This window comes from Streptomyces amritsarensis, assembly GCF_001953875.1.
GTDB classification, from domain to species: Bacteria; Actinomycetota; Actinomycetes; order Streptomycetales; family Streptomycetaceae; genus Streptomyces; species Streptomyces amritsarensis.
Window position 1 is genome coordinate 1 of the sequence record NZ_MQUR01000020.1, and the last position, 56,421, is coordinate 56,421.

Annotated in this window: 50 protein-coding genes (1 of these 50 only partly in view); 24 read left to right on the forward strand and 26 right to left on the reverse strand. The window is 72.7% G+C overall.

Features of this window, described 5'->3' with window-relative positions:
• Positions 1 to 138 precede the first annotated feature (138 nt).
• Positions 139 to 762 carry a GntR family transcriptional regulator gene (locus AVW11_RS11630; protein WP_030654838.1) on the forward strand — a complete coding sequence of 208 codons (624 nt, stop codon included), beginning with the start codon at positions 139 to 141 and terminating at the stop codon, positions 760 to 762.
• Positions 763 to 984: 222 nt separating this feature from the next.
• Positions 985 to 3,666 carry a pyruvate dehydrogenase (acetyl-transferring), homodimeric type gene (gene aceE / locus AVW11_RS11635; protein WP_060178206.1) on the forward strand — a complete coding sequence of 894 codons (2,682 nt, stop codon included), beginning with the start codon at positions 985 to 987 and terminating at the stop codon, positions 3,664 to 3,666.
• A 36-nt stretch (positions 3,667 to 3,702) separates the two neighbouring features.
• Here aceE and AVW11_RS11640 read toward each other — a convergent pair whose 3' ends face one another.
• Complete coding sequence (locus tag AVW11_RS11640; RefSeq protein WP_076043945.1) at positions 3,703 to 5,298, reverse strand: protein kinase domain-containing protein; 1,596 nt, start codon at positions 5,296 to 5,298, stop codon at positions 3,703 to 3,705.
• A gap of 142 nt (positions 5,299 to 5,440) precedes the next feature.
• Here AVW11_RS11640 and AVW11_RS11645 point away from each other — a divergent pair, with 142 nt between their 5' ends.
• Complete coding sequence (locus tag AVW11_RS11645; RefSeq protein ID WP_060178208.1) at positions 5,441 to 5,959, forward strand: DUF4240 domain-containing protein; 519 nt, start codon at positions 5,441 to 5,443, stop codon at positions 5,957 to 5,959.
• Between the two features lie 9 nt (positions 5,960 to 5,968).
• Here AVW11_RS11645 and AVW11_RS11650 read toward each other — a convergent pair whose 3' ends face one another.
• Entirely contained in the window at positions 5,969 to 6,739 is a 771-nt protein-coding gene (locus tag AVW11_RS11650; RefSeq protein ID WP_076043946.1) for an SDR family NAD(P)-dependent oxidoreductase, read from the reverse strand.
• An 87-nt stretch (positions 6,740 to 6,826) separates the two neighbouring features.
• Between AVW11_RS11650 and AVW11_RS11655 the strand changes: the two genes are divergently transcribed.
• The gene (locus AVW11_RS11655; RefSeq protein ID WP_030849260.1) at positions 6,827 to 7,480 is read left to right on the forward strand and encodes a TetR family transcriptional regulator; all 654 of its coding nucleotides are present in this window, start codon (positions 6,827 to 6,829) and stop codon (positions 7,478 to 7,480) included.
• Between the two features lie 56 nt (positions 7,481 to 7,536).
• On the opposite strand, the gene AVW11_RS37685 is transcribed toward AVW11_RS11655, so the two are convergent.
• Positions 7,537 to 8,127: a hypothetical protein gene (locus AVW11_RS37685; RefSeq protein ID WP_206281898.1), complete on the reverse strand. Its 591-nt coding sequence runs from the start codon at positions 8,125 to 8,127 to the stop codon at positions 7,537 to 7,539.
• 167 nt (positions 8,128 to 8,294) lie between these two features.
• Positions 8,295 to 9,704 (reverse strand): type I glutamate--ammonia ligase, encoded by a 1,410-nt coding sequence (gene glnA / locus AVW11_RS11665; RefSeq protein WP_030030925.1) that lies wholly within the window; start codon positions 9,702 to 9,704, stop codon positions 8,295 to 8,297.
• Between the two features lie 185 nt (positions 9,705 to 9,889).
• Here glnA and AVW11_RS11670 point away from each other — a divergent pair, with 185 nt between their 5' ends.
• On the forward strand, positions 9,890 to 10,357 hold the full coding sequence (locus AVW11_RS11670) for an RDD family protein (protein WP_060178211.1): 468 nt from the start codon (positions 9,890 to 9,892) through the stop codon (positions 10,355 to 10,357).
• An 87-nt stretch (positions 10,358 to 10,444) separates the two neighbouring features.
• Here AVW11_RS11670 and AVW11_RS11675 read toward each other — a convergent pair whose 3' ends face one another.
• From AVW11_RS11675 to AVW11_RS11695, 5 genes are all read right to left on the reverse strand, one after another.
• Positions 10,445 to 11,143: a DUF4191 domain-containing protein gene (locus tag AVW11_RS11675; protein WP_030849255.1), complete on the reverse strand. Its 699-nt coding sequence runs from the start codon at positions 11,141 to 11,143 to the stop codon at positions 10,445 to 10,447.
• Positions 11,144 to 11,153: 10 nt separating this feature from the next.
• Positions 11,154 to 11,351: an SCO2195 family GlnR-regulated protein gene (locus AVW11_RS11680; protein WP_030849252.1), complete on the reverse strand. Its 198-nt coding sequence runs from the start codon at positions 11,349 to 11,351 to the stop codon at positions 11,154 to 11,156.
• 247 nt (positions 11,352 to 11,598) lie between these two features.
• Complete coding sequence (lipA, locus tag AVW11_RS11685; RefSeq protein WP_030849250.1) at positions 11,599 to 12,564, reverse strand: lipoyl synthase; 966 nt, start codon at positions 12,562 to 12,564, stop codon at positions 11,599 to 11,601.
• Positions 12,565 to 12,683: 119 nt separating this feature from the next.
• On the reverse strand, positions 12,684 to 13,475 hold the full coding sequence (lipB, locus tag AVW11_RS11690) for a lipoyl(octanoyl) transferase LipB (protein ID WP_030849248.1): 792 nt from the start codon (positions 13,473 to 13,475) through the stop codon (positions 12,684 to 12,686).
• A gap of 76 nt (positions 13,476 to 13,551) precedes the next feature.
• Complete coding sequence (locus AVW11_RS11695; RefSeq protein ID WP_060178212.1) at positions 13,552 to 13,872, reverse strand: hypothetical protein; 321 nt, start codon at positions 13,870 to 13,872, stop codon at positions 13,552 to 13,554.
• Between the two features lie 172 nt (positions 13,873 to 14,044).
• On the opposite strand from AVW11_RS11695, the gene AVW11_RS11700 reads away from it, so the two are divergent.
• Complete coding sequence (locus AVW11_RS11700; RefSeq protein WP_030849245.1) at positions 14,045 to 15,484, forward strand: NsdA family TPR-like regulatory protein; 1,440 nt, start codon at positions 14,045 to 14,047, stop codon at positions 15,482 to 15,484.
• Between the two features lie 108 nt (positions 15,485 to 15,592).
• Here the strand turns inward: AVW11_RS11700 and AVW11_RS11705 are convergent, their stop codons facing one another.
• From AVW11_RS11705 to AVW11_RS11715, 3 genes are all read right to left on the reverse strand, one after another.
• Positions 15,593 to 16,864 (reverse strand): NAD(P)/FAD-dependent oxidoreductase, encoded by a 1,272-nt coding sequence (locus AVW11_RS11705; RefSeq protein WP_076043947.1) that lies wholly within the window; start codon positions 16,862 to 16,864, stop codon positions 15,593 to 15,595.
• Between the two features lie 153 nt (positions 16,865 to 17,017).
• Complete coding sequence (locus AVW11_RS11710) at positions 17,018 to 17,908, reverse strand: TIGR01777 family oxidoreductase (protein WP_060178214.1); 891 nt, start codon at positions 17,906 to 17,908, stop codon at positions 17,018 to 17,020.
• A 249-nt stretch (positions 17,909 to 18,157) separates the two neighbouring features.
• Positions 18,158 to 18,829, reverse strand: coding sequence for a VIT1/CCC1 transporter family protein (locus AVW11_RS11715; RefSeq protein WP_060178307.1), 672 nt, complete (start codon positions 18,827 to 18,829; stop codon positions 18,158 to 18,160).
• 207 nt (positions 18,830 to 19,036) lie between these two features.
• On the opposite strand from AVW11_RS11715, the gene AVW11_RS11720 reads away from it, so the two are divergent.
• Entirely contained in the window at positions 19,037 to 20,119 is a 1,083-nt protein-coding gene (locus AVW11_RS11720) for a PP2C family protein-serine/threonine phosphatase (RefSeq protein ID WP_076043948.1), read from the forward strand.
• A 30-nt stretch (positions 20,120 to 20,149) separates the two neighbouring features.
• Here the strand turns inward: AVW11_RS11720 and AVW11_RS11725 are convergent, their stop codons facing one another.
• On the reverse strand, positions 20,150 to 20,401 hold the full coding sequence (locus tag AVW11_RS11725) for a hypothetical protein (protein ID WP_030032818.1): 252 nt from the start codon (positions 20,399 to 20,401) through the stop codon (positions 20,150 to 20,152).
• A gap of 107 nt (positions 20,402 to 20,508) precedes the next feature.
• On the opposite strand from AVW11_RS11725, the gene AVW11_RS11730 reads away from it, so the two are divergent.
• The gene (locus AVW11_RS11730) at positions 20,509 to 20,880 is read left to right on the forward strand and encodes an ArsC/Spx/MgsR family protein (protein WP_060178215.1); all 372 of its coding nucleotides are present in this window, start codon (positions 20,509 to 20,511) and stop codon (positions 20,878 to 20,880) included.
• Positions 20,881 to 20,955: 75 nt separating this feature from the next.
• Here AVW11_RS11730 and AVW11_RS11735 read toward each other — a convergent pair whose 3' ends face one another.
• On the reverse strand, positions 20,956 to 21,774 hold the full coding sequence (locus tag AVW11_RS11735; RefSeq protein WP_060178216.1) for an alpha/beta fold hydrolase: 819 nt from the start codon (positions 21,772 to 21,774) through the stop codon (positions 20,956 to 20,958).
• A 168-nt stretch (positions 21,775 to 21,942) separates the two neighbouring features.
• Between AVW11_RS11735 and AVW11_RS11740 the strand changes: the two genes are divergently transcribed.
• Together AVW11_RS11740 and AVW11_RS11745 are read left to right on the forward strand one after the other, a co-directional pair.
• Positions 21,943 to 22,416, forward strand: a complete 474-nt coding sequence (locus AVW11_RS11740; protein ID WP_060178217.1) for a MarR family winged helix-turn-helix transcriptional regulator — start codon at positions 21,943 to 21,945, stop codon at positions 22,414 to 22,416.
• 164 nt (positions 22,417 to 22,580) lie between these two features.
• On the forward strand, positions 22,581 to 23,123 hold the full coding sequence (locus AVW11_RS11745; RefSeq protein WP_225884709.1) for a hypothetical protein: 543 nt from the start codon (positions 22,581 to 22,583) through the stop codon (positions 23,121 to 23,123).
• Between the two features lie 9 nt (positions 23,124 to 23,132).
• On the opposite strand, the gene AVW11_RS11750 is transcribed toward AVW11_RS11745, so the two are convergent.
• Positions 23,133 to 24,002 carry a Gfo/Idh/MocA family protein gene (locus AVW11_RS11750; protein ID WP_037833632.1) on the reverse strand — a complete coding sequence of 290 codons (870 nt, stop codon included), beginning with the start codon at positions 24,000 to 24,002 and terminating at the stop codon, positions 23,133 to 23,135.
• Between the two features lie 320 nt (positions 24,003 to 24,322).
• Here AVW11_RS11750 and glnII point away from each other — a divergent pair, with 320 nt between their 5' ends.
• Positions 24,323 to 25,342, forward strand: a complete 1,020-nt coding sequence (gene glnII / locus AVW11_RS11755) for a glutamine synthetase (RefSeq protein WP_030849218.1) — start codon at positions 24,323 to 24,325, stop codon at positions 25,340 to 25,342.
• A 453-nt stretch (positions 25,343 to 25,795) separates the two neighbouring features.
• Entirely contained in the window at positions 25,796 to 26,425 is a 630-nt protein-coding gene (locus tag AVW11_RS11760; protein WP_076043949.1) for a winged helix-turn-helix domain-containing protein, read from the forward strand.
• A 74-nt stretch (positions 26,426 to 26,499) separates the two neighbouring features.
• Here the strand turns inward: AVW11_RS11760 and AVW11_RS11765 are convergent, their stop codons facing one another.
• Both AVW11_RS11765 and AVW11_RS11770 read right to left on the reverse strand, forming a co-directional pair.
• Entirely contained in the window at positions 26,500 to 27,954 is a 1,455-nt protein-coding gene (locus AVW11_RS11765; RefSeq protein ID WP_060178219.1) for a PepSY-associated TM helix domain-containing protein, read from the reverse strand.
• Between the two features lie 86 nt (positions 27,955 to 28,040).
• On the reverse strand, positions 28,041 to 28,739 hold the full coding sequence (locus AVW11_RS11770; protein WP_060178220.1) for a hypothetical protein: 699 nt from the start codon (positions 28,737 to 28,739) through the stop codon (positions 28,041 to 28,043).
• Positions 28,740 to 28,802: 63 nt separating this feature from the next.
• Here AVW11_RS11770 and AVW11_RS11775 point away from each other — a divergent pair, with 63 nt between their 5' ends.
• From AVW11_RS11775 to AVW11_RS11810, 8 genes are all read left to right on the forward strand, one after another.
• Positions 28,803 to 29,390: a rhomboid-like protein gene (locus AVW11_RS11775; protein WP_240528161.1), complete on the forward strand. Its 588-nt coding sequence runs from the start codon at positions 28,803 to 28,805 to the stop codon at positions 29,388 to 29,390.
• A 131-nt stretch (positions 29,391 to 29,521) separates the two neighbouring features.
• Positions 29,522 to 30,319, forward strand: a complete 798-nt coding sequence (locus tag AVW11_RS11780) for a tyrosine-protein phosphatase (RefSeq protein WP_076043950.1) — start codon at positions 29,522 to 29,524, stop codon at positions 30,317 to 30,319.
• A gap of 80 nt (positions 30,320 to 30,399) precedes the next feature.
• Positions 30,400 to 32,340, forward strand: coding sequence for a hypothetical protein (locus tag AVW11_RS11785; RefSeq protein ID WP_060178222.1), 1,941 nt, complete (start codon positions 30,400 to 30,402; stop codon positions 32,338 to 32,340).
• Positions 32,341 to 32,551: 211 nt separating this feature from the next.
• Positions 32,552 to 33,955 (forward strand): hypothetical protein, encoded by a 1,404-nt coding sequence (locus tag AVW11_RS11790; protein WP_079250596.1) that lies wholly within the window; start codon positions 32,552 to 32,554, stop codon positions 33,953 to 33,955.
• 89 nt (positions 33,956 to 34,044) lie between these two features.
• Positions 34,045 to 34,941 carry a metal-dependent hydrolase gene (locus AVW11_RS11795; RefSeq protein ID WP_060178224.1) on the forward strand — a complete coding sequence of 299 codons (897 nt, stop codon included), beginning with the start codon at positions 34,045 to 34,047 and terminating at the stop codon, positions 34,939 to 34,941.
• Positions 34,938 to 35,984: a PDR/VanB family oxidoreductase gene (locus AVW11_RS11800; protein WP_076043952.1), complete on the forward strand. Its 1,047-nt coding sequence runs from the start codon at positions 34,938 to 34,940 to the stop codon at positions 35,982 to 35,984. The genes AVW11_RS11795 and AVW11_RS11800 overlap by 4 nt, the downstream gene beginning before the upstream one ends.
• Positions 35,985 to 36,007: 23 nt before the next feature.
• Positions 36,008 to 36,724 carry a TetR/AcrR family transcriptional regulator gene (locus AVW11_RS11805; RefSeq protein ID WP_060178225.1) on the forward strand — a complete coding sequence of 239 codons (717 nt, stop codon included), beginning with the start codon at positions 36,008 to 36,010 and terminating at the stop codon, positions 36,722 to 36,724.
• A 62-nt stretch (positions 36,725 to 36,786) separates the two neighbouring features.
• The gene (locus AVW11_RS11810) at positions 36,787 to 37,323 is read left to right on the forward strand and encodes a GNAT family N-acetyltransferase (protein ID WP_030849186.1); all 537 of its coding nucleotides are present in this window, start codon (positions 36,787 to 36,789) and stop codon (positions 37,321 to 37,323) included.
• On the opposite strand, the gene pulA is transcribed toward AVW11_RS11810, so the two are convergent.
• The 9 genes from pulA to AVW11_RS11855 all read right to left on the reverse strand — a co-directional run bounded on the left by pulA (position 37,310) and on the right by AVW11_RS11855 (position 51,439).
• The gene (gene pulA / locus AVW11_RS11815) at positions 37,310 to 42,676 is read right to left on the reverse strand and encodes a pullulanase-type alpha-1,6-glucosidase (protein WP_107423266.1); all 5,367 of its coding nucleotides are present in this window, start codon (positions 42,674 to 42,676) and stop codon (positions 37,310 to 37,312) included. The genes AVW11_RS11810 and pulA overlap by 14 nt on opposite strands.
• Positions 42,677 to 42,772: 96 nt before the next feature.
• Positions 42,773 to 44,485 carry a carbohydrate-binding module family 20 domain-containing protein gene (locus AVW11_RS11820; protein WP_076043953.1) on the reverse strand — a complete coding sequence of 571 codons (1,713 nt, stop codon included), beginning with the start codon at positions 44,483 to 44,485 and terminating at the stop codon, positions 42,773 to 42,775.
• 359 nt (positions 44,486 to 44,844) lie between these two features.
• Positions 44,845 to 45,096 carry a hypothetical protein gene (locus AVW11_RS11825; protein WP_030849178.1) on the reverse strand — a complete coding sequence of 84 codons (252 nt, stop codon included), beginning with the start codon at positions 45,094 to 45,096 and terminating at the stop codon, positions 44,845 to 44,847.
• Entirely contained in the window at positions 45,093 to 45,449 is a 357-nt protein-coding gene (locus tag AVW11_RS11830; RefSeq protein WP_030849175.1) for a hypothetical protein, read from the reverse strand. The genes AVW11_RS11825 and AVW11_RS11830 overlap by 4 nt, the downstream gene beginning before the upstream one ends.
• 116 nt (positions 45,450 to 45,565) lie before the next feature.
• Complete coding sequence (locus AVW11_RS11835; protein ID WP_234331054.1) at positions 45,566 to 46,567, reverse strand: LacI family DNA-binding transcriptional regulator; 1,002 nt, start codon at positions 46,565 to 46,567, stop codon at positions 45,566 to 45,568.
• Complete coding sequence (locus tag AVW11_RS11840) at positions 46,564 to 48,213, reverse strand: glycoside hydrolase family 13 protein (protein WP_076043954.1); 1,650 nt, start codon at positions 48,211 to 48,213, stop codon at positions 46,564 to 46,566. Before AVW11_RS11840 ends, AVW11_RS11835 begins: the two co-directional genes overlap by 4 nt.
• Positions 48,214 to 48,262: 49 nt before the next feature.
• Complete coding sequence (locus AVW11_RS11845) at positions 48,263 to 49,111, reverse strand: sugar ABC transporter permease (protein ID WP_030849166.1); 849 nt, start codon at positions 49,109 to 49,111, stop codon at positions 48,263 to 48,265.
• Between the two features lie 2 nt (positions 49,112 to 49,113).
• Positions 49,114 to 50,160: a carbohydrate ABC transporter permease gene (locus tag AVW11_RS11850; protein WP_030849164.1), complete on the reverse strand. Its 1,047-nt coding sequence runs from the start codon at positions 50,158 to 50,160 to the stop codon at positions 49,114 to 49,116.
• A gap of 7 nt (positions 50,161 to 50,167) precedes the next feature.
• The gene (locus tag AVW11_RS11855) at positions 50,168 to 51,439 is read right to left on the reverse strand and encodes an extracellular solute-binding protein (protein WP_030849161.1); all 1,272 of its coding nucleotides are present in this window, start codon (positions 51,437 to 51,439) and stop codon (positions 50,168 to 50,170) included.
• Between the two features lie 222 nt (positions 51,440 to 51,661).
• Here AVW11_RS11855 and AVW11_RS38275 point away from each other — a divergent pair, with 222 nt between their 5' ends.
• The 4 genes from AVW11_RS38275 to AVW11_RS11880 all read left to right on the forward strand — a co-directional run.
• Positions 51,662 to 54,127, forward strand: a complete 2,466-nt coding sequence (locus AVW11_RS38275; RefSeq protein ID WP_240528162.1) for an alpha-amylase family glycosyl hydrolase — start codon at positions 51,662 to 51,664, stop codon at positions 54,125 to 54,127.
• Positions 54,128 to 54,263: 136 nt separating this feature from the next.
• Entirely contained in the window at positions 54,264 to 55,304 is a 1,041-nt protein-coding gene (locus AVW11_RS11870; protein WP_030849155.1) for a LacI family DNA-binding transcriptional regulator, read from the forward strand.
• 74 nt (positions 55,305 to 55,378) lie between these two features.
• A complete protein-coding gene (locus AVW11_RS11875; protein ID WP_051700451.1) occupies positions 55,379 to 56,269 on the forward strand; it encodes a phosphatase PAP2 family protein in 891 nt (296 codons plus the stop codon).
• A 70-nt stretch (positions 56,270 to 56,339) separates the two neighbouring features.
• Positions 56,340 to 56,421, forward strand: partial view of a quinone oxidoreductase family protein gene (locus AVW11_RS11880; RefSeq protein ID WP_076043955.1) — the beginning only. Its footprint extends 929 nt past the window's final position; the window shows 82 of its 1,011 coding nt (coding positions 1-82); the start codon lies at positions 56,340 to 56,342; the stop codon falls past the right edge of the window.

The window sequence follows — 56,421 nt, forward strand, 5'->3', positions numbered from 1 at the left end:
GCCTCTGAGCCGAACGGCTTGTAACCAGCCTCACTGTCGGCGCCCCCGTCCGGGATACTCCCGGGCGGGGGCGCCGCCGTATTGTCTACGCATCAGGCCCCGCAACCCTGCTCACCACCAGGAGATGAAGCCCCGATGATCACCCCACCCGTCGTGCACTCGCTGCGCGAGCAGATCCGCGAGCACATCGTGGAGGGGATCGTCAGCGGACGCTGGAAGCCCGGTGAGCGGATCGTGGAGCGGCGCATCGCCGTGGAGCTGGAGGTCAGCCAGACCCCCGTACGGGAGGCGCTGCGCGAGCTGGAGACGCTGCGGCTGATCGAGTCCGCGCCGAACAAGGGTGTGCGCGTGCGGAACCTCTCCGCCGCGGACCTGGAGGAGATCTACCCGGTCCGGGCGGGTCTGGAGCAGATCGCGGCCGAGCTGGCGGCGCCGCGGCTGGCGGCCGACTGCTCGGCGCTGGAGCCGCACGTGGCGGCCCTGTGGGAGGCCGACCGCAGCTCGGACGGCACGGCGCAGGTGCGGCACACGGTCGGCTTCCACCGGGAGATGGTGCGGGCGGCCGGGAACAGCGTGCTGCTGCACACCTGGGAGAGCCTGGGCATCGAGGTGTTCACGGCCCTGTCCATCCGCTGGCTGGGGACCGTCCAGAAGTCCTACGCGGAGGAGCACGAGGCGCTCGTGGAGGCCTTCCGCAGTCGGGATCCGGACATCGGCGTCCTGGTGAAGCGGCACGTCCTGGGCTGCGCACCCCGGGCCTGAGCGACTGTTTCGCCCCGGTTTGCACGGGCACCGCGTGCCCGCTTTACTGGCACGCGGTGCCGACTTTTGCCAGAACGACGTTTCTTTGTCACTTTTATTTGATCGATCATCGATCAGGGATTTACAGTCGTCGCCGGGCCTCAACCAGGTCCACCGACCCTGTCCTGCCCGTCAGGGATTTTCTTCACCACCTCTCCTTTGTCCGGAAGGCGGCGCACAGCGATGTCCGACCCCGTAGGAAAGCTTCCGAGCGAGCTCGACCAGCTCCCGGACCGCGACACCGAGGAGACCGCCGAATGGGCGGCCTCCCTCGACGCCGTCGCACAGGCCGCCGGTACGCGCCGCGCCGAATACCTGCTCCGCCGCACGCTCCAGCACGCCGAGGCCGCCGGCCTCGCCCTGCCGAAGCTGCTGGAGACGGACTACGTCAACACCATCCCCACCTCCGCGGAGCCCGAGTTCCCGGGTGACGAGGCGATGGAGGCCAGGATCACCGCCTGGAACCGCTGGAACGCGGCCGCCATGGTGACCCGCGGCTCCAAGTACGGCGTCGGCGGCCACATCGCCACCTTCGCCTCCGCCGCATGGCTGTACGAGACCGGCTTCCAGCACTTCTTCCGCGGGAAGGAGGCCGACGGGTCGGGCGACCAGCTCTACATCCAGGGCCACGCCTCCCCCGGCATCTACGCCCGCGCCTTCCTCGACGGCCGGATCTCCGAGCAGCAGCTCGACAACTTCCGGCAGGAGTCCGGCGGCAACGGCCTGCCCTCCTACCCGCACCCGCGGCGCCTGCCGTGGCTGTGGGAGTTCCCCACGGTCTCGATGGGCCTCGGCCCGCTCTCCGCGATCTACCAGGCGCGCTTCAACCGCTACCTGCAGAACCGGAACATCAAGGACACCGCGAACTCGCACGTCTGGGCCTTCCTCGGCGACGGCGAGATGGACGAGCCGGAGTCGACCGCCGCCCTGGCCCTGGCCTCCCGCGAGCAGCTCGACAACCTGACCTTCGTCATCAACTGCAACCTGCAGCGCCTCGACGGTCCGGTCCGCGCCAACTTCCGCGTCGTCCAGGAGCTGGAGGCGCAGTTCCGCGGCGCCGGCTGGAACGTCATCAAGACCCTGTGGGGCTCCGCCTGGGACGAGCTGTTCCAGCTCGACACCACGGGCGCCCTGGTCCGCCGCCTGCGCGAGGTACCGGACGCGCAGTTCCAGACGTACGCGACGCGCGACGTGGCCTACATCCGCCAGCACTTCTTCGGCGCCAACGCCGAGCTCACCGCCCTCGGCGGCCTGCTCTCCGACGCGAAGATCGCCGAGTGCTTCCACACCTCGCGCGGCGGCCACGAGCCCCGCAAGGTCTACGCCGCGTACAAGGCCGCCCTGGAGCACAAGGGCGCGCCGACGGTCATCCTGGCGCAGACCGTCAAGGGCTACACCCTGGGTGCCGGGTTCGAGTCGAAGAACGCGAACCACCAGATGAAGAAGCTGACCATCGACGAGTTCAAGGGCATGCGCGACAAGCTCGGACTCCCGATCCCGGACAGCGCCTTCGAGGGCGGCCAGGTCCCGTACGGCCACCCCGGTGCGAACAGCCCCGAGGTGCGCTACCTCAACGAGCGCCGCGCGGCCCTCGGCGGCCCGGCTCCGGCCCGCAAGGTCCACCACGTGGCCCTGCCCGCCCCGGCCGAGCGCTCCTTCGCCCCGCTCATCAAGGGCTCCGGCAAGCAGGAGATGGCCACCACCATGGCCTTCGTCCGCCTCGTCAAGGACCTGATGCGGGACAAGGAGACCGGCAAGCGCTGGGTGCCGATCGTCCCCGACGAGGCCCGTACCTTCGGTATGGAGTCCCTCTTCCCGTCGGCCGGCATCTACTCGCCGCTGGGTCAGACGTACGAGCCGGTCGACCGCGACCAGCTGATGTACTACAAGGAGGCCAAGGACGGCCAGATCCTCAACGAGGGGATCACCGAGGCCGGCGCCATGGCCGACTTCATCGCCGCCTGCACGTCGTACGCGACGCACGGCGAGCCGATGATCCCGTTCTACATCTTCTACTCGATGTTCGGCTGGCAGCGCACCGCCGACCAGATGTGGCAGCTCGCCGACCAGCTCGGCAAGGGCTTCATCGTCGGCGCCACCGCCGGCCGCACGACGCTGACCGGTGAGGGCCTCCAGCACGCGGACGGCCACTCGCACCTGATCGCGTCCACGAACCCGGCGTCGCTCAACTACGACCCGGCCTTCGCGTACGAGATCGCGGTGATCGTCAAGGACGGTCTGCGGCGCATGTACGGCGAGCAGCCGGAGGACGTCTTCTACTACCTGACGGTCTACAACGAGCCGAAGGTGCAGCCGGCGATGCCGGAGGGCGTGGAGGAGGGCATCCTCAAGGGCCTCTACCGCTTCAACCAGGCCTCCGACCTGGAGAACGCGCCGGCCGCCGACGCCGCGAAGATCCAGCTGATGGCCTCGGGCACCGCGATCCACTGGATCCTTCAGGCGCAGGCGCTGCTCGCCGCCGACTGGAACGTGGCCGCCGACGTCTGGTCCGCCACCTCCTGGGGCGAGCTGCGCCGCGACGCGCTGGAGTGCGACGAGGCGCTGCTGCGCGGCGAGGTCCGCACCCCGTACGTCACCCGCGCCCTGGAGGGTGCGGCCGGCCCGGTCCTCGCCGTGTCCGACTGGATGCGCCAGGTCCCGGACCAGATCAGCCAGTGGGTGGAGCAGGACTACACCTCGCTGGGCACGGACGGCTTCGGTCTGTCCGACACCCGTGAGGGCGCCCGCCGCCACTTCGGTGTCGACGCCCAGTCGATCGTGGTGGCCGCGCTGGCCCAGCTCGCCCGCCGCGGCGAGGTACCGGCCTCCGCCGTCAAGGAGGCCCGGGAGCGCTACGGCCTCTGAGCCGTGTGCACGACCGAACCGAGAGGCGGTCCGTCCCTAGCGGGGCGGGCCGCCTCCGGGCTTTTCCACCGGCCCGGGCGGTGCGTGGACGGGACGGTCCCCGGCCCGGCCCAGCCGCCGCAGCGCGGTCTCCAGGTGGCGGCTCAGATCGGCCCGCTCCGCGTCGAGCTGCCAGGCGGTTTCCTCCCGTAGGCGCCGGGCTTCCGCGCGCGCCTCCGCCACCAGCCCCTCGGCCCACCTGCGGGCATCGAGGCGGACGAACCGGGCCTGCTCGTCCGCGTCGTCCAGTGCGCGTTCCGCTTCCAGCCAGCACCCCTGTGCGTACTCCTCGGCCCGCGCGACGCGCTCCTCGGCCTCCGCCTCCCACTGCGCGAGGTCCTGCTCGGCCCTCTCCCGGCGTTCGCGGAGTTCTTCGGCCAGGGCGGCGGCGGCCCGGGTGGCCAGGGCGCGGGCCTCCTCGTGGACGAAGTCGACCTCCCGGAGCCGGGCCGCCGCCTCCTCCTGGGTCTTGCGCGCGGCCCGGTCCGTCTCCAGGGCCCAGGCGCGCAGGCCGGCGGCGGACTCGGCGTCGCGCAGCGCCTCGGCCCGGGCCTGCTCCGCCCGTGCGCGCAGCTCGGCGGCTTCGGCCCGGTCCTGCTCGGCCTCGGTCAGCACCCGCAGGGCGTTCTCCGCGGCCTTCCGTTCCAGTACCCGCGCCCTGGCCCGGGCGTCCTGCTCGATCCGGTCGGCCTCCTCGCGCGCGGCCCGTTCCCGCGCCGCCTCCCGCTCCCGCAGGTGCTCGCCCCGGGCCTGCTCCAGCTCGCGGGCCACGGTGTCGGCGTCCGGGGGCCGGTCGGCCGGGTCCTTGGCCAGCAGCCGCATCACCAGGTCGAGGAGCCGGGACGGGACGCCGTCCACGAGCGGCTCGGGCGCCTCTTCGTGGACCTGCCGGTAGAGCACGCCGTGGAAGGTGGTGGCGGTGAAGGGCGGGGTGCCCGCGAGTCCCTCGTACAGGAGGCAGCCCAGACTGTAGAGGTCGGCGCGGTGGTCGATCACGGCGTCGCCGCGGCACTGCTCGGGGGACATGTACCAGGGGGTGCCCGGCCCGGTGCCGTCCGGTGTGAGGGGCGCGGCCCGCAGGGTGTCGCCGAGGAAGGCCGCCACGCCGAAGTCGAGGACCTTGACCGCCCCGGTGGAGGTCAGCACGACGTTCTGCGGTTTGATGTCGCGGTGTACGAGGTTCTGCGCGTGCGCAGCGGACAGGGCGGCGGCGATCCGCGCGGCCCAGTCGACCAGTTCCGGCCACGGCACTCCCGACGGACGCCGGAAGGCCTCGTCCAGGGTGATCCCGTGCAGGCGTTCCATCACCAGGTAGAGCAGCCGCCGTCCGCCCAGCCGCGCCGTTCCGCAGTCGTGCACCGCCACGGTGTGCTCGTTCGGCAGGGCGGCCGCGCGGACCTCGCGCTGGAAGCGCAGCTCCACCTCCGTCTCGCGGGGACCGGGCTCGGGGAGGATCAGCTTCACCGCGACCTGCCGCTGCATCCGCGTGTCGAGCGCCTCCCACACCTCCCCCATCCCGCCGGCGCCGAGTACGGTCCCCAGCCGGTACCTCCGGTCGATCAGCGTGTCCCGCTCGGCCAGTCCACCCCGCATGAACCCTCCCGCCCCGCCGTGCCCTGCCGTCGAGTATGGGGCCGCGGGGGCGCGGCGCGCCCGGAACCGGGAAGGGCGGAACCAGCCCTTCGACGCATACGCGGTGGCGGTGCGGGGGCGCAGCCGTGATGCTGGAGCCGTGATGGACGAGACGGAGTTCTGGGAGATCGTCGACCGTACCCGCGAGGCCGCCGACGGCGACCCCGAGGAGCATGCCGAGCTGCTCGTGGAGCGGCTGGCGCAGCTCGATCCGGACTCCGTCCTGGACTTCGCCCGGCACTTCGAGTCGCGGTACAACCGGGCGTACACCTGGGACCTGTGGGGTGCGGCCTGGGTGCTGCTCGACGGGGCGAGCGACGACGCCTTCGACTACTTCCGCTGCTGGCTGATCGGCCAGGGCCGGGAGGTCTTCGAGGGCGGGGTGCACGATCCGGACCGTCTGGCGGAGCTGCTGGGTGATTTCGACGAGGAGATCGACGGGGACGGCGAGGAGCTCGGGTACGCGGCCGACGAGGCGTACGAGCAGCTGACCGGGGCGGTGGCCCCGGACCTGGGCATCGCGTTGCAGGCGGCGGAGCCGGAGGGCACCCCGCTGGACTTCGAGAACGAAGCCGTGCTCGCGGAGCGCTTCCCCCGGCTGTGGGACCGGTTCAGGGGCTGACGCCCCGCTTCAGCAGTGCGTGCCGCCGTCGATGCGGATCTCGGTGCCGGTGATGAAGGCGCCGTCCTCGGAGCCGAGCATGGCGACGACGCCGGCGACGGTCTCGGGGCCGGCGAAGCCCTGTCCGATGGCCGGGGCGAGCTTGGCGAAGAGGGACCAGTCGGTGTCCTCGGGCAGGCCGGGGCCGCTGCCGGTGGTCATGCCGCTCTCGATGGAGCCGGGTGCGACGCTGACGAAGCGCAGGCCCTGCTTGCTGTACTCGGCGGCCAGCGCGTGGGTCATGGACTGGATACCGCCCTTGCTGGCCGCGTAGGCGGACATGTAGGGGTGGGCGAAGGACGCCGAGGTGGAGCTGAAGTTCACCACGACCGGCCGGTCGCCGGCGAGCAGGGCCGGCAGGGTCTCGCGGATCATCAGGAAGGTGCCGGTCAGGTTGACCCCGATGACCTGGTTCCACAGCTCCAGCGTGGTCCGGTGGGTGTGCGCGGAGCGCAGGATGCCGGCCGCGTTGACGAGTACGTCGATCCCGCCGAGGGCGCGGGTCGCGGCGGCCACGCCCTCCCTGACGGCGTTCTCGTCGGATATGTCGAGGAGTGCGGTGGTCAGCCGGTCCGCGTGGCCCGCGGCGGCGGCGTGTTCGGCGGTGGCCTTCAGGCCGGCCTCGGCGATGTCCACGGCATGGACCCGGCCGCCCTCGGCGAGGAGCCGGTGGACGGTGGCGCGGCCGATGCCGGAGCCGCCGCCGGTGATGAGGACGCGACGTCCTTCGTAACGGTTCATGGCGTGAGCGTACCGAAGCAGTGGCACGTTTTGTCAGGCTGACAAAGAATGCCTGCCTGGAGAGGGGCGGACGGTAGGCTGCACCCCGTGAGATCCCCTCGTCCCTACGCCCCCCAGGCCGGCTCCGGAGCCCAGTCGCTGACCGAGCGCCGCAAGGCCGCCACCCAGCTGGACATCGCCCGCGCGGCCTGCGAACTGTTCGCCGCGCACGGCCCCGACGGCACCACCGCCGAGGACATCGCCCACCGCGCGGGCGTGGCGCTGCGTACCTTCTACCGCTACTTCCGCAACAAGCAGGAGGCCGTGGCCCCGCTGCTGGCGGGCGGCGGCGACGCCTGGCGCGCCCTGCTGGCGGAGGAGGACCCGGGCACCCCCCTCGGGGAGGCCCTGGAACGCGCCGTCACCCGGTCGCTGAGCGGCCCGCAGGCGGTCGAGGAGGGCTTGGAGGTGACCCGCGGCCTGCTGCGCGCGGCGGCGGACGACGAGGCCCTGCGGGCCGTCTGGTACCGCGTGAACCAGGAGTCCGAGGAGCGCCTGGTCCCGGTGATCGGCAGGCTGGCGGGGGCGGACGCGGAGCTGCGGGAGGTACGGCTGCTGGCCGCCGCCGCCACGGACTCGATCCGGGTGGCGCTGGAGCTGTGGTCGCAGACGGACGCCCCCGTCGCGGGTGCCGGCTCCCCCGCCGAACTCGCGGTGCGGTGCCTGCGCGACCTCACGGGCGCGATGCCCCTGCTGCGCTGAACCAGCGCCGCAGGGGCATCGCCCCGGTCCCACGGCCCTCCGTGGTCCGATCGGTCTCAGCGGCCGCCACCACCCCAGCCGCCGCCACCGTTGCCGCCACCGTTGCCGCCGCCGTTGCCGCCGCCCCAGTCACCGTTGCCGCCGCCACCGCCGCCGCCGCCGCCCCAGTCACCGTTGCCGCCGCCACCGCCGCCGCCGCCCCAGTCACCGTTGCCACCGCGACCGTCACCCCAGTCACCGTTGCCACCGCGACCGTCACCCCAGTCACCGTTGCCACCGCGACCGTCACCCCAGTCGCCGTTCCCGCCGCGACCGTTGCCCCAGTCGTTCCAGTTGCCGTTGCCGCCGCGGCCGGAGTTGTTCCAGTTCGCGTCGTCGTGCCAGTTGTTGTGGCGCCAGTCGGAGTCGCGCCAGTTGCTGTCGCGCCAGTAGCCGCGGTCGCCGCCGACGCCCGCGTTGTCCCAGCACCAGCTGGGACGGTCGCGCCAGTCGCGGTTGCAGCAGTAGTCCCACCGGGCGTCCGAGCGGTGCGAGGGGTACCGGTAGCAGTCGTAGCCGCCGTTCCCGCCGCCACTGCCGGATACGACCGAGGCCGAAGCACTGGCTACGGGGAGCAGACCTAGGGCGATTCCTGCGGCTCCGGCCATGGTTGCCGCAACGATCCTACGGCGCATTCTCATGCACCTCCGAACATGTCTCGCTTATGGGGCCTTTAGGTCATTTCCACCCTCACTCCGACCGGCCGACCTGTCAAAGCGGAAAGGCCCCCCGCCTCGCTCCGTGGAGCGTGGCGGGGGGCCTCCCATCAGGCATTTTAGAGGTCGAAGTACAGCTCGAACTCGTGCGGGTGCGGACGCTGCGCGATCGGGGCGATCTCGTGCGTGCGCTTGTAGTCGATCCAGGTCTCGATCAGGTCGGGGGTGAAGACACCGCCGGCCAGGAGGTACTCGTGGTCCTCCTCCAGGGCCTTGAGGACGTCCTCGAGGCTGGTCGGGACCTGCGGGACGTTCGCGTGCTCGTCCGGGGAGAGCTCGTAGAGGTCCTTGTCGATCGGCTCCATCGGCTCGATCTTGTTCTTGATGCCGTCGAGGCCCGCGAGGAGCAGGGCCGAGAAGGCCAGGTACGGGTTCGAGGACGGGTCCGGCGCGCGGAACTCGACGCGCTTGGCCTTCGGGTTCGAGCCCGTGATCGGGATGCGCATGGCGGCGGAGCGGTTGCGCTGCGAGTACACCATGTTGACCGGCGCCTCGAAGCCCGGCACCAGGCGGTGGTAGGAGTTCACCGTCGGGTTGGTGAAGGCGAGCAGCGACGGGGCGTGCTTGAGGATGCCGCCGATGTAGTAGCGGGCGGTGTCCGACAGGCCCGCGTAGCCGGCCTCGTCGTAGAACAGCGGCTCGCCGCCGGCCCACAGCGACTGGTGGACGTGCATGCCCGAGCCGTTGTCACCGAAGATCGGCTTCGGCATGAAGGTCGCGGTCTTGCCGTTCTTCCAGGCGACGTTCTTCACGATGTACTTGAAGAGCATCAGGTCGTCGGCCGCGGCCAGCAGCGTGTTGAACTTGTAGTTGATCTCGGCCTGGCCGCCGGTGCCGACCTCGTGGTGCTGGCGCTCGACCTGGAGGCCCTGGGCGTCGAGCTCCAGGGAGATCTCGGCGCGCAGGTCCGCGAAGTGGTCGACCGGGGCGACCGGGAAGTAGCCGCCCTTGTAGCGGACCTTGTAGCCGCGGTTGTTCTCCTCGGAACCGGTGTTCCAGGCGCCGGCCTCGGAGTCGATGTGGTAGAAGCCCTCGTTCGCGGTGGTCGCGAAGCGCACGCTGTCGAAGATGTAGAACTCGGCCTCGGGACCGAAGAACGCGGTGTCGGCGATTCCGGTGGAGGCGAGGTACGCCTCGGCCTTCTTCGCGATGTTGCGCGGGTCGCGGCTGTAGGCCTCACCCGTGATCGGGTCGTGGATGAAGAAGTTGATGTTCAGCGTCTTGTCGCGACGGAAGGGGTCCAGGCGCGCGGTGGTGATGTCGGCGCGCAGCGCCATGTCGGACTCGTGGATCGCCTGGAAGCCGCGGATCGAGGATCCGTCGAAGGCGAGCTCCTCCGCCGGGTCGAATGCCCGCGCCGGGATCGTGAAGTGCTGCATCACACCAGGCAGGTCGCAGAAGCGGACGTCGACGAACTTGACGTCGTTCTCCTCGATGTACTGCTTGACTTCGTCGGCGTTCTGGAACATCCAACTCCTCCTACTCCCGGCCCCGGGGGAGGGACGGGCTTTATAGCTCGTGGTGCGTCAGTGCGGTGCCGCACGCTGACCCGACCATAAGCAGACGGGATTTCCCAAGCATGACCCATTTGTTTCGCACAAGTTAACCAGGGTCCGGCCGGAGTGCCGTGAGGCGCCACCGGTACCGTGGTCGGGTGGACAACAGACAGGCAATCGGATCCTGGCTCTCCGGCCCCAAGGCGGCCGCCGAGGAGATGGGCGTCGACTTCGGCTATCCGGGCCAGCGGCTCGGCCTGCCGCAGCAGGGCTCCGGCTCGGTGGCGCGCTTCGGGCGCCGGATCGCAGCCGTGGCCCTCGACTGGATCGGCTGCCAGCTCATCGCCTACGGGCTGATCACCGGCGGGAACCTGGGCGCCGCGGGCAACTGGACCCTCGGCCTCTTCGTGGCCCTGACCGTCCTGACGGTCGGCACCGTGGGCTTCACGCCCGGCAAGCGGCTGCTGGGCCTGCGCGTGGTCGCGGAGGACGGCGGCCGCCTCGGCATCGTCCGGGTGGTCGTGCGCACGCTGCTGCTGGCCCTGGTCGTCCCGGCGCTGATCTGGGACCGCGACGGCCGCGGCCTCCACGACCGCCTCGCGCGCGCCGTCCAGGTCCGCATCTAGCAGCTTGCGAGCAGACACAGGGGCGCCCCCCGAGCCGGCCGGCTCGGGGGGCGCCCGTGTGTCGTATACGAAAATCGGCTGAGCGTGTCAGCGCATCTTTCCGCCGCGCGGCATCTTCATGCCCTTGGGCATGGGGCCCTTCGGCAGCGGCATGTTGCTCATGAGGTCACCCATGGCACGCAGCTTGTCGTTGACCGCGGTGATCTGCGGGCCGGTCAGTACGCGCGGCAGCTTGAGCAGGGTGGTGCGCACCTTCTTGAGCGGCACCTCGCCCTCGCCCGTGCCCACGATGAAGTCGTGGACCGGCACGTCCGGCATGATCCGGGCCATCTTCTTCTTCTCGTTCGCGAGCAGCGGCTTCACCCGGTTCGGGTTGCCCTCGGCGATCAGCACGACGCCGGCCTTGCCCACGGCACGGTGGACGATGTCCTGCTGCCGGGTCATCGCGATGGCCGGGGTGGTCGTCCAGCCCCGTCCCACGTTGTCCAGTACGGCCGCGGCCGCTCCCGGCTGTCCCTCCATCTGCCCGAAGGCAGCCCGCTCGGCCCGTCGCCCGAAGACGATCGCCATCGCGAGGAAAGCCACCAGGAAGCCCAGGATGCCCAGGTAGACCGGGTGGTCGATCAGGAAGCCGATCGCAAGAAAGACACCGAAGGTGACGATTCCCACGCCCGCGACGATCAGACCGACCTTCGGGTCGGCCTTGCGCGTCATCTTGTACGTCAGGGCGATCTGCTTCAGTCGCCCGGGGTTCGCAGCAGTCTCTGCGTTTGACTTCCTCGCCATACAGCGAAGTTTACGTGGCCTGCGGGGTTCGGGTAGCCGCGGCCTCAAGTACGTGTTCGGTTTCGACCCGGTCCTTGGCCCTCTTGCGGTCCTCCAGGACCGCCGTCCAGGCGTTGCGGCGGGCCCCGCTCATGAGGAGGGATTCGAGGCCCCGGAAGGCGTCGGAGAGCGTCGGGATGGCGATGGCGCGTACGGGCGCGGCCTGCATGATGTCGATCCCTTTCACGATGCTCACGTCTTCGCGAGGTGGGCGGGTGTCTACGGTGCGTGGACCCAGCGTCACTGACTGGTGTTACCAGGGCGTGACCGGTCGGTCAAATGTGATGGACACGTTGCATACGCCGACGCGGCCCGCCGGGTTCTCTCCTCGGGAAAGAGCCTAGGGGCCGCGCCGATGCGGTATTACTCATCAGTAGCACTTTGTGCGCGACTTCACACGTACAGTCGCGCCCAGGTCACACGGTCGCGTGCCCCTCGGCACCGCTGCGCTTCTCCATGGCCTGCTGGTAGAGGCGGCCCGCACGGTACGAGGACCGGACGAGCGGGCCGGACATCACGCCCGAGTAGCCGATCTCCTCGGCCTCCTTCGCCAGCTCCACGAACTCGGCCGGCTTCACCCAGCGCTCGACGGGGTGGTGCCGCGGCGAGGGCCGCAGGTACTGGGTGATGGTGATGAGCTCGCAGCCGGCCTCGTGCAGGTCCTTCAGGGCCTGCGAGACCTCCTCGCGCTCCTCGCCCATGCCGAGGATCAGGTTCGACTTGGTGACCAGGCCGTATTCGCGCGCCTTGGTGATCACGTCGAGGGAGCGCTCGTAGCGGAAGCCCGGGCGGATCCGCTTGAAGATCCGCGGCACCGTCTCGACGTTGTGCGCGAAGACCTCGGGGCGGGAGGCGAAGACCTCCTCCAGCAGCTCCGGCACCGCGTTGAAGTCGGGGGCCAGCAGCTCGACCTTGGTGTGGCCGGCCTCGCGGCCCGCCGTCTGCTGGTGGATCTGGCGCACGGTCTCCGCGTACAGCCAGGCACCGCCGTCGGCCAGGTCGTCGCGGGCGACGCCGGTGATGGTGGCGTAGTTCAGGTCCATGGTGACGACGGACTCGCCGACGCGGCGCGGCTCGTCGCGGTCCAGCGCCTCGGGCTTGCCCGTGTCGATCTGGCAGAAGTCGCAGCGCCGGGTGCACTGGTCACCGCCGATGAGGAAGGTGGCCTCGCGGTCCTCCCAGCATTCGTAGATGTTGGGACAGCCGGCCTCCTGGCACACCGTGTGCAGTCCTTCGCCCTTCACCAGGGCCTGCATCTTGGTGTACTCGGGGCCCATCTTCGCCCGGGTCTTGATCCACTCGGGCTTGCGCTCGATGGGGGTCTGGGCATTCCGGACCTCGAGGCGCAGCATCTTGCGTCCGTCGGGTGCGACTGCGGACACGACCGGCTCCCTGTGACTTCGATTGTTCGGGCGCCCACCAGGGTACGCCCGTAATTTCGTACGCTCTTACGTCGCCCAACCTGCGGGCGGCCGGACTCATTCCCGCAGCCGGGAGGTCTCTATGCGGTCTCGATCTCGCGGGGACGCAACTCGGCGTGCTCCAGTACGTCCTTCAGGTGGCGTTCGACGACCGGCAGCACCTCGGCGATGGTGACCTCCCGGCCCAGTTCGTACGAGAGCGAGGTCACACCGGCGTCGCGGATCCCGCAGGGGATGATCCGGTCGAACCAGGTGCTGTCCGGGTTCACGTTGAGAGCGAAGCCGTGCATCGTGACGCCCTTGGCGACCCGGATCCCGATGGCGGCGAGCTTGCGGTCCTCGCGCCGCTGGCCGGCGTTGGAGGGGGCGTACTCGGGGCCGTTGAGCCGGGGGTCGAACTCCTCGTCGGCGAGCCGCGGGTCGAAGTCCAGGGAGAGGCCGCCGATCTTCGGGCGCTCCTCGACCGGGTCGCCGAGCACCCACACGCCGGAGCGGCCCTCGACCCGGGTGGTCTCCAGGCCGAACTCGGCGGCGGTGCGGATCAGCGCCTCCTCCAGGCGGCGCACGTGGGCGACCACGTCCACCGGCCGGGGCAGCTTCATGATCGGGTAGCCGACGAGCTGGCCGGGGCCGTGCCAGGTGATCTTCCCGCCGCGGTCCACGTCGATGACGGGGGTGCCGTCGAGCGGGCGCTCACTGGGGTCGGTGCGCCGGCCCGCCGTGTAGACCGGCAGGTGCTCCACCAGCAGGCAGGTGTCCTCGACCTCGTCCGCGAAGCGGGCCGCGTGCACCCTGCGCTGCTCCTCCCAGGCCTGGGTGTACTCGACGGATTCGGCTCCGAAGCCCAGACGGACAAACCCAAGCTCAGCCACCGCAGCGCCTCCTCATTGAACCTGCTGTGTGCACGTACTTCACTGGGCAAGGGTACGGCCGCCCGTGCGGACCCCTTCAGGGCCCCGCTTGCGGCTCGGGGCCGGGCTCGGCGGCGGGCTCGGGGCCGGGCTCCGGCAGGGGCCACGGCAGTTGCTTCGGCCGGCGGCGGCCCTTGGGCGGGCGGTCGGGGTCCTCGTCCGCGCGCGGCAGCCGCCGGTGGCCCTCCGAGTGGTCGTTCACCCAGCCGCACACGCCACAGGCGTAACGCCCGTCGAGCCCCGCGATGTAGGTGCCGCAGCGCCGGCACTCGGCCTCGGTCAGCTCGGGCGGCGGCAGCGGAGCGGTGGATTCGCGCCGCTCCTCGGGCAGGTGTGACGGGTGGTGCCGGCGGGTCATGGCCCGCAGCGTACGCGGGCGGAGGGGCCGAGTCCGTAAAGAGCCCTACCGATTCTGCACACGATCGGATGAATGTAGGGCAGAGAGGGCGGCGTGGGCGACGTTCGCCGCTACATTCACGCCGTTCAAGGGCCGGGACTCCGGTCCGTCACGTCAGGAAACCGTGGAGCCGATGACGGAACGACCTGCCCAGCGCGTCCCCAACCGCCAGCTGGCGGCGCTGATCGCGGAAGCCGGGTTCTCCAACGCCGGGCTCGCCCGCCGCGTCGACCAGCTCGGTCTGGAACACGGTCTCGACCTGCGGTACGACAAGACCTCCGTGACCCGCTGGCTGCGCGGCCAGCAGCCGCGCGGAACGACCCCGGCGCTGATCGCCGAGGTCTTCACCCGGCGGCTCGGCCGCCGGCTCTCCGCGCAGGACCTGGGCCTGGACGCCTGCGCCCCGGTCTACGCGGGGCTGGAGTTCGCGGCCACCCCCGAGGAGGCCGTGGACATCGCGAGCGGCCTGTGGCGCAAGGACTCCGGCTCCCACGCCGAGCTCCGCAAGATCGCCTTCACGCCGGCCGGGCTGGTCGTGCCCAGCCGGGACTGGCTGATCGGGCGGCCCGACGAACGCGTGGCCCGGGGCGCTGAACCGGCCGCGGCCCGCGTCCCGCTCCAGGGCCGGGCCTCGGTGCCCCGGCAGCGGCAGATCGACCGGGGGCCGGGGCAGCGCGTGACGGCGGGCGACATCGCCGCGCTGCGGTCGGTCGGCGAGCTGTTCCGGACCCTGGACCACACCTACGGCGGCGGGCACGCCCGCCAGGCCCTCGTGCGGTACCTGGAGCACGAGGCCGAGCCGATGCTCCGGGGGACCTACGGCGAGACCACGGGGCGGCGGCTGTTCGCCGCCGCCGCGGACCTGACCCGGCTCGCGGGCTGGACCTCGTACGACATCGCCGCGCACGGGCTCGCCCAGCGGTACTTCGTGCAGGCCCTGCGGCTCGCGCAGGCGGCCGGGGACCGCCCGTACGGCTCGTACGTGCTGGTCACCATGAGCCGGCAGGCGGTCTACCTCGGGCACGGCCGGGAGGCGGTGCAGCTGGCGCGGGTGGCCCAGCAGGGCGTGGGCTCCGGCCCGCCCCCGGTGGTGCAGGCGCTGCTGCACGCGGCGGAGGCGCGCGGGCACGCGGTCCTCGGCGAGGTCCGGGCCGCGACGGCCTCGCTGGTGCGGGCCGAGCGGGCGCTGGGCGCGGCCCGGCCGGGGGACGACGTGCCGCACTGGGCGCGGCTGTACGACGAGGCGCAGCTCGCGGACGAGTTCGGGCACTGCCACCGGGACCTCCAGCAGTACCGGGCCTCGGCGCAGCACGCGGAGCGGTCGCTGCAGCTCAGGGCCCCCGGCTTCGCGCGGTCGCGGCTGTTCTGCCGGGTGGTGCTGGCCACGGCCCGGCTGGGGCTGGGCGAACTGGACCAGGCGTGCGCCCTGGGTGCGGAGGCGGCGCAGCAGGCGATGGAGATGCGGTCGGTGCGGGCGGTGGAGTACGTACGGGACTTCGAGCGGCGGCTGGAGCCGTACCGGGACGCGTCGGCGGTGCGGACCTACCGGGACCGGGTGGCGGCGCTGTCCTGATCGCGGCGGGAACCGGGCGCCGGGGCCGCCGGGCCGCCCGGGTGCCGGGGTACGGCAGGGGCCCGGTCCCGAGGCGGGAGGACCGGACCCCTGTGTCGTGGGTGGTTCTCAGGCCGCCACCGGGAGTGCGGGCTCCGGGGCGACCGGGAGCGGGATGCCGAAGTCGCGCAGGATCGCGCCGCCTGCGCGGCGGGCCGAGTGCAGGGCGCCCTGGACGGTGTTGGTGTCGCGGTGGTCGCCGCACACGTAGAGCCCGGCCAGGACGCGCACCGGTCGGCGTCGGTCGTGCGGCGGGGGCATGGCGGGGACGGCCTCCGGGGTGTGGTGGACGGCCAGCAGCTCCCACTCGCGGGTGCTGGTGTCGTAGAGGCGGGCGAGTCGCGAGGCGACGGTGCGCAGCGCCGGCGGCGGGCCGAGCACGGTCGTGGTGACCAGGCTGCGGCCGGCCGGGGCCCGCGTCGGGTCGACCGCGCTCATGACGGCGGTGTGGGAGACGGGCCAGTTGGGGTCCCCGTCCAGGATCAGCGAGCCGTCCCGGGGCAGGGGGCCGGCGGTGGCGTGGTGCAGGACGGTGACCTCGTGGAACGCGGGCACGCGCAGTCCGGGCAGGAGTTCGGCGGCGGCGCGGGCGCCGGTGGCGAGCAGGACGGAGCGGCAGCGGAAGTCGCCGTGCTCCTCGGTGGTGACCAGGTTGGTGGCCACCGACCGGACCCTGACGCCGGTCCGTACCGTGCCGGGCGGCAGGCCCACCGCGAGCAGGTCGGGCAGGGCCGCCGCGCCGCCTTCGGGCACGGCGAGCCGGCCGCGGGCGAAGGTGCGCAGGGCCAGGTCGGCGACCCGGCTGGAGGTGGTGAGCTCCGGGTCGCGGAGCAGGGCGGCGAGCAGCGGCCGGAGCACGCCGTGCAGGGTGCGCGACGGCAGACCGCGGGTGCGCAGGGCGGCGGCCGCGGTGCGTTCGGGCCGGGCGAGCAGCTTGTCCTCGGGCAGCGCGGCGAGCCTGCCGAGGGCGGCGCTGAGCCGGGCCTGGTCGAGGGAGCCGCTGGCCAGGGCCCGGGCGGGAGTGAGGGACCCGGCCCGCAGCTGCCTGCCGTCGGTGTGGACCAGGACGCCGGGCGTGAAGGGGCGCAGGACCAGGGCCCGCAGGGCGTGGGTGCGCTCGAGTTCGCCGTACGCGGTGTTGAGCAACTGGGCGGTCCGGTCGAGCCGGAACCCGTCGGCCGAGGCGGTGGCCATCCGTCCGCCGGGATCGTCCGCGGCCTCCAGGACGGTGACCGTGACCCCGGCTGCGATCAGGTGGTGCGCGGCCGCGAGTCCTGAGACTCCGGCTCCTACGATGACGACGTCCGCATGGTGTGCGGCATTGGGTGCGCTGCTGAGCACGTGCCCCTCCCCGAGGTCGGCGCGGCTGTGTGGGGATCCTCCTTCCCTCAACCGGTCGAACGGGAACCCTCGTTGGACCGGGTATTGCGGACAACTCCGGTCGCACGACGGTCGCATCCGGGTCACGAACGGTCGCACACGGTCGCACGCCGATTAGTGGAGCGCGGCGCGGATGGCCTGTTCGATGTCGGGGTCGCGGAAGGTGAACCCGGACCGCAGGAGCCGGGTGGGGATGGCGCGCTGACCGCCCAGCACGTCCTGGGAGAACTCGCCCAGCACGACGCGCAGGGCCGCGGCCGGTACGGGCAGCACCGCCGGCCGGTGCAGTACCCGGGACATGGCGGCGGTGACCTGGCGGTTGGTCAGCGGTTCGGGGGCCGTGAGGTTGACCGGGCCGCTCAGCTCCGGGGTGTCGATGATGTGGCGCAGGGCCGCGACCTCGTCGTGGAGGGAGATGTACGGCCAGTACTGGCGGCCGTCGCCGAGGCGGCCGCCGACGCCGGCGCGGAAGAGGGGGAACATCCGCCCCCAGGCCCCGCCCTCCTTGGCGACGACCAGTCCGGTACGGGCGAAGGCGGTACGGATCCCGGCCTGCCGGGCGGGGGCGGCGGCGGCCTCCCACTCCACGCAGACCGAGGGCAGGAAGCCGTGTCCGGCGGGGCTGTCCTCGTCCACGGGCCGGTCGCCGGTGTCCCCGTAGTAGCCGACGGCGGAGCCGCTGACCAGGACGGCGGGCGGCTCGTCGAGGCCGGCGAGCGCGTTCGCGAGCGCGGCGGTGCCCAGGACGCGGCTGTCGCGGATCTTCCGCTTGTACGCGGCGGTCCAGCGGTGGTCCCCGATCCCGGCCCCGGCCAGGTGCACGACGGCGCCGCAGCCGGCCAGCCCGGCCGGGTCCACGTGGCCGCGCTCCGGATCCCACCGCGCCTCGTCCGCGCGGGCCGGATCCCGCCGGACGAACCGCACCACCTCGTGGCCGTCGGCCCGCAGGGACCGCACGAGTGCACTGCCGATGAGGCCGGTCGAGCCGGTGACTGCGATGCGCATGGGGCCATCCTGCCGGGTCGCTGCGCTGTGCTGCGGCGGTTCGGGGGTGCGTCGTCGGCTTTCGGGTGCGGCCCTCGCCCCGGCGGGCGCCACGGCACGGCGCTGCCCGCCCGCGCCTCAATCGCCGGCGGGGCTGGACGGGCCCGCCGGACCTGCGACCGAGGGCCTGCGACCGGCAGGATCGAGCCCGCCGTCGATGAAGGCGCGGGGGGCGGAGAGCCCCACGGAGGCCGGGCGGAGGCCGGTCCGTCAGGTGGTCGTGGTGCCGAGCCAGGTGCCGACGGCGTAGGTGACGGCCATGGCCAGGGCGCCGCCCGCCACGTTGCGGGCGACCGCGCGCGGCACCGGGGCCCCGCCGAGCCGTGCGCTGAGCACCCCGCACAGCGTGAGCGCCGCCAGCACCGCCACGACCGTCACCGGCACCCGCGCCGACGGCCCCGGCAGGAGGATCGCCAGCAGGGGCAGCAGCGCCCCCACGGTGAAGGCGACGAGGCTCGCGAAGGCCGCGTGCCAGGGGTTGGCCAGCTCGTCCGGGTTGATCCCGAGTTCCACCCGGGCGTGGGCGCGCAGGGCGTCCCGGTCCGTGAGCTGCTCGGCGGCCTCCCGGGCGACGTCCCGGCTCAGGCCGCGCTCGGCCAGCAGGTCCGTGAGCTCGTCGAGCTCGGCCTCCGGCTCCGCCGCCAGTTCCCGGCGTTCCATGTCGAGCGCGGCGCGCTCGGAGTCGCGCTGGGAGCTGACGGACACGTACTCCCCCGCCGCCATGGACAGGGAGCCCGCCAGCAGTCCGGCGACGCCCGCCGCCAGGATCGACGGGCGGGAGGTGGTGGCCCCGGCCACGCCGACCACCAGGCCCGCGGTGGAGATGATCCCGTCGTTGGCGCCGAGCACGCCCGCGCGCAGCCAGTTCAGCCGTGTGCTCATCTGCGCGCTCGCCGGGCCGCCGCCGGTGCCGTGCGCCTCGACGTGGGCCGGGCCGGGCGCCCTGCCCGGGCTGTCGTTTCCCGTCACGCCACCACTGTCGCGGCCCGGGGCCCGGGGAGCCACCCGGCGGACCGGTCCGGGCCCGGGGAGCCACCCGGCGGACCGGTCCGGGGTGCGCGGGCCCGGCTCCCGTAACAGGGTGGAGGGGTGAGACGCGGACGCGCTGAGCCGGGCGGGCTGCGCGGCGAGCCACCGCCGCGCTGGGCCCGGATCGCGCCCGCGGCGGCCCTGGTGGCGCTCGTCCTCGCGCAGGCGTTCACGACCGACGTGGAGCTGGGCTTCTTCCTGGCGGGCCTGCCCCCGGTGGCTGCGTTCGCGTACGGGGCGGCCGGAACCGCGATCTTCGCGGCCGTCGTCCTGCTGCTCCTGGGGGTGCACGACATCGGCGTCGCCCAGGCCAGGGGGACGGACCTGGCCACGGTGGCGGTCGTCGGGCTGCTGAGCGTGGTCATCGCCTGGGTCCGCCAGCGCCGGGACGAACAGCTGGTCAGTGTGCGGACGGTCGCGGAGGCGGCCCAGCTGGCGGTGTTGCCGCCGGTGCCGGAACGGGTGGGCGAGGTGCGCTGCGCGGGCCTGTACCGGGCGGCGCAGCGGGGCACGCTGGTGGGCGGTGACCTGTACGACGTACGGGTGGGGCCGTTCGGGGTCCGGGCGCTGGTCGCGGACGTGCAGGGGCACGGCCTGGCGGCGGTGGCCACGGTGGCGGCGCTGCTCGGGGCCTTCCGCGAGGCCGTGCTCGACGACGCGGAGCTTGCGGCGGTGGCGGTCCGGCTGGACCGCCGGCTGCTGGCGGACGCGGCGGACGCCCATGTCGACCATCCGGAGCTGTTCGCGACGGCGGTGCTGGTGGAGTTCCCGCACGGGCTGGACCTCGTACGGTTCGTCTCGTGCGGGCATCCGCCGGCGCTGCGGCTGCGGGGGGTCGAGGTCGACGAGGTGACCGTGGAGCCGGGGCCTCCGCTGGGCCTGGGGCTCGCGGGGCCGGATCCGCCGAAGGTGGTGGAGCTTGCGGTGCGGCCCGGGGACCAGTTCCTGCTGCACACCGACGGGGCGACGGAGGCCCGGGACGCGGCCGGGCACTTCTACCCGCTGGCCACCCGGGTGCCCGTGCTGGCGCGGGACCCGGGGGGCCTGGTCGGGGCGGTGTGGAAGGACCTGTCGGCCTTCACGGACGGCGGACCGGGCGACGACGTGGCCCTGCTGCTGCTCTCCCCGGACGGCCGTCCGTGACCCCCACCGCCGGCATGCGGTGAGGCGCCGTCACGACTCCTTGATGAACGCGCGCACCATCTTGCAGGTGACGTTGGACGGCCGGTGGATCCCCGTCCGGACGGCCATCGTCCGGATCTTCCGGTTGGTGGCGCGCTTGGCGTCGTACGTCCCCGAGTCGAGCAGGGATATGGCCAGCCGCATCGCCTTCAGACGGCGGTTGTGGCTCTCGTACCACTCGCGGGGCAGGCCCGCCGGCAGCGGCTTCTTCTGGACGGGCCGGACGGTGCTGGCAGTGGCCATCTACAGCCTCCCAAACGGTAGTTGGCTTCCTGTCGTTCTTCCTCGATTTTACCGGGGGGCACTGACAGAAGCCCCTGGCCGGACGGGCCCTGGATAGGGTTGGGGCCATGGAGATCTGGATCAACCCGGCGTGTTCCAAGTGCCGCAGCGCGCTCACCCTGCTGGACGCGGAGGGCGCCGAGTACACCGTGCGCCGCTACCTGGAGGACGTGCCCTCCGAGGAGGAGATCCGCGAGGTGCTGGGCCGGCTCGGGCTGGAGCCGTGGGACATCACCCGTACCTCGGACCCGCTGGCCCGGGAGACCGGCGTACGGGACCTGCCGCGCGAGGAGACGGACGCGGCGCGGGCCCGGTGGATCACCCACCTGGCCGCGCACCCGAAGCTCATCCAGCGCCCGATCATCACCGCCGAGGACGGCACCGCCGTGGTGGCCCGCTCCGAGGAGGCCGTCCGCGACGCGCTGTCCCGCACGGCCTGAGGCCCGTACGGCCTGAGGCCCGTACGCCCGCCCCGGACGCGGCGGGCGGTGCGCGGAGCGCGTCGGCCGGGCCGGTCACCGGCCGAGGGCCCGACCGTCGGCGAGGAGGCGGGCGATCTCGGCGGCGGCCGTCAGGGGCAGGGCGTGGTGCGGCGCCCCGGGCAGGACCTCGACCCGCGCGCCCGGCAGCGCCTCGCGCGCGGCGCGGGCCGCCCGGCGGGGGTCGTGGCAGCGGGCGCGCCCGGCGAACAGGACGTCCACCCTGAGGTCCGGATGTGCGAGGCGTACGAGGTCCGGGCGCGGGCCGGTGACCGGCCGGGCGGAGGGGAAGCGGGCGGTCTCGTCCTGGAGGCGGAGCCAGGCCGGGTCGAGGGCGGCCCCGCGGGTCTCCCAGGCCAGGAAGGAGCGGATCCGCTCCGGGGTGGGCCGCACCAGCACGGGCAGGGCGCGCAGGACGTAGCCGGGGCGGAGTCCGGCGAAGACCTGGGTCGGGTCGAGCAGGACGAGGCGGCCGAGCCGGGCGGGCCGCCGGGCGGCGTGGTGGGCGGCGATCCACGCCCCGTACGAGTGCCCGCCGAGGGTCACCGGTCCGTGCGGGCCGAGCCCGTCGAGCACCGCGTCGAGCCAGTCGGCGAGGTCCTCGGGGGTTCGCAGGGCCCGCCCGGGCGCGGGGACGCTGAGCCCCGGTTCGCCCGGGAGGTCCACGGCGTGCACGCGGTGGGTGCGGGCCGCCCCGGCGGCGGCGCAGGCGCCCCACACCGCGGAGGTGGCGCCGCCGCCCGGCAGCAGCACCACCGGCGGGGCGCCGGCCGGGCCGCAGCTGTTGACGCGGGTGACCCCGTAGGGCGTCGGCAGGTCGACGGACTCGACGGGTCCGGGCCATCCGGCGAGCACCTCACCGTAGGCGGCGCGGAAGGCGGCAGTGGAAGCGTCAGAGGAGGAGGTGGAGGGAGAGGGAGAGGGAGAGGCTGGGGAACGGTGGGACGGCGTCCGGGGCACGGGCTGCTCCAATGTCTCGCCAGGCGATAATCTCGCTTAACGAGATATTACCCAGGAGGCGATGTGCCCGACCACCCCGAGCCCGACCACGAGCCCGACAATCTGCAACTGGTGCACCTGCTGCGGGCGGTGGCCGTCGATTTCGGCCTGCGCCAGGCGGAGTTCGCCACTCGCAACGGCATGCACCCCACCGACGTACGGGCCCTGATCTGCCTGCTGGACGCGGCCCGCGCCGCCGAGCCGGCCACCGCGGGCCTGCTCGGCGCCCGGCTCGGCCTCAACTCGGCGGGCACCACTGCCGTGATCGACCGCCTGGAGCGGCTGGGCCATGTGGCCCGGATCCGCGACGAGCACGACCGGCGCCGGATCCTGCTGCGGGTGGAGCCGGCCGCGATCCGTCTGGGCCGGGAGTTCTTCGGGCCCCTGATCGACGGGGTGCTGCGGGTGCTGGACTCCTTCGATCCCGCCGAACGGGACGCCGTCCGCCGCTTCCTGACGGCCGCCCACACCGTCTTCGCGTCGGACCCGCAGCCTTGACCGCCACCACCGCCCCGAGCGGCGGCGGGCACTGACCGGGGCTCCGCGGGGGCGGCCCGGCGGGCGGCGGGGGCGCCGGGGTTCTTCACAACGCCCCCACCCGCGGTTCTCGTAGGGTGGCCGGAGCAGCAAAAGAGGACATACTGCACCTTAAGGACCCCGTCGTGACCGAGCAGCAGCCGCAGGAAGAGAGCCTGACCGCCCGCACGGCCCGGCCGCCCCAGCCGTCCCACCGGCGCGCCGACTGGATGTTCGGCGGGGTCTACGGGACGGTCCTGGCCAGCGCACTGATGGCCGCGCTGCACCAGGAGGGGGAGGACTTCACGCCCTTCTACGACGCCAGCTGGGTCCTGGTGACGGCGGCCACGGCCGGGCTCGCGCACGGCTACTCGCACCACATGGCCTCCCACCGGGCCAAGTCCGCGGGGCACCGCTGGCAGGTCCTGGGCCGGGCCCTGTGGAACGAGTGGCCACTGATCGCGGCCACCCTTCCCACCGTCCTGCTGCTGACCGCCGCGGGGCTCGGCGGCTGGGACGCCTACGACGTGACCGCCGGCGGGCTCGGCCTGAACACCGCCCTGCTGTTCGGCTGGGGCTCGCTCACGGCGCTCCGGGTCGGCCACCGGCTCGGTCGGGCCCTGCTGATCGGCCTGGCCGATGCCGCCATCGGCCTCGCCATCATCGTGGCCAACGCCCTCATCAAGTAGGGAGCTGCATCACGTAGGGAGCTGCGCCTCCGCCTGCGCCAGGATCTCCGTCAGCCGGGCGCCGAACTCCGCTCCGCGCGGATCGGGCACGCCCGTCCGGGCCGCGGTGAGCAGTGCGTCCAGGGCCCGCCCGTAGGCGCCCGGCACGTCGCTCCAGCCGGGCAGTTCGTGCACGCCCGCACTGCCGCGCAGTTCCAGTCCCACCCCGGCGGCCGCCTGCGGGGCGCCCAGGCTGAGCACGGCGGTGCTGGCCGCGCCGGAGGCGTGGCGCAGCGCCAACTGGACGACGTCGGAGGGGCCGCGGGCGGCGCTGACGCCGGTGACGTCCCCGAGGATCGGGATCAGGACGGACAGGGCGTGCGGTCCGACGTCCCACAGCCCGCCCTTGGCCTTGCGCCAGGGCGAGTCGGCGTAGGCGCTGGGCGTGCCGTCGGGCGGGAAGACGGCGCCGAGCCAGTGCGCGGCGGCCGTGAACCAGCCGGTGCGGGCGGCCTGCTCCTCCACCCAGCCCGCGGTGGGTTCGGCGAAGCGCAGGGTGAGGAAGACGACGGAGGCGACCTGGTGGCGGGCGACGGCGTCGGCGACGGCCCGGGCGTCCTGCGGGGTCGTCGCCACGGGCTTGTCGAGCAGCAGGTGGCGGCCGGCGGCGGCCGCGCGCACGGCGAGCGGGGCCTGTACGTCGGGCGGCAGGGCGAAGGCGACGACGTCACAGTCGGCGAACAGCTCGTCGGGGTCTTCGTACACCTTCACGCCGTACTTCTGCGCCAGCTCCGCCGCGGCTTCGGGCCGGCGTCCCCACACGCCGGCGAACTCGGAGCCGGCGTGCGCGGCGAGGGCGGGGGCATGGGTGCGGTGCGCCCAAGGGCCGGTGCCGAGCAGCCCGACCCGGGGGCGGCGGCCTGCGGCGGTCTGACCGGCGGCAGTTGGGGCGGTGGTCTCGGCGGGAACAACGGCACGGTCCGCGGCGGCGTCCCCGGCTGGGCTCAAATCAGACGAAATGCTCACGCGGCCAGTCTGCCCCACCCGGACGGGTGCTCGACCGCCAACCCGCACAAGCCGCCGGACCAGGGGCGTAAACCTCGGTAACACGGGGTTCACACACGGGCAACGGAAGAGAAATCGCGGGCGGGCACGCTGCGGTCAACACCGCAGCGATGAAGCAGCGTCCAGCAGCACCCGCAGAGTCTGAGGATGGGCCCGTGAGCTACAAGGCTGAGTACATCTGGATCGACGGCACCGAGCCGACCGCGAAGCTTCGCTCCAAGACGAAGATCCTGGCCGACGGCGCCGCGCTGCCGATCTGGGGCTTCGACGGATCGAGCACCAACCAGGCCGAGGGCCACGCCTCCGACCGCGTGCTGAACCCGGTGTTCTCCTGCCCGGACCCGATCCGCGGCGGGGACAACGTCCTCGTGCTGTGCGAGGTCCTGAACATCGACATGACCCCGCACGAGTCCAACACCCGCGCGCTGCTGCGCCCCGTCGCCGAGAAGTTCGCCGGCCAGGAGCCGATCTTCGGCATCGAGCAGGAGTACACCTTCTTCGACGGTGTCCGGCCGCTCGGCTTCCCGGTGGGCGGCTTCCCGGCCGCGCAGGGCGGCTACTACTGCGGCGTCGGCTCGGACGAGATCTTCGGCCGCGAGATCGTCGAGAAGCACCTGGACCACTGCCTGGCGGCGGGCCTGGAGATCTCCGGCATCAACGCCGAGGTCATGCCCGGCCAGTGGGAGTTCCAGGTCGGCCCGCTGGGCCCGCTGGAGGTCTCCGACCAGCTGTGGATCGCGCGCTGGCTGCTCTACCGCACCGCCGAGGACTTCAACGTCTCCGCGACGCTGAACCCGAAGCCGGTCAAGGGCGACTGGAACGGCGCGGGCGCGCACACCAACTTCTCGACGAAGTCGATGCGCGAGGACTACCGCGCGATCATCTCGGCGTGCGAGGCGCTGGGCGAGGGCAGCAAGCCGCTCGACCACGTGAAGAACTACGGCGCCGGCATCGACGAGCGCCTGACGGGCCTGCACGAGACGGCCCCGTGGAACGAGTTCAGCTACGGCGTCTCGGACCGCGGCGCCTCGGTCCGCATCCCGTGGCAGGTGGAGAAGGACGGCAAGGGCTACATCGAGGACCGCCGCCCCAACGCGAACGTGGACCCCTACGTGGTGACCCGCCTCATCACGGACACCTGCTGCACCGGCCTGGAGAAGGACGGCCTGGTCTGACGGCCCCGCCTCCCCCGGCACCGACGCCCGCCGCGCCTTCCCAGGCCCGGCGGGCGTCGTCGTCCTCACGCGGGCGACAGGAGCCGACGGTGGCGCAATCGGCCGACCGGTTGGGGGATTGTCCCGTTTCGCCCGCCCCGAAGACCGGATCATGAGACATCGTTCCATGATGCGAGACGCGGCCTGCCCCGGCGGCGGCTCTTCTGCTTGAATGAGGCCATGGCCAGCCACTCCCACACCTCGTCAGGTCGCAGCGACCTCGAGCCGTTCTGGCCGTCCCGTCAGGACCACGACTTCGATCGTGAGTGTTGCCGCGCGAAGAACGCGCCGGCCCTCTAAAGCCTCCGGGACCTCTCCTCCGGGCTTCCCCGAGGCCTTCGGTCTGCGCGGTACGACATCGACGACGCACCTACGTCTCCTGCCGACCACTCCGCGTGAAAGAGCTGACCACTCATGGCGAACACCCGCTCCCTGACCTCCGCTGCGACCGCCCCTCCCACCTATCCGCCCAGTCCCCGCCACCGGCTGCGCGCCGTGGACCGGGACGAGGTGGCCCGGGTCGTGGACTTCCTCCCGCCCGGCGCCACCTGGCTGCCCGCACCCCAGCACACCCTTCCGGCGCTGCCGGGCCAGCCGCCGATGGTCGGCTACCTGGTCCTCGTGCCGGCGGACCAGCAGCCTCCGATCGCCTTCGCCCCGCAGGCCGTGGCCGCCCCGGCGCAGCCGGTCCCCGGCGCCCGCCCCCAGCCCGCGGCCACCGCCACCGCGGCCGCGACCGCGGGGCCGGCTGCCGGCCGGGGCGACGCCCCGATCCGCATCGACGCCGCGCGGCGCACCGCCGAGGTCGACGGCCGCGTACTGGACCTGACGTACCTGGAGTTCGAGCTGCTGGCCCACCTCGTGCAGCACCCGCACCGGGTGCACAGCCGGGACCAGCTGGTCACCACGGTCTGGGGTTACGGCCACGTCGGCGACGGCCGGACCGTGGACGTCCACATCGCCCGGCTGCGGCGCAAGCTGGGCGGGTCCCACCGCGGTGCGATCCAGACGGTGCGCCGGGTGGGCTACAAGTACGCCCCCTGACCGACGACCCGGGAACGACGGTGGGCCCGTACTCCTGAACGGAGTACGGGCCCACCGCTTCCACCGCTGCGGGACTACGCGGCGGCCGCCGCCGCCCGGCGGCGGGCCGCGAACCCGAGCAGCAGGTCCACCGCGAGGAAGACGGCCAGGCTGAGGCCCAGCAGCGGGATGAACCAGCCCACCAGCACGGTCACCGCGGCCGACGGCAGCACCACGGTCACGGGCAGCTTGCGCCAGGCGCCGCGCGGCTGTGCGCGGCCGGCCGACAGCGTGCGGTCCTTCGTCGGCCGGCGCAGCCACCACATGCGGTAACCCCAGAAGATCAGGAACATCAGGCCGACGGCCAGCGCGGCGAGCACGATCTGGTTGACGAGCCCGAAGGTCTGCCCCATGTGCAGGTCGATGCCGAAGCGGGTCATCTTGGCGAGCACGGGGTAGTCGGCGAAGCGCAGTTCGTCCATGACCCGGCCGTCGGCGGGATCGACGGCGACGCTGTCGAAGTGCACCGGCACCTGCTTGTCCTGCTCCTTGACGACGTAGCCCTTGCCCTGGGCGGGCAGGGTCACGCGGATCGCCTCGGTGACGCCGGCGTCCCGGGCGGCGGCCACGGCCCGGTCGAGGCCGACGTCCGCGGTGGGGGCGGGAGCGGGCGCGGGCATCTGCGTGCCCTCGGGCATGGTGTGGCCGGCGTGCTCGTCGGCGCCGCCGGCCTCCGTGCCCGGATTCAGCTTCGCCGAGACGGCCGGGGTGGCCCCGCCGAGGCTGTCCTGGAGCTGCCCGATGTTCTCACCGGCGTACTTCGACCAGGTCAGGCCGGTGGCGGAGAGCACGACGAGTCCGGCGGCGGACCACAGGCCGACGACGCCGTGCCAGGACAGGGTCCGGCGCCGGCCGGTGGCCCTGCGGTCCGGGAGGACCAGCTGCGACGCGCGCTTGCGGCGGCGTCCGATCCACAGGGCGAGGCCGCCGAGCGCGACCACCCACATCCAGCTGGCGGCGAGTTCGCTGTAGTTGCGGCCGAACTCCCCGAGCTGGAGGTCGGCGTGGAAGGTGCTCAGCCACGCCCGCAGCGGCAGCGCGTCACCGACGGTGGTGAGCTGCCCGCGGACCTCGGCGGTGTACGGGTCGACGAACACGGTGAGGGTCTCGCCCTCCGCGAGACCGGACCTCTCCATGATCACCCGGGTGGTGGCCTCGGCGTCGGGGCCCGGCCACACGGAGACGACCTCGCCCTCCGGTGCGGCTTCCTTGGCCGCCTCGACCTGGGCGCTGAGCGGTATGGCGGCGTCGCCGACGCGGGCGACGGTCAGCTCGTCGGCGTAGACGATCTTCTCGGCCTGCCACGAGGCGGCGTACAGCAGCCCGGTGGCGGCGGCGAGGAACAGCAGCGGGGCGACGAGCAGGCCCGCGTAGAAGTGCATGCGCAGGAGCAGCGGGCGGACGGCGGCCCAGCCGCCGCTGCCGCTCCTGGGTGTGGCGGGCGGGTCGGAGTCCGGGGTGCGGACGTCGTGGATCTCTTCAACGGACATGTCGGTCCTAGGTGTTGGCGAAGGCATGGGGACGGCGGCCCCAGGTCTCGCCTCCCCTCGCACGGGTGCCGTGGAGGTGCGCCGGATCAGGCGCGGGCAGGACGGCCGGGGGCCGTGGAGCGGTGGACACTGCCGCTCCACGGCGGCCCTCGGCGTACCACGGCGTGGGCGTGGACCGCTCCGCGCAGCCGGCGCGGGCGCCGGTGCGGGGCGCGGAAGACGGGCGGGGCCGCCACGGCGGCGACCCGGGCGCGCACCAGGACGAGCGCGCGGGCGAGCGGCCGGGCGGCGTGCAGCGCGGCCGCGCCCAGGACGCGGGCCAGCCGGAAGACGGCGGCCTCGCCCCGCGCCAGCCAGGCGGCGCAGACCAGCCCGGCGAGCACGTGCGCGGCGATCATCCCGGCACCGCCGTGGGCGGCCGCGCCTGCCATCTCGGCCATGCCGGCCGTGTCCGCCATACCGGCGGCCCCGGTGGCGGGCATGTGGTGGTGCCCCTGCACCGCGGCGGGTCCGGCAGCGGACTCGGCCGCCCGGCTGCCGGAGAAGACGAGGTGCAGCACGCCCTGTACGGAGAGCACGGCTGCGGCGATCCCCACGGGCCCGCGCCGTCGTCCGGCGAGGAACCAGGCGAGGACGGCGGTCACCGCGAAGGCGCCCAGAAGACCGGAAGGGGGAACGTCCATGCCGGACATGCGCGCATGCCCCACCGCGCCCAGCGCGACACACACCGCCGCGAACATCGCGGCTCGGGTGGCGCGCAGCGGTGGCGCGAAGGATTCGAACATGGCCGTGACATGTTCGCACGGGGCCCCTTGGTCTCCGCCAGAGGCTTATCCGATCATGAGCAGGTGAATCCAATTCCATGGGGAGCGGTGTACGCGGGCGGCGTCCAACTCGGGGCGTACGCGCTGGAGCGCACCGCACCCGCCGATCGGGAGCGGCTGCTCCGGGACTGCTCGACGAATGTCGACAATCTCGCCGCCGGGCGCTGGGAGACGCTGCTGAGCAGCGCCCTGGTCGTCGAAGAACCGATGCCCCTGCCGTACGCACTGCTGCTGGTGGCGGTGCTCGGCTACGCCGAATACGCGTACGGGGCCTGGTGGACCGCCGCGGTGTTCCTCTTCGGGCACGCCTCGGCCACCCTCCTCGTGTACGGCGGGCTGCACAGGACGACCGATTCCGCAACCCGCCGCGCCCTGGACGTGGGGACGAGCTACGGGTTCAACGCCGTCCTCGGCACGCTGACCTCCACCCTGCCGCGCGGGCCCGTCCGCACGGCCGCCCGGATCGGCCTGCTGGCGCTCACGGCGGCGCCCGTGCTGAAGCGCGGCCGGACCTTCACCGACGCAGGGCACCTCGCGGCGCTCGGGATCGGCGTGGGCGTCTCCCTGGCCCTCGATTGCCTTCCCGGGACAAAGCATCGGAAAATTACCTGAATCACCTCGTCACCGCGTCACCACACGACCGCATGACCGCATGACGCACGACCGCACGACGCATGACGCACGACCGCATCGCCGCATCGCCGCATGACACGAGTAATCCGAACACCGCTGGAGCCGCCACGATGACCGCCACCCCCTCCACCACCGTCGCCAACCTCCGCGACCTCGGCGGCACCCCGCTCCCCGGCGGCCGCACCGTCCGCTCCGGCCTGGTCCTGCGCTCCGGCCAGCTCGACCGGCTCGACCTCGACGCGGACCCGGCGGTGGCGGCGCTGGGCGTGCGTACCGTCATCGACTTCCGCACCGACGCGGAGCGCGCCGACCACCCCGACCGCATACCGGCCGGGGCCCGGCTCCTGGTCGCCGACGTCCTCGCGGACAAGCTGCGGGAGGCCGGCAAGAAGCCCGCCGCCGCCCAGCTCAAGGACCTGCTGTCCGACCCGGTGGTGGCCGAGGAACACCTCGGCGGCGGCAAGGCCCAGGCCCTGTTCGCCGACACCTACCGGTCCTTCGTGCACTCCGGCTCCGCCCAGGCCGCGTACCGCCTGCTGCTGACCGAGGCCGCCGACCCGCAGGCGGGCCCGCTGCTGTTCCACTGCACGGCCGGCAAGGACCGCACCGGCTGGGGCGCGACCGTCGTCCTGGCGCTGCTCGGCGCGGACGGCGCCACTCTGATGGCCGAATACCTCTCCGTGAACCCGGCGGTCAAGCAGGCCTTCGCCCCGATGATCGAGGGCTTCACGGCGGCCGGCGGCAACCCGGACATCGCGCTCGCGCTGATCGGGGTCTTCCCCTCCTACCTGGAGGCCGCCCTCGACGAGGTCGAGACCCGCTACGGCTCCATGGAGAAGTACGTGCGGGAGGGCCTCGGCGTCGCGGACGAGACGGTCGAGGCGCTCCGCGCCCGTCTCGTGGGCTGAGGCCCTCCCGGAGGACGCGGACGGGGCGCGGACGGGACGCGGACGGGTGACCATCCGACGATTCGCTCGTTCTGCTGAACGTGACTGCGCCGGATACCGCCACCCGTCCCCAGCCTCCCGCGGCTCCCGTGCCGCCCGACGTCGAGCAGGCCGAGGCCGCCATCGTCGAGCACTACCCGCGGCTGGTGCGGCTCGCCTATCTCGTGCTGCCCCCGACCCTCGGCCGCAACCGGCGGGTGCTCACCGCGCACTCGCTGGTCCAACGGGCGCTGCCGCGCGGGCGGCGGGACGCCGCGGCCGGGGTCGCCGCCGTGCAGGGCGGGGTCCCGGGGCAGCGGGGCGGTCCGGACGACTCCGGGTACGCGTACGTCCGGCTGCGGGTGCTCCGCGCGGCACTGGAGGCGGGGCTCCCGCTGACGTTCCGGGCACTGCCCCGGCGTGCGCAGCTCCCGCCGGCGCTGCCCCAGGTGTGGGGCCTGCGGCTGTTCCCCCGCTCGGGCGGGGCCGAGGAGCTCGCCCTCGACCAGTGGCTGGCGACCCTGGACGGTCCCGGCCGGGCCGCCTGCGTTCTGCGCGCCCTGGAGCGGCTGCCCGAGCCCGAGGTGCTCCGGGTGCTCGACGAGGCCGGCGTCCCGGATCCGGCCGCGGCGGCCCGGGAGTCCGGCGATCCGGCGAACGACGCGCTGTTCTCCTCCCCCGAGTTCGACCCGTGCGTGCTCCAGGCCCGGCCCACCGACCTGCTGCGGCGGCGCCGTCTGACGCGGGCCGCGCTGGCCGCCGGGGCGGCCCTCGCCGTGTGCGGGGCGCTGCTCGCGCTGCCCGGCGGGGGCTGGGGTTCGGACGGGGCCGCCGCACCGCCGTACGCGCGCAACGCCGCGGCCGAACAGGCCCTGGATCCGGCCGAGCTGGTCCGGGTCGCGCCCGCGCTCTGGCACACGTCCTCCCGTACGGACTTCTCCACCTGGCCGGCCCGCGGGGACCGCGCGGACGACACGGCGCTGCTGCGCCGGGCGCTGGCCGTCTGGGCGCGGCCCGGCCCGTCCGTGGTCGTCTCGGCCACCCCGGGGACCCCGTCCGGGCCGCCGATGGGACCGGCGCAGCTGCTGTTCGCGGGCGCCGTCGACCAGGCCGTGGTGGTCCTGCTGTACGACGGCCTGCGCGTGGTCCGCTACGCCGAACCGCGCTCCGGTTCGGCGGGGGCGGCCCTGGACTTCGCCCGGACCGACGGGGCCTCGGCGGACACCGCGACCGCGCTGGTCGTCAGCCGGGTCGACGGCAACGTCCGCTATCTCGCGGCGCCCTGGGTGACGGGGGTGGCCCTGCGGGACCTGCTCAAGCCCGGCGGCCCGCCGGCGGTGCTGAAGACCACCCCGGACGGGGTCACCCCGCCGGTGCCCGGGCCGGCGCCGACGGGTGACTGCACCAGCTGGAACGCCCTGTCCCTGACCGGGGACGGCGCCACCCGGCTCATCACCGACCTGGGCGAGCTGACCCCGGCCCGGCTCACGTCGGGGGCACCGGGGGCCGAGCGGAACGTGACGGAGGCGGCGGAGCTCGCGGACTGGTCGAGGATCGCCTGCCTGCTGCCCTCGGTGCGCTCGCACGGGGTCCGCACGGTCAACTCCTGGACGTACGCGAAGCAGCCGCTGCCGGAGGGCGACGGGACGGCGACCTGGCTGTGCACGCGGGCCGAGACCTGGCAGGGCGCGGCGGACCGGGTGCAGGCCCAGTTCCTGGCGCCCGGCTCGGCCACGGCGGCGCAGGCGGCGGCCGCGGAAGGGGTCGCGGCGTGCGGGCCCCGGGAGCCGCGGGTGCTGGCGGGCGTGCTGTGGAAGTCGCGTGCGGGCCAGTGGTACGTCGTGGCGGCGGGCAGCGCGCAGTTCGCCTCGCTCTCGGTCACGGGCGGCGGGGTGAACGGCTCGGCGAACGGCAACCGGCTGGCGGTCAAGGCACCGGCCGGCGCACAGGTCGACCTGTCGGGGAAGCTGACGGACGGGACGAAGGCGGGCGTGCTGCGCTGAGCCGGCGGGTACCGCGGGCAACGCGCCGCGGGCCGGGTCGGGGCGGGTCGGCGTGTCGGGGGGCCGGGTCGGGTGAAGATTCAACGAGTGGGCGGCCGAAGGGAGTTGGCGAGATCCGGGCATGACGGGCGCAGGGGACACATGGCATGATCGGATTCCGGTTACCGATCGGTAATCCCCCACACCCCTGCCCCTTTTGAAGGTCCACCACGTGCGCACGCTTGCCCGCAGCCTCCTCCTCCCGGGTCTGACCGCCCTCGCGCTCACCGCCACCGGCTGCGCCTCGACTCCCCACACCGGCGCCGCCGAACCGGCCGCCCCCGCCCCCCTCACCCCGTCCGCCGACAGCGGCTCGCAGCAGCTGGACGTGGCCGCCGCGCCCCAGGGCGAGCCCACCCCCGCGGCCGTGGCCCGGGGCGGCTCCAAGGGCAGGACACAGAAGTCCACGCTCAAGGTCGCCTCGTACGACGCCGCGACCGGACGGGCCGTCATAGCCAAGGCCCCACCGAAGGGGCCCTCCGAAGCACCCTCGAAGGACACGTCGCCCGAGGCCGACAAGCCCGTCGCGGCGGGCGACGTCATCGCCAGCGCACCCGCGCCCGGCGCCCCGAACGGCCTGCTCGCCAAGGTCACCGAGGTCGTCGGCAAGACCGACCGCGGCACCGAGGTCAAGACGGCCTCCACGACGCTGGCCGCCGTCCTCAACGACGACAAGGCCGACGGCAAGGTCCCCGTCGACCCCTCGACGGTCGTCGTCGAGCCCCTGATGAAGGGCGTCACCTTCTCCTGGGCCAAGGGCGACGGCCTGAAGTTCGGCCCCGAGGGCGCGAAGCTGCCGCTGGGCAACCTCCGGCTCGATGTGAACGCCTCCGTCGACACCGCCCCGGACGCCCCCGCCTCGGCCGGCGCCTCCGTCTCCGGCTTCGTCCAGCTCGCCCCGCAGGTCGAGTTCCAGTACGACGGCACCCAGGGCGGCGGCTCCGGCCCGCGCGGCGCCTTCCTCGGGATGAGCGGCGACTGGTCCTCGCAGTGGAAGCTCCAGGGCCGCGCCGCCGCGAGCACCGGGGCGCCCAAGCGGATCCCGTTCGCCAAGCTGCACAGCTCCCCGGTCATCCAGGTCGGCCCGGTGCCGGTCGTCGTCAACCTCGGCCTGACCTGCTACATCCAGGTGGAGGCCGACGGCAAGGTCACCCTCGACGTCCAGCAGGACGTCAAGGGTGACTTCAAGATCGGCGGCAGCTACGCCTTCGGCAAGGGCTGGACCCCGGTCAGCGCGTCGAACGTGAAGAGCACACCGGTCCAGGCGACCGTCACCGCCGCGGGGAAGGTCAAGGGCGCGCTCGGCGCCGAGGCGTCCGTCGGCCTCTACGGCGCCGTCGGCGTCACCGGCGACTTCGCCCCGTACCTGCGCGGCGAGGCCGACGTCAAGGCGACCGCGTCCAGCGACGGCAAGGCCTCCGTCAGCGGCGCCTGGGCGCTGTACGGCGGCTTCGACCTGAGCGGCAACCTCCAGCTCCAGCTGTCCCTGTTCGGCACGCCCGTCTTCGAGCGCAGGATCCCGCTCGGCGCCCTGAACCGCGAGTGGGCGCTGGCGAGCGGCAGCACCGGACGCTGACCGGGCGGTCCGCCCGGCGGACCGCGGCGGGCGCGAGAAGTGGGCGCAGGGGTCTTCTCACCCCTTGTACCCATCAGTACATTGACGCCATGTCTAATACGCCGCTCGCGCCCGCCCCCGTGGCGTCGGAACACGTGGACCTCAGGCCTCGGAACGTGTCCTTCGGCTGGGAGGACACCCCGCTCCACTGGCTGCCCGGCGAACCCTTCGCCGGACACATGATCAATGTGCTGCACCTGCTGCTGCCCGCCGGGGAGCGGTGGTTCGTGCACGTCTACAAGCAGGCGCTGCCGTACATCGAGGACGAGCGGCTGCGGGAGGACGTCGTCGGCTTCATCGGCCAGGAGGCCATGCACGCCGCCGCCCACGACGACGTCCTCCCGCACCTGAAGCGCCTGGGTCTCGACCCGACCCCCTACACCGCCCAGGTGGACTGGCTGTTCGAGAAGCTGCTCGGCGACCGTACCCTGCCGCCGGGCCGAGCCCGGCACTGGTGGCTGATGGAGCGGGTCGCGATGATCGCGGCGATCGAGCACTACACGGCGTTCCTCGGCGACTGGGTCCTGAACGCCGACGCCCTCGACCGGCGCGGCGCCGACCCCACCATGCTGGACCTGCTGCGCTGGCACGGCGCGGAGGAGGTCGAGCACCGCTCGGTGGCCTTCGACCTGTTCATGCACGTCGACGGCGGCTACCGGCGCCGGGCCCGGACGTGGGCGACCGCCTTCACCGCCCTGGTGTTCCTCTGGCAGCGCGGGGTCCGCTTCTTCATGGAGAACGACCCCCACCTCGTGGACGGCAAGGCCTCCTTCGGGCAGTTCTTCATGGCCGGACAGCAGGGCGTCCTCCCCTCGACGGGCGCCATGCTGAAGTCCATACCGAAGTACCTCTCCCGGACGTACCACCCCTCGCAGGAGGGCTCGACGGCCCAGGCCGTGGCCTACCTGGCCGCCTCCCCCGGCGCGAACGGCGGGGGGCGGGCATGAGGCGCGCCCTCGCCGTCACGGCGGTCGCGGGTGCGGCCTGGGCGGCCCGCCGGGCCCTGAACCGCCGCATCGGGAAGTCCCCGCTGTGGCCGCTGCCCGCCCTCGATGTGCCGGTCTCGGGCCATTCCCCGCGCCGCGCGCTGCGTGCGCTGATCGTCTCCCGTACGCAGCCGGCCCAGGGCGTCCTGGAACTGGTCCTGGAATCCCCGGAGCTGCCCGCGTGGACGCCGGGCGCGCACGTGGACGTCACCCTGCCTTCGGGGCTGGTCCGCCAGTACTCGCTGTGCGGCGACCCGGCGGACGAGGGCCGCTACCGGATCGCGATCCGGCTGGTCCAGGACGGCCGCGGCGGCTCCCGTGAGGCGCACGCCCGGCTGGCCGAGGGCGCCGAGCTGGAACTGCGGCCGCCGCGCAACCGCTTCGAGCTGCTGCCGGCCCCCTCGTACGCGTTCGTCGCGGGCGGCATCGGCATCACCCCGATCCTGCCGATGCTCCGCGCCGCGACCGCGGCCGGCGCCGACTGGACGCTGCTGTACGGGGGCCGCTCCCTCGACTCGATGCCCTTCCTGGACGACCTCGCGGCCTACGGCGACCAGGTCTCGGTCCAACCCGAGGACGAGGTGGGCCTGCCCGACCTGGGCGGGCTCGCCGGGGCGGCACCCGGCACCCTCGTCTACTGCTGCGGCCCGGAACCCCTCATGCAGGCCGTCACGGCCGCGGCCCACGACCCGGGGGCCGTGCGCCTGGAGCGGTTCGCGCCGTCGCCGGCGCCCGGTCCGGCGCGGGCCTTCACGCTCGAACTGCGCCGCTCGGGACGGGTCGTCGAGGTCGGCGCACAGGAGAGCACGCTCGCCGCGGTGCGCAGGGAGCTGCCCGACACCCCGTACTCGTGCGGGCAGGGTTTCTGCGGGACCTGCCAACACCGGGTGCTCGCGGGCGAGGTGGACCACCGCGACGATCTGCTCACGGATCAGGAGCGCGGGGAGTCGATGCTGTTGTGCGTCTCGCGCGCGAAGGGGGACCGCCTCGCCCTGGACCTGTGAACGCTCCCCAGTAGGGTGTCCGCATGACGACCGGAGTGCGGCGCAGGATGGGTGTCGAGGAGCGGCGGCAGCAGCTGATCGGGGTTGCCCTGGAGCTGTTCAGCCACCGGTCCCCCGACGACGTGTCGATCGACGAGATAGCGGCGGCCGCCGGGATATCCCGGCCGCTGGTCTACCACTACTTCCCCGGCAAGCTCAGCCTGTACGAGGCGGCGCTGCGGCGGGCGGCCGACGAGCTGGCCCAGCGGTTCGTGGAGCCGCGGGAGGGGCCGCTGGGGGCGCGTCTGCTGCGGGTGATGGGCCGGTTCTTCGCCTTCGTCGAGGACCACGGGCCGGGCTTCTCGGCGCTGATGCGCGGTGGTCCCGCGGCCGGCAGCAGCCGGGCCAACGCGATGATCGACGAGGTCCGGCAGGCGGCGTACGAGCAGATCCTCACGCACCTGGGGATCGGGCTGGACGAGGTACCGGCCCGGCTGGAGCTCGTGGTGCGCTCGTGGGTCTCGCTCGCCGAGTCCACCGCGTTGATCTGGCTGGACGGGCGCAGGATCCCGCGGGGCGAGCTGGAGTTGCAGCTGGTGCACGACTTCGCGGCGCTGGCCGCGGTGAGCGCCGCGTACGACGCGGAGATGGCGGGGATCCTGGTACGGATCCTGGCCGACGAGCCGGCCGACGGGCCCTTCGGGGAGCTGGTCGGGCGTCTGGTCGGGCTCGTTCCGGGCGGTGCGGCCCCCGTGGTGTGACAGTGCGCGCATACTGCGCACTCCCTTGATCACAACCGGTGGTGATCACCGATAATGCCCGCGTGATCATTGACGACGGGATCTTGTTCCGGCCTGCCGTGGAGAAGGACGCCGGGACGCTGGTGCGGCTGTACGACGAGGCCGCCCGCTGGATGCAGAAGCACGGGATCGAGCAGTGGAAGCCCGGCGACAAGGACGCGGCGCACTTCCGGTCGAAGATGCACGACGGAGAGGTGTGGCTCGCCGGCGACGCCGAGGGCCGGGTGTGCGGGGCCTACGAGTTGTGGTGGTCCGACGAGGAGGCCTGGGGGATCCAGCCGCCCGTGGCGGGCTACGTGCACCGGCTGATGGTGTCGCGCGAGACCGCCCCCGCCGGGGCCGGCCGCCGGCTGCTCGAACATGCCGAGCGGCGGACGGCCAGGACCGGGCGGGAGCGGGCGCGGCTGGACTGCGTCTCCACCAACCCCCGGCTGCTCGCGTACTACCTGGGCGCGGGCTACCGGGTGGTCGGGGAACTCCCCGACAAGCGGGGGAAGGACGGCAGGGTCTACGGGGTGATCCTGCTGGAGAAGCGGCTCGACCGGCTCACCGTCGTGTGAAGACGGAGACGGTGCGGGCGGGGACGGTGAACTCTCCTGTCGTCGCGTCGTAGGCGGACTGCTTGACCGTGGCGTCGGAGCCGGCGGCCTGCACCGGGTGCAGGCGGTAGGCGGTGCCCGCGAGGGCGGTGACGCGCTGGGGCTGGGTGGTGGGGGTGGCGTTGAAGACCACGACCAGGTCGCCGAGGGTCATGGTGATCACGCCCGGGGTCTCCTCGCGGCCCGAGAGGGGGAAGGCCATCCGGGACTGGACCTCCTGCGCCGTGGTGAGGGCGAAGTCCGGCTCGGTGGTGCGGATCTTCAGCAGGTCGCGGTGGGCTGCCGCGGTGGCGGTGATGTCGGTGCAGGTGGGCGCCGGTCCCGTCAGCAGCGGCTTCGCGTAGGGCCACTTCGGGGCGTTGTCGGCGGCCGGGGGCAGGCCCCGGCCGAAGCCGTTGCCGGCGCGGCAGTCCCACTGGATGGCGTTGAACCAGTCGCCGCTGTCGTAGGAGTTGCGGTCCAGGGACTTGGAGCGCAGCAGGTCGGTGCCGGCCTGGGAGAGGGCCGGGCCCTGCGAGAGGGTGGCCGTCGCCATGGCCAGGACCTGCATGCGGGCCTTGTCGCGGTTGGCGGTGGCGGGCGGGAGCTTGAAGGTCAGGGCGTCGGCGAGGGTCTCGTTGTCGTGGGCGTCGGCGTAGGCGAGGGCGTCGCCGGGGGCGGCCGCGTAGCCGGCCGGGGAGCCGTTGTAGTCCACCTCGGAGCCCTTGACGCGGCGCCCGGCGGTGTCGGTGAAGGCGTACGAGGCGAGGTTGCCGGAGAGGCCGACCTTGATCAGGTCCTGGGCGTGCAGGAGGCGGGCCCTCTGCTCGGCCGGGGTGCCGCCCGCCGGTGCGCCGTTGGGCTCGGTGAACAGGCCGGACGCGAAGCCCTGGACGCGCGGGTCCTCGTCGAAGGGGCCGCCGCCGCGGACGGCGTCGCGCGCCCGGTCGGAGAAGGTGGCGATGCCGGTCCCGGCCATGTTCTTCTGCGTGGCCTGCACGAAGCGGGCGTCGTCGGCGATCTCGCCGAAGTTCCAGCCCTCCCCGTAGAGGACGATCTTCTTGCCGTCCACGCCGTCCTTGGCGGGGGTCAGGGCGTCCAGCGCGGCCCGGACGGCCAGGATGTTGGCCTTCGGGTGGTGGCCCATCAGGTCGAAGCGGAAGCCGTCGACCTTGTACTCCTTCGCCCAGGTGACGATCGAGTCCACGACGAGGCGGCCCATCATGGCGTTCTCGGGTGCGGTGTTGGCGCAGCAGGTGGAGGTGGCGACGCTGCCGTCGGCCAGCAGGCGCTGGTAGTAGCCGGGGACGATGCGGTCGAGGACCGACTTGTCCGACTGCCCGGCGGCGACGGTGTGGTTGTAGACGACGTCCATCACCGTGCGCAGCCCGGCCCCGTTGAGGGACTGGACCATCCTGCGGAACTCCACGGTGCGGGCCGTGCCGTTCGGGTCGCTGGCGTAGCTGCCCTCGGGGACGGTGTAGTGCAGCGGGTCGTAGCCCCAGTTGTAGGAGTCCTTCGCGGCGGCCGCCGCCACGCAGGCCTGCTGCTCCTGCGAGTCCGGTGCGTACACCGTGAGGTCGCAGGCGGGCTCGGTGCGGTCCGCGGGCTTCTCCGGGATGGTGCCGATGTCGAAGGCGGGCAGGAGGTGGACGTAGGAGGTGCCGGCGCCGGCCAGGTCGCGCAGGTGGCGCATGCCCGCCGAGGCGGAGTCGGTGAAGGCCAGGTACTGGCCGGGGTGGCCGCTGGTGCGGTCCGCGACGGAGAAGTCGCGGATGTGGAGCTCCTGGATCTGCGCGGAGGTGAAGGGGACGGCGGCGGGCTTGCGCAGCTGCTTCCAGCCGGGCGGCGCGAGCTCGGGGTCGGCCAGGTCCACGGCCAGGCTGTGCGTGGAGTCGGCGGTCAGGGCGGTGGAGTAGGGGTCGGTGACGAGGTTGCGGACCACCTGGCGGGTGCTGGGGGCCCAGACGGTCACCGCGTAGCGGTACGGCTTCCCCTTCCAGGAGCGCTCGCCGCGCACCGACCAGACGCCGGTGGCGTCGTCGCGGCGCATGGCGACGGTGCGGCCGTCGAGTTCGAGGGACACCTGCTGGGCGGTGGGCGCCCAGACGGACAGGGTGGGGCGGCCGTCCTTGAAGACCGGCCCGAGGGCGGCGGTCGTCGCGTACAGGTCGTCGAGGACGCCGGCGAGCTGGACGCCGGTGGCGGCGAGCACGGCGCCGTTCGCGGCGCGGGCGCTCGCGACGAGCTGGCCGCGCAGGGCCTCGCGGACGCGGTCCCGGTCGCGCGGGTCCACCGTGAAGGCGGGGTAGGCGGCCAGGTGCGGGAACTTCTGCTTCTGCGCGGCGGTCAGCTCGGTGCGGCCGAGCCTCAGCCACCGGGCGGGGCCGGTCAGGGCGCCGTTCTCGGCCTTGACGGCGCCTTCGCGGGAGGCGAGGAGCTGTACGGAGGCGGCGGCCGCGGGGGCGTTCCAGGCGACGGTGTCGCGGTCGAGCCACACGGCCTTGGACGTGGTGAGGTCGAGGGCTGCGGAGGAGCCGGCGGGCTGCGGCAGGAGGTACTTCTCCCGGCCGCCGAGCATCCACACCTCGTGGCCGGTGGCCTTCAGGTCCAGGGACTGGTCGGCGGGCAGGTCCTTCTCGTCGCCCTTGTGCAGGATGTAGCTGAGGCTGGTGGCGCCGGCGGCGAGCGGGACCTCGTAGACCGCGCCGTAGGAGTCGGTACGGGTCGGCAGCAGCGGCTTGGACCAGTCGGTCGGGGTCGCGGCCCCGGTCCACACGTGCAGGCCCCAGCCGTCGTACGCGCCGTCGGGGCGCTGGTAGTGCAGGACGGCCTTGCCCTGGTCCTGCGGCGGGTAGGCCGGGCGGTCGGTGCGGGCGGGCTCCTTGCCCTGCTCCAGCCAGATCTCGCCGGTCTTCGTCACGTCGATGGTGCGGTCGGCGGCGACGTCCTTGTTGCCGTCCTTGTCGATGACGAGGTAGCCGACCGAGGAGGCGCCGGGCTTGAGCTTGACGTACGCGAAGGCGCCGTAGGCGTCGCGGCCGGTGAAGTCGTGGCCGGCCGGCCACGGCGTGGCCTCGCCCTCGGCGATGTCGCCCCAGGCGTAGAGCCGCCAGTCGGTGTAGTCGCCGTCGGGGCGGTTGTAGTGGACGACCGCGTAGTCGCGCTGGGTGGCGGTGGGCACCTCGACGGGCGGGGCCTGGCCGGTGACGGACTGGGCGAGGGCACTCGCGGTGCGGCCGGCGGAGTCGACGACGACGGCCTTGTAGCGCAGGGCGGTCCCGGCGGGGGTCTTGGCGTCGATGTGCTGGGTGACCTTGTAGGGGGCGTGGTCGGCGGAGCCGAGGACCTGCCACTTGTCGTTGCCGGTCTGTGCGGCGAACACGACCCGGTTCAGGCCGCCGCCGGTGACGTCCGCGGACAGCTCGACGGTGCCGGTGGCGCCGGGGGCCGGGGCCTTCAGCGTCAGGGCGGGCTTGGCGGTGGGGGCGGCGAGCGGGGTGACGGCCTGGAGGACCACCGAGCCGAGGGCGGGGACGACGACGGTGAGCTTTCCGGCGGCGGAGGCGCGGATCAGCGCCGTGCCGCCGTACAGGGTGCGGTACTGGGTGCCGGCCGGGGCGTCGATCTCCACGGTGCGGGACTCGGTCGCGTTGTTGGCGGCGACCAGGTACTCGGTGCGGGTGCGGGCGTCCGTCCGGGCGAAGGCGTACACGGAACCGTCGGAGAATCGTTCACTCTGGATGCCGTCGCGCAGGGCCGGGTGGGCCTTGGTCAGCTTCGAGAGAGCACTGATCTCCTTGTAGAGCGGGTGCTCCGGATCGTAGGCGTCGCTCGCGTGCGTGCGCGCCGTTCCGAGCTGGTCGTCGTCCAGGTAGTCGGCGGTCTTCGACGCGAACAGCGGCTGGCGCGCGTCCTTGTCGCCGCCGGCGCCGGTGTAGCCCTGCTCGTCACCGGAGTAGATGACGGGGTTGCCGCGGGAGAGGAACATCAGCTCGTTGGCGAGCCGGTAGCGGCCCAGCAGTTCCTGCTCGGCCGCGCCCGGCCGGTCCTGCTTCAGGAAGGTCCCGAAGCGGCCCATGTCGTGGTTGCCGAGGAAGGTCACCTGCTCGTAGGCGTTGGCCTTGCCCGAGGTGTAGCGGTAGTCGTCGGCGAGGACGGCGCCCAGCCGGGAGGCCGCCGCGCCCTGCGAGGCGTACGCGCGGATCGCGTCCTGGAGCGGGAAGTCGAGGGTGGCGTCGAGCTTCCCGCGCGTCACGTACGGGGAGGTGACGGCGGTGTCGGCGGAGTAGACCTCGCCGAACATGAAGAAGTCGTCGCGTCCGCGCTTGGCCGCGTACGCGTCGAGGGCCGTCGCCCACTGCGTCCAGAACTCCGTGTTGACGTGCTTGACCGTGTCGATGCGGAAGCCGTCGATCTTGAAGTCCTTCACCCACCTCTCGTAGATCTTCTCCATGCCGCTGACGACCTCGGGGCGCTCGGTCCACAGGTCGTCCAGGCCGAAGAAGTCGCCCTGCTCGGAGGACTCGCCGGCGAAGGTGGAGTCACCCCGGTTGTGGTACATCGTCGGGTCGTTGAGCCAGCCGGGTACCTTGAGGTTCTTCTTGGCGTCCGGCACGAACGGGGTCCTCGGGAAGGACTCCCCGTCCACCTTCGGGAACTTCCCCTTCCCGTCGGCAGCCGCCTTTGATTCAAGAACAGTCTTGTCGTCGAACGGCTCTCCGTCCTTCGTCAGGTAGGGGAACGCCCCCTTCGACAGGTACGAGTAGGAGGCCTCCCGGTAGTCCACGACGTCGGCGGTGTGGTTGGTGATGACGTCGAAGAAGACCTTCATCCCCTTCGCGTGCGCCTTGTCGATCAGCCGCTCCAGGTCCGCGTTGGTGCCGAAGTGCGGGTCGACCTGGGTGAAGTCGGTGATCCAGTAGCCGTGGTAGCCGGCGGAGACGTCGTCGCCCTTGCCCTGCACCGGCTGGTTCTTGAAGATCGGCGCCATCCAGATGGCGGTGGTGCCGAGCCCCTTGATGTAGTCGAGCCGGTCGGTGAGCCCCTTGAGGTCGCCGCCCTGGTAGAAGCCCTTGTCGGTGGGGTCCAGGCCGGTCTCCAGGCGGGAGCCGGTCAGCCCGCCGCGGTCGTTGCCGGGATCACCGTTCGCGAACCGGTCCGGGAGCACGAAGTAGAACTGCTCGCGGGTCAGGTCGTGGCGGGCCGGTTCGGCGGCCAGCTTCGCGTCCGAGGGCGGGGCGGGCACCTTGGCCTCGGCGGCCGCGGCGGGGAGTGCGGGCAGGAGTGTCACGGCCAGCGCGGCGGCGAGCACTCCTGCGGCAGGGCGTATCAAGGCGGGTCTCCTTGTGTACGTGTCGCATGGATGAGGGCCGCCCGGCGGGGGGCGGGGAAGATGGTGCCGGGCGGCCCTGGTCTGTGGGACGGCGGCTCAGCTGCGCCAGGTGTCGCTCAGCGTGACCTTGCCGCTCGCGGGGACGGTGGCCGTGCGGTTGGCGCCGCTCTCCCAGGTGACGTTCCCGGAGGCGTCCTTGCGCACGTACTTGTACGCGAAGGACGTGCCGGCCGGGAGGGTGACGTCGAGCTTCCACACGGGATACGCCGCCGGGTCGAGCTTGAGGGCGCCGCCGGTGTTCCAGCTGCCGAGCTCGGCGCGGTCACCGGTGACGTAGATGTTCTGCCCCGGCACGGTGGTGGCGTCGACGGCGAAGGCCGCCCCGCCGGAGACCGCCGGGGTGCCCGCGCAGGTGCGGGCGTTGACGTGCAGGGCGAGGGCCGTCCCGGCGCCGAGCGTGGCCGTGAACTGGCCGCCGGAGCCGACGGTCACGGTGCGCCCGCTCTGCACGTCGCAGTAGTCGCCGGCCGGGAGCGAGGTCTGGAACGTCCGGGTCAGCGCCGAGCCCTCGTGGTTGATCGCGACGTAGGCCTTGGAGCCGCGCCCGAAGGCGATCCGGTCGCCGCCGTTGTCCCACCAGTTCACGACGCCCTGACCGCGCGCCGCGTTGCGGAAGCCGACCATGGAGGAGATCTCCCGCCAGGCGTGCTGGCACTTCCACCCGTCCGAGTAACAGGCGTTGACCGTGCCGCCGTTCGGCGGGCCGGCGTCCTTGTCGGTCCACTCGTAGCCGGAGTGCACGTCCGGCGATCCGTACGGCCACGCCAGCGCGAACACACTGGCGAGGGTGTAGGCGGACCCGTCCTTGTAGGTGAGGGTGTCGCCGACGCGCTCGGTGTCGTGGTTGTCGACGAAGACGCCGCTCTGGGAGGAGGGCATGTACCCCCACGCCTCGCCGAAGTTCTTCAGGTAGGCCAGGTTCTCGCTCTGGAAGACGCGCTTGAGGTCGCGGGCGTAGCGGAACTCCTGCACGTCGCCGCTGCCGAGGTACTCGTTCGGCAGGACGGCCTCACCGGCCCCGAATATCGCCTCCTGCTTCCAGTAGACCCCCGGGTTCGTCAGCCGGGACTTGATGTTGGCGAGGTCGGCGGCGGGCATGTGCTTGGCGGCGTCGATGCGGAAGCCGTCGACGCCCAGCGAGAGCAGGTCGTTGAGGTAGCCGGCGATCCGGCCGCGCACGTAGTCCTCGCCCGTGTCCAGGTCCGCGAGCTGGACGAGCTCGCAGTTCTGGACGTTGCCGCGGTCCTGGTAGTTGGAGATCGTCGCCCGGCAGTCGTCCATGTCGGCACCCGAGTAGATGCCCGGGTAGTTGTACTTCGTGTACGAAGAACCCCCCGTCCCGGTGAGGGTGGCGCCCGCGTCCGCCGGGCCCGCCATGTGGTTGATGACGGAGTCGACGACGACCTTCACGCCCGCGGCGTGGCAGGCGCCGACCATCGCCTGGAAGGCGGCCCGGTCACCGAGCCGACCGGCGATCTTGTAGCTGACGGGCTGGTAGGAGGTCCACCACTGGCTGCCCTGGACGTGCTCCTGCGGGGGCGAGACCTGTACGTACCCGTAGCCGGCGGGGCCGAGGGAATCGGTGCACGCCTTGGCGACGGAGTCGAAGCGCCACTCGAAGAGGACGGCGGTCACGTCCTTCTCGCCGGGGGGTGCGGCGGCGGCCTGCGGCGCGATGGCGGTGAGCGTGGCAGCGGCAAGTGCGGTGGCGGTGAAAAGAGTTGCAGCTCTGACGGCTCTGGCAGGCATGCGGGGGCCTCCTGGCGGAAGAGGTGGGGATTGGAGCGACCGTAGGTGCCAGGTAGGAGGCCTGCAAGACTTTGCGCAAGAGATTGCAGAATTGTTTCCGAGGCGTGTCCTCCCGCCCCCACCGGTGGACTCGGCCCGGAACAGGGCGAGTTCGGGGGCGGGGGACGGAAGCCGGCGGGGAAGTCGATCAGGCGTGCGGAGACCGCCGGCCGGCCCGGGCGCAATCCCTGGATGCCGAGCGCGTCGAGCAGGAGCGTCGGAGACTCAGCAGCCTGCGGCTCCGCCCCGGCAGTAGGCGCATGGGGATCCTGCTCCCTCAGGCGGAGAACCGGGCAGTCCGGCTTGGCCGGTTCACCATGTCACCAGGGGGTGATCTGCACGACGTAGAGACGTTCGTGACGGGGAACCACGAGGTAGCGGAACATCCCTCCCGGAACGAACTGGTCGGAGCTCCCGGGGCTCACCTCCTGGTACGTGGTCCCGTCGAGGTAGAGGGCTTCAGCGGCGCGCACGAGCTCATCGGCCCTTTTCTCCACCTCTGCGACAAAGGCCGGAGGTGCCCCGCCGGCCACGTTCTCCTCGCCGGGGTCGTACTCCCACGTCCAGCTCACAGCGCGGCGGACTCCTCGGCTTCGGCTTCGACGGCGCGGAGGTCGTCCATCGCGGGGCGGAACGCGGGGTCGGCGTTGCTGCCGGTGGCATGGACGGCGGCCAGGGCACGGCGTCGGCGCTCGAAGAGGTCGGGTCGGCGTTCGATCTCGACCTCGCGGGCCCAGGTCCTGATCCATCCGTGGATGGGTCCGAGGGTGTCGTGCTCGGCAGCCAGAGCGAAGGCGGCGTTCTTCTGCCGCTCCATCTCGTCAAGACGGTGGGGGGCGATGCGTGCGAGGGCGACGCGCAGGGCGTCGGGGGTGTGCTCGGGCCGCGGGATGAGCTCTCTGCCGTGTTCCGGCTGTGTGGTCATGGTGTCCTCTCAAGCGTCGGCCCCGCCCAGAGTAACGAGCCGGGACACGGTGCGGTTCGGTTCAGCGTGTCCCGCCCGCACCGCAGGTCCCGACCCCCGGCCTCCGCGCCCCGCCCCTACGGCACCTGCCCCGTCGAGCCCCGCACCACCAGCTCCGGCTGGAAGACGTACTCCGTCCGCTGGACCGGGGTCCCGGACACCGCCTCCAGGAGGGCGCCCACCGCCGCCGTCGCCATCGCGCGCACCGGCTGGCGGACGGTCGTGAGCGGCGGGTCCGTGAACGCGATCAGCGGTGAGTCGTCGAAGCCGACGACCGACACGTCCTGCGGCACCCGCAGGCCCCGCTCGCGCACGGCCCGTATCACCCCGAGCGCCATCGGGTCGCTGCCGCACACGATGCCCGTGCAGCCGCGGTCGAGGAGGGCCATGCCCGCGGCGTGGCCGCCCTCGACCGTGAAGAGGGTGCGCTGGATCCGCCCCTCGGCCTCCGCGTCCGGGACGACGGACCGGAAGCCCTGCTCCTTGCGGGCCGAGGGCACGTACCGGGTCGGCCCGATGGCCAGCCCGATCCGTTCGTGCCCGAGGTCCTGGAGGTGCCGTACGGCCATCTCGGCGGCCGCGCGGTCGTCCGGGGAGATGAAGGGCGCGTTCACGTGCTCGTTGAAGCCGTTGATCATCACGAACGGCAGGCCGCGGGAGGCGAGGCGCTGGTAGCGGGCGGGGTCCGCGTGGGAGTCGGCGTGCAGCCCCGACAGGAAGACGATGCCGGTGACCCCCCGCTCCTCCAGCTGCTCCACCAGTTCGTCCTCGGTGGCCCCGCCCGGCGTCTGCGTGCACAGGACCGGCGTGTAGCCGTGTCCGGCCAGGGCCTGTTCGATGACCTGCGCGAACGCCGGGAAGATCGGGTTGGTGAGCTCGGGGATCAGCAGGCCGACCAGGCCGTTGCTGCGGCGTTTGAGCCGCACGGGCCGCTCGTAGCCCAGCAGGTCCATCGCGGCCAGCACCTTGTGCCGGGTGCCGGCCGCGACGCCCGCCTTGCCGTTGAGCACACGGCTGACCGTCGCCTCGCTGACCTGGGCCTGCGCGGCGATGTCCGTCAGCCGGAGGGGGGAGGTCACCCCGCCGTCACCTGCCACCACACCGTGGTGTCGGCCGGCAGTACGCCGTCCTCGACCGTGTCGCCGCTGGACAGCAGCACCTCGCCGGTGACGGGGAGGCGTACCGCCGTGCCGGTGGTGTTGGCGGTGCAGAGGAAGTTCCCGCGGCGCAGGACGAGCACGCCCTCCGGGGCCTCCTGCCAGTCCACGGACTCGCCCGCGCCCAGGTCCGGGTGCTCGCGGCGCAGCCGCAGGGCGGTCCGGTACAGCTCCAGGGTGGAGGACGGGTCGCCGGTCTGCGCCTCGACGCTCAGCTCCGCCCAGGAGTCGGGCTGGGGGAGCCAGCTGCCGCCGGTGCCGAAGCCGTACGGGGCCTCGGTGCCCGACCACGGGATGGGGACGCGGCAGCCGTCGCGGAAGCCGTCCTGTCCCGCGGCGCGGAAGAACGACGGGTCCTGGCGGACCTCGTCCGGCAGGTCGGTGACGTCGGGCAGGCCGAGTTCCTCGCCCTGGTAGACGTACGCCGAGCCGGGCAGCGCCAGCATCAGCAGGCTCGCGGCGCGGGCCCGTCGCAGGCCGAGGTCGCGGTCGCCGGGCTCGCGCAGCTGGGTGCCGAGGCCGGCGGGGTTGGCGAAGCGGGTGGCGTGCCGGGTGACGTCGTGGTTGGACAGCACCCAGGTGGTGGGGGCGCCGACGGGGCGCATCGCGGCGAGCGAGCCGTCGATGACCTCGCGGAGCGCGGTCGCCTCCCAGTCGCTGGTGAGGTACTGGAAGTTGAACGCCTGGTGCATCTCGTCGGGGCGGACGTAGCGGGCCGTGCGTTCGACGGTCGGGGTCCAGGCCTCGGCGACCAGGACGCGGTCGCCCTCGTACTCGTCGAGGATCAGCCGCCAGGAGCGGTAGATCTCGTGGACGCCGTCCTGGTCGAAGAAGGGCATGACGTCGTTGCCGAGCAGCTTGAGCTGGTCGCGGGCGCCGAGGTCGGGCAGGCCGGGCGCCTTGACCAGGCCGTGGGCGACGTCGACGCGGAAGCCGTCGGCGCCGAGGTCGAGCCAGAAGCGCAGGATGGAGCGGAATTCGTCCTGGACGGCCGGGTGCTCCCAGTTGAAGTCGGGCTGCTCGGGCGCGAAGAGGTGCAGGTACCACTCGCCGTCCGCGACCCGGGTCCAGGCGGGCCCGCCGAAGATCGACTCCCAGTCGTTGGGGGGCAGTTCGCCGTTCTCGCCCTTGCCGGGGCGGAAGTGGAACCGCTCGCGCAGCCGGGATCCGGGGCCTTCGCGCAGCGCCTGCTTGAACCATTCGTGCTGGTCGGAGCAGTGGTTGGGGACGAGGTCGACGATGATGCGCAGGCCCAGGTCGTGGGCTTCGCGGATCACGGCGTCGGCGTCGTGCAGGGTGCCGAACATGGGGTCGATGGCCCGGTAGTCGGCGACGTCGTAGCCGGCGTCGGCCTGCGGGGAGGCGTAGAAGGGGCTGAGCCAGACGGCGTCGACGCCCAGCTCCTTGAGGTAGGGCAGGCGGCTGCGGATGCCTTCGAGGTCCCCCATGCCGTCTCCGTTGGAGTCGGCGAAGCTGCGCGGATAGACCTGGTAGATCACCGCGTCTCTCCACCAGCCGGGCGTGGTGCCGGTGGTGGTGGGAAGTGCGTCGGCGAGGTGCTGGGTCATGTCGTCCTTGGAGAGATCGGGCCGGAAGGGGAACGGCAGGCTCGGGTGGTCAGCCCTTGGTGGCGCCTGCCGTCATCCCGGCGACGAGGTGACGCTGGGCGAAAACGAAGAAGATCGCCGCGGGGATGGCGATGAGGACCGAGGCGGCGCTCATCGCACCCCAGTTGGAGGTGTACTGGGTGACGAAGGTCTGGAGGCCGCCGGCCAGGGTGAGGTTCTCCTCGCCGACCATGAAGGCGGAGGCGTAGGCGACCTCGCCCCAGGCGGTGATGAAGGCGTAGAAGCCGGTGACGGCGAGGCCGGGCTTGGCGAGCGGGAGGATCAGCCGCCAGAAGGTGCCGAAGGGGTTGAGTCCGTCGACGCGGCCGGATTCGTCGATCTCGACCGGGATGGTGTCGAAGAAGCCCTTCATCATCCACGCGCAGAACGGCACGGCGATGGTGAGGTAGGTGATGATCAGGCCGACGGGCTGGTTGAGCAGCCCGAGCTGTCCCATCAGGTTGTAGAGCGGGACGATCAGGATGGCCATGGGGAACATCTGCGTGATGAGCAGGGTCCACATCAGCGGCTTCATGCCGGGGAACTTGAACCGGCTGACCGCGTATCCGGTGGTGGCGGCGATGAAGACACCGAGGACGGTGGTGACGCCGGCGACCAGGACGGAGTTGAGGAACCAGTCGAGGAAGTGGCTCGACTCCAGCAGGTACGTGTAGTTGCTGAGCGTGGGTTCCTTGACGAAGTCCGTGGTGATCGCGTGCTGCGCGGGCTTGAGCGAGGTCAGCAGGATCCACAGGACAGGGAAGACGGCGATGACGGACGCGACGACGAGGGTCGCGTGCAGGCCGAAGGAGGCGAAGGGGGAGCGGCTTCCCCGGGTACGCGTGCGGGTCGTGGTCATGGTCACCACACCTCTCCCTGCTTGCGCAGCGAGCGCCGGTAGACCAGCGCGAAGATCATGAGCAGCAGGAGGATCAGCACGCCCCACGTCGCGGAGACGGCGAAGTCGCGCGGGCTCGTGATGAAGGCCTCCCGGAAGGCCTGGGTCACCAGGATCTCCGTGGAGTCTCCCGGTCCGCCCCGCGTGAGCAGGAAGATCACCGGGAACATGTTGAAGGTCCAGATGGTGGAGAGCAGGATCACCGTCATGCTGACCGTGCGCAGGCCGGGCAGGGTGATGTGGCGGAAGCGCTGCCAGGCGCTGGCGCCGTCCATCTCGGCGGCCTCGTAGAGCTCGCCGGGGATGGACTGCAGGCCGCCGAGGATGGCGACCATCATGAAGGGGATGCCCAGCCAGACGTTGACGGCGATGACCGAGAACTTGGCCCAGGTGGGGTCGTCGAGCCACGGCACGGCGGCGATGCCCCCGCCGTCGAGGACCTTGTTGAGGATGCCGTTGTCGCGGTTGAAGAGGAACCGCCAGGCGAAGACGGACACGAAGCCGGGCACGGCCCAGGGCAGGATGAGCGCCATCCGGTAGGCGGCGCGGCCCCGGAACTGCCGGTTCAGCATGTTGGCGAGGGTCAGTCCGAGCACGAACGTGATGGACACGCACGCGACGGTCCAGACCACCGTCCACACCAGCCGCTGGAGGAACACCGGGTCGCCGAGGACCGCCGCGTAGTTGTCGAGTCCGATGAACTCGTACGTGGCGTCGATGTGGCGGGCGCCGATGTCACGGGCGACGTTGCGCTCGTTGGCGTCGGTCAGCGACAGGTAGATGCCGCGCACGAGCGGCCAGCCGATGATCACGCCGAGGACGAGCACGACCGGGGCGACCATGGCCCAGGCGTACCAGTGGGTGGCGAGGGCGCGCCTCAGACCACCTGTGTTCCGGGTGTTCCCTGTGTTCCCGCTGTCAGTCCAGCGGCTCCGGCCGCGGACGGCGGAGTCGTTCCCGACTCCGTCGTCCGCGGCCTTCACCACAGACTGGCTGGTGTCAGCAGCCATCGTTTCGTTACTTCCAGCCCTTGAGGATCTTGCGGAACTCGATGCCGGCCGCCTTGGCCGCGTCCTCCGGGCTCGACGCCCCGGTGATCGCCTTGGTGTATTCGACCTTCAGCGGCTCGAAGAGGGAGCCGTTCTCGGGGATCCAGGCGCGCTCGACGGCCTTGTCGACGGCCGGCTTGAAGAACGCGACCATCTCGCTGCTCTTGACGTCCGGCTGCTCGTAGGCGGCGGTGCGGGTCGGCAGCAGGCTCAGCTCCTTGGCGGACTGGACCTGGACCTCCTGCGAGGTCATGTACTCGACGAAGGCGTGGGCGGCGGCGCGGTTCTTCGAGCCGGCGTAGACGCCGAGGTCGTGGCCGCCCTGCGGGGCGCCGGCCTTGGCCGAGCCGGCCGGGACGGCGGCGATGCCGAGGTTGGCCTTGTCCTTGAACTGGTCGCCGGCGTAGGTGTCGGCGACGGCCCACGGACCGTTGATCATCATGGCGGCCTCGCCGGTCTTGAAGGCCGTCTGCATGTTGGCGTAGCCGTCGGTGGCGTTGGTGATCGCCGCACCCGAGGCGACCAGGTCACGGGCGGTCTTGAAGGCCTTGACGCCCGCCTCGTTGTCGACGGTGACCGTCTTGTTCTTCGCGTCGACGAGGTCGCCGCCCTCGCCGTAGATCAGCGGGAGGAACCAGTAGGAGTCGTCGCCGCGCAGGTAGAGGGCGGCCTTGCCGGTCTTCGCCTTGATCGCCTCGGCGGCGGTCTTCAGCTCGGCCAGCGTCTTGGGGGGCTGGACGCCGGCGTCGGCGAGCATCTTCTTGTTGTAGAAGAGGCCGAGGGTGTCGATGACCTGCGGCACGGCGTAGGTCTTGCCCTCGTACTTGCCGCTGGCCGCGGCCTGCGGCAGGAACTCGCTGTCGACCTTCTTCGCCATGTCCGCCGGGACCTCGTCGAGGTAGCCGAGGGAGGCGAAGTCCGCGACCCAGCCGACGTCGGCCCGGATCACGTCAGGCGCGTCGGAACCGCTGCTGAAGGCGTTCTTGACCTTGTTCTGCGCGTCACCGTACGGGACGTTGACGTACTTGACGGTCACCTTCGGGTGCTTCGCGGTGAACGCCTCGGCGATCTTCTGGAAGCTGGCCTTCTCGGCGTCGTTCGCGGTGTCCCACCACGTGACAGTGCCGGAAAGCTCGCCGCCGGCTTCGGTCCCGCCGTTGCCCTTGTCGTCACCGCCGCAAGCCGTCGCCGCGAGCGCCAGGGCCGCGACCAGCGCGGTGGCCGCTATGCCACGCCGCATATGAACTCCTTCGATGATCCCGGCCGCGCCCTCGCGGTCCCGAGTTGCCAGGAACGTAACAAGACTGAAAGACGACCGAAAGGGCTTGCGCAAACTTTCTGCAAGCGGAGGGGATCGTTACATCCGTGTGTCCGTACGGTTGCCGCAGCTTGCTGTTAGTTCGAGTCGTCTTCGACTGCCCGGGCCCGCAACCAGGGGGCATGTTGCCGCGTTGACCCCGATATGACCCACGAGTCGACGGCCGTCGGCCTTGCAAGCGCTTACAGCAACGCGACGACCGCAAGCGGTGACTGGTGGCGCGATGCCGTCATCTACCAGGTGTACGTGCGCTCCTTCGCCGACAGCGACGGGGACGGGATCGGCGACCTGCGCGGTGTCCGCTCCCGCCTCCCCCACCTCGCCCGCCTCGGGGTCGACGCCGTGTGGCTCACGCCCTTCTACGTCTCCCCACAGGCGGACGGCGGCTACGACGTCGCCGACTACCGGGCCGTCGACCCGCTCTTCGGCGACCTCGACGACGCCGCCGAGCTCGTCCGGGCCGCGCACCAGCTCGGGCTGCGGATCATCGTGGACGTGGTGCCGAACCACACCTCGGAGCAGCACCCGTGGTTCCGCGCCGCGCTCGCCGGCGAGCCGGGGGCCCGGGAGCGCTACCTCTTCCGGCGCGGGCGGGGCGCGGACGGGAGCCTCCCGCCGAACGACTGGGAGTCGATCTTCGGCGGACCGGCGTGGACCCGGGTCCCGGACGGCGCCTGGTACCTGCACCTCTTCGCACCCGAGCAGCCGGACCTCGACTGGACCCACCCGGAGGTGCGGGAGGAGTTCGACTCCGTCCTGCGCTTCTGGCTCGACCTGGGCGTCGACGGCTTCCGCATCGACGTCGCCCACGGCATGGTCAAGGCGGAGGGCCTGCCGGACATCGGGCGCGGCGCCCAGGCCACGCTCATCGGCACGCAGCCGCTGCCGTTCTTCGACCAGGACGGGGTCCACGAGATCCACCGCTCGTGGCGGCGGCTCCTCGACTCCTACGAGGGGCAGCGCATCGGGGTCGCCGAGGCCTGGGCCCCGTCCTCGGAGCGGCTGGCCCTGTACGTCCGGCCGGACGAACTCCACCAGGCGTTCAACTTCCGCTTCCTGACGTGCCCGTGGGATGCGGAGGCGATGCGGACGGTGATCGACGAGTCCCTGTCCGCCACGACGGCGGTGGGCGCCCCCACCACCTGGGTGCTGTCGAACCACGACGTGGTCCGGCACACCACCCGCTACGGCGGCGGCGCGCAAGGCCTGGCCCGCGCCCGGGCCGCCGCCATGCTGATGCTGTCGCTCCCGGGCTCGGCGTACCTCTACCAAGGCGAGGAGCTGGGCCTCCCCGAGGTCGCGGACCTCCCCCCTGAGTCCCGCCAGGACCCGGCCTTCCGCCGCGGGCGCCGCCAGCCGATCCCCCCGCCCGCAGGCGAGCCCGCCCCCGGCCCGGGGCCCGCGACCCCCGGCATCATCGCCCCCCGCCCGGGCGACCCCGAGGCCGGCACCGGGCCGCAGGCCCGGGCGTGCTGCGGGCCGCAAGCCGGGACCGGGCCCACGCCCGAACCGCAGCCCGCGCCGGAGGCGGCCGCCGCCACCAGGCCGCATGCCGAGGCCCAGGCGTGCTGCGGGCCGCAGGCCGAACCCGGCACTGGGGCCGGGCCCACGTCGCAGGCGCACGCCGCCACCAGGCCGCAGGCCGAGGCCCAGGCGTGCTGCGGGCCGCAGGCCGAGGCCGGCACCGGGCCGCAGGCCGGGCGCGGGCCCGCGCCCGAACCGCAGCCCACGCCGCAGGCGCACCCCGCCACCAGGCCGCATGCCGAGGCCCGGGCGTGCTGCCGACCGCAGGCCGAGGCCGGCACCGGGCCGCAGGCCTGGGCCTGCTGCGGGCCGCAGGCCGAACCCGGCACTGGGGCCGGGCCCACGTCGCAGGCGCACGCCGCCACCAGGCCGCAGGCCGAGGCCCGGGCGTGCTGCGGGCCGCAGGCCGGGACCGGGGCCGCGCCCGAACCGCAGCCCACGCCGGAGGCGGCACCGCGCACCGCGCCGCCGGCACACGGGACCACCCGGCCGGAGGCCGGGGACGGGGCCGGGGCGGAGTCGACCCCCTGGCCAGTCGCGCCGCGGGTGCACGGGACCACCCGGCCGGAGGCCGCAGGCGAGGCCCGGCCGGAGGCCGGGACCGGGGCCGGGGCCGACCCCGATCTGCTGACCGCGCCGGAGGCGGACGGGCAGGACGGGCTGCGTGACGGTTGCCGCGTTCCCATCCCCTGGGCGGGGGCCGAGCCCCCGTACGGGTTCGGGCCGGCCGGCAGTTGGCTGCCGCAGCCCCCGGCCTGGGCCGGGCTCAGCGTCGCCGCCCAGACCGGCGACCCGCATTCCACGCTGGAGCTCTACCGCGCCGCCCTCGAACTGCGCCGCGCCCTCCCCGGCCTGGGCGCCCCGGAGGCCGGCGGGCCGGCCGACCCCAGCGGGATGCGCTGGCAGTCCGCACCCGACGGGGTCCTCCTCTTCACCCGCCCCGGCTTCGCCTGCACCCTCAACACCCGCCCCGACCCCGTCGAACTGCCCGCGCCCGGCCGCCCCGTACTCTCCAGCGCCCCCGTGGAGACGGACGGCCGCACCGTCCGCCTGCCCGCGGACTCCTGCACCTGGTGGACCCCTTGACGCCCCGCCCCGGGCCCGGGCCCGCTCCACCGCACCCGCACCCGCACGCGCACGCGAAACCCGTACACAAACCCGGACGTCTCACTCCGCGCACCCAGGTTCCTAGGTGACACGGCGACCGGTAGAGTCCAATCCCGTGACCGCACGGCTAGCCGACATCGCAGCCCAGGCGGGGGTCAGCGAAGCCACAGTCAGCCGCGTGCTCAACGGCAAGCCCGGTGTGGCCGCGGGCACCCGCGAATCCGTGCTGGCCGCGCTCGACGTCCTCGGCTACGAGCGTCCCGTACGGCTGCGCCAGCGCAGCGCCGGCCTCGTCGGCCTGATCACGCCCGAGCTGGACAACCCCATCTTCCCGGCGCTCGCGCAGGTCATCGGCCAGGCCCTGACCCGCCAGGGGTACACGCCGGTGCTGGCCACGCAGACGCCCGGCGGTTCCACCGAGGACGAGCTGACCGAGATGCTCGTCGACCGCGGGGTCTCCGGGATCATCTTCGTCTCCGGCCTGCACGCCGACACCACGGCCGATATGGGCCGTTATGACCAACTCCGCGGCCAGGGTGTCCCCTACGTCCTGATCAACGGCTTCTCCGACAAGGTGCAGGCCCCCTTCGTCTCCCCCGACGACCGCGCCGCGATGCACCTCGCGGTCACCCACCTCGCCGCGCTCGGCCACACCCGCATCGGCCTCGCCGTCGGCCCGAAGCGGTTCGTGCCGGTCCTGCGCAAGATCGAGGGCTTCCGGGCCGGGATGAAGGAGCGCCTCGGACTCGACGAGGCCGAGTCCGAGGCGCTGATCCAGCATTCCCTCTACTCCCTCGAAGGCGGCCAGGCCGCCGCGTCCGCGCTCATCTCGCGGGGTTGCACGGCCGTGGTGTGCGCGAGCGACATGATGGCGCTCGGCGCGATCCGGGCGGCCCGCCAGCAGGGGCTGCGGGTGCCGCAGGACGTCTCGGTCGTCGGCTTCGACGACTCCCCGCTCATAGCGTTCACCGACCCGCCGCTGACCACGATCCGCCAGCCCGTGCAGGCGATGGGGCAGGCGGCAGTACGGACGCTGCTGGAGGAGATCGGCGGTACGCCGGCCCCGCACAGCGAATTCGTGTTCCTGCCGGAACTGGTGGTGCGGGGCTCCACCGCCTCGGGTCCCGGGCAGCGCCGCACCCCGAGTCGTACCTGAGACGGAGCGGCTGCGCCGAAGACCGTCCCGAGGGATGATCGGAGGCGAGAGCTCATCTGGCAGACTCTCTCCCCATGGGTGAATCGAGCGTGAAGACACTGGAAACCCGGACGGACGTCTCCTCACCCGTAGTGGTCGAGACCGAGACCCGCCCGGGCTCCGACCGCGCCCTGCTCTCCCGGCTGCGGGCTCCGCGCCGGCCGCGGATCTGGTTCGAGATCCTGCTGATCGCGGTCAGCTACTGGACCTACTCGCTGATCCGCAACGCCGTACCCGAGCAGAAGTCGATCGCCCTCGCGAACGCCGACTGGATCTGGGATGTCGAGCGCACCCTCGGCATCGCCGTCGAGCAGTCGGTCAACCACGCCGTCAATTCCGTGACGTGGCTGATCGTGGGCATGAACTACTACTACGCCACGCTCCACTTCGTCGTGACCATCGGCGTGCTGGTGTGGATCTACCGCTTCCATCCCGGCCGGTACGCGGCCACGCGCCTGGTCCTCTTCGCCACCACCGGCGTCGCCCTGGTCGGCTACTACCTCTACCCGCTCGCGCCGCCCCGGCTGATGAACGGGCAGGACTTCATCGACACCGTGCTGGTCCACCACACCTGGGGCTCCATGGCCTCCGGGAACCTCAAGCACATGTCGAACCAGTACGCTGCGATGCCGTCCATGCACATAGGGTGGTCGCTCTGGTGCGGGCTGACGATCTTCGCGGTCGCCTCGGCCCCCTGGGCCCGGATCCTGGGCCTGCTCTACCCGACGGCGACCCTCGTCGTCATCGTGGCCACCGCCAACCACTTCTGGCTCGACGCCGTGGGCGGCATGATCTGTCTGGCCTTCGGCTACGCCGTCTCGCGCACCTGGTACGGCTCGATGCCGCACCGCCTGCCCCGCCACCCCGAGCAGGCGGGCCCGCACCCGGCGTCGGAACTCCTGAACCGTTTCCGCACCCCCCGCTAGGCGTATTGCTTGCCGGGAATCCGATCGCCATCAGCGGGGTTGGTGCGGGGGAACCGTTATCGGAGGGGTTATGCGAGCGATTCAGGTGTACGAAGTGGGCGGTCCCGAGGTGCTGCGGGAGGCCGAGGTGGACCAGCCGCGGCCGGGTCCGG

What these genes read in the sequence shown, in the direction of transcription:
- aceE (WP_060178206.1), top strand. Translation starts at nt 985, where the DNA reads ATGTCCGACCCCGTAGGAAAGCTTCCGAGCGAGCTCGACCAGCTCCCG.
- AVW11_RS11640 (WP_076043945.1), bottom strand. Translation starts at nt 5,298, where the DNA reads ATGCGGGGTGGACTGGCCGAGCGGGACACGCTGATCGACCGGAGGTAC.
- AVW11_RS11645 (WP_060178208.1), top strand. Translation starts at nt 5,441, where the DNA reads ATGGACGAGACGGAGTTCTGGGAGATCGTCGACCGTACCCGCGAGGCC.
- AVW11_RS11650 (WP_076043946.1), bottom strand. Translation starts at nt 6,739, where the DNA reads ATGAACCGTTACGAAGGACGTCGCGTCCTCATCACCGGCGGCGGCTCC.
- AVW11_RS37685 (WP_206281898.1), bottom strand. Translation starts at nt 8,127, where the DNA reads ATGGCCGGAGCCGCAGGAATCGCCCTAGGTCTGCTCCCCGTAGCCAGT.
- glnA (WP_030030925.1), bottom strand. Translation starts at nt 9,704, where the DNA reads ATGTTCCAGAACGCCGACGAAGTCAAGCAGTACATCGAGGAGAACGAC.
- AVW11_RS11675 (WP_030849255.1), bottom strand. Translation starts at nt 11,143, where the DNA reads ATGGCGAGGAAGTCAAACGCAGAGACTGCTGCGAACCCCGGGCGACTG.
- AVW11_RS11680 (WP_030849252.1), bottom strand. Translation starts at nt 11,351, where the DNA reads ATGCAGGCCGCGCCCGTACGCGCCATCGCCATCCCGACGCTCTCCGAC.
- AVW11_RS11695 (WP_060178212.1), bottom strand. Translation starts at nt 13,872, where the DNA reads ATGACCCGCCGGCACCACCCGTCACACCTGCCCGAGGAGCGGCGCGAA.
- AVW11_RS11700 (WP_030849245.1), top strand. Translation starts at nt 14,045, where the DNA reads ATGACGGAACGACCTGCCCAGCGCGTCCCCAACCGCCAGCTGGCGGCG.
- AVW11_RS11710 (WP_060178214.1), bottom strand. Translation starts at nt 17,908, where the DNA reads ATGCGCATCGCAGTCACCGGCTCGACCGGCCTCATCGGCAGTGCACTC.
- AVW11_RS11715 (WP_060178307.1), bottom strand. Translation starts at nt 18,829, where the DNA reads ATGAGCACACGGCTGAACTGGCTGCGCGCGGGCGTGCTCGGCGCCAAC.
- AVW11_RS11725 (WP_030032818.1), bottom strand. Translation starts at nt 20,401, where the DNA reads ATGGCCACTGCCAGCACCGTCCGGCCCGTCCAGAAGAAGCCGCTGCCG.
- AVW11_RS11730 (WP_060178215.1), top strand. Translation starts at nt 20,509, where the DNA reads ATGGAGATCTGGATCAACCCGGCGTGTTCCAAGTGCCGCAGCGCGCTC.
- AVW11_RS11760 (WP_076043949.1), top strand. Translation starts at nt 25,796, where the DNA reads ATGGCGAACACCCGCTCCCTGACCTCCGCTGCGACCGCCCCTCCCACC.
- AVW11_RS11765 (WP_060178219.1), bottom strand. Translation starts at nt 27,954, where the DNA reads ATGTCCGTTGAAGAGATCCACGACGTCCGCACCCCGGACTCCGACCCG.
- AVW11_RS11770 (WP_060178220.1), bottom strand. Translation starts at nt 28,739, where the DNA reads ATGTTCGAATCCTTCGCGCCACCGCTGCGCGCCACCCGAGCCGCGATG.
- AVW11_RS11780 (WP_076043950.1), top strand. Translation starts at nt 29,522, where the DNA reads ATGACCGCCACCCCCTCCACCACCGTCGCCAACCTCCGCGACCTCGGC.
- AVW11_RS11795 (WP_060178224.1), top strand. Translation starts at nt 34,045, where the DNA reads ATGTCTAATACGCCGCTCGCGCCCGCCCCCGTGGCGTCGGAACACGTG.
- AVW11_RS11800 (WP_076043952.1), top strand. Translation starts at nt 34,938, where the DNA reads ATGAGGCGCGCCCTCGCCGTCACGGCGGTCGCGGGTGCGGCCTGGGCG.
- AVW11_RS11805 (WP_060178225.1), top strand. Translation starts at nt 36,008, where the DNA reads ATGACGACCGGAGTGCGGCGCAGGATGGGTGTCGAGGAGCGGCGGCAG.
- AVW11_RS11820 (WP_076043953.1), bottom strand. Translation starts at nt 44,485, where the DNA reads ATGCCTGCCAGAGCCGTCAGAGCTGCAACTCTTTTCACCGCCACCGCA.
- AVW11_RS11830 (WP_030849175.1), bottom strand. Translation starts at nt 45,449, where the DNA reads ATGACCACACAGCCGGAACACGGCAGAGAGCTCATCCCGCGGCCCGAG.
- AVW11_RS11840 (WP_076043954.1), bottom strand. Translation starts at nt 48,213, where the DNA reads ATGACCCAGCACCTCGCCGACGCACTTCCCACCACCACCGGCACCACG.
- AVW11_RS11845 (WP_030849166.1), bottom strand. Translation starts at nt 49,111, where the DNA reads ATGACCACGACCCGCACGCGTACCCGGGGAAGCCGCTCCCCCTTCGCC.
- AVW11_RS11850 (WP_030849164.1), bottom strand. Translation starts at nt 50,160, where the DNA reads ATGGCTGCTGACACCAGCCAGTCTGTGGTGAAGGCCGCGGACGACGGA.
- AVW11_RS11855 (WP_030849161.1), bottom strand. Translation starts at nt 51,439, where the DNA reads ATGCGGCGTGGCATAGCGGCCACCGCGCTGGTCGCGGCCCTGGCGCTC.
- AVW11_RS38275 (WP_240528162.1), top strand. Translation starts at nt 51,662, where the DNA reads ATGACCCACGAGTCGACGGCCGTCGGCCTTGCAAGCGCTTACAGCAAC.
- AVW11_RS11875 (WP_051700451.1), top strand. Translation starts at nt 55,379, where the DNA reads ATGGGTGAATCGAGCGTGAAGACACTGGAAACCCGGACGGACGTCTCC.